We start from the raw sequence: 55,925 nt of genomic DNA on the forward strand, positions 1-55,925 counted from the left end.
GAGACGGCTACGTGCAGGTGTCGGCGTTCGTCGCGGTCACGGTCCTGCTGTTCGGACTCATCCAGTATCGGACGGGCGGTGCGTTGCTCGCGAAAATCGAGGACAACGAACGACTGCAGCCTATCTTCGGTGCGCTGATGGGGTTGACGCCGGGGTGTGGCGGCGCGATCGTCATGATGCCGCTGTACATCCGGGGGACGGTCTCGTTCGGGACCGTCGTCGCGACCCTCATCGCGACGGCCGGTGACGCCGCGTTCGTCATCCTGGTGCTCGCACCCGAAGCGGCGCTCTGGGCGTACGGTATCGCCTTCGTCACCGCCATCGTATTCGGGTACCTCGTCGACACGGTCGGCCTCGGCGTGAGTCGCGTCGACGCAGCCGTTGCGAGGCTCGATCCGGCGACGACGGACGGCGGTACGGCCGTCGTCGGCGGCGGCAACCGCCTCGCCCCCAATCCGGCGCACGACTACGAAGGTTCGAGCCCGGTACACTGCCACGACGAGGGCCCGGACCGGGAGAGCGCCATCCTGACGCCGCTCTCGCACGCGGCTCACGCGCTGTGGTGGGTGGCCGCCGCGGGCGGCCTCGTCCTCGGTGTCACCTACCTCGTCCGTGGCGCACCGGACGTGACGATGACCCTGGGAATCGGCTTCGACGGCCTGTTCACCGTCTTCGGCCTGCTCGGGACGACGCTGTCGTTCTACCTCTACTTCGTCGGCCGTCACTACATCGGCGAAGGCAGCGTCGGCCGTGCCCGCGAGTCGTTCGACTCGCTGTACGAGACGCTCCAGCACGCCGCGATGGAGACCAGCTTCGTCACGGTCTGGGTCATCGGCGCCTACCTGCTGTACGAGTACTTCCTCATCGTGACCGGTGCGGACGTCGCCGCCGCGGCCCAGGCAGCAGGGGTCCTCGCGCCCATCGCGGGTGCCGCGGTCGGCCTCATCCCCGGCTGTGGCCCGCAGATCGTCCTCTCCGGCGTCTACGCGAACGGCGGCATCCCGTTCTCCGCGCTGACGGCCAACGCCATCAGCCAGGACGGTGACGCGCTGTTCCCGCTCATCGCCATCGACAAGAAGGCCGCCATCGTCGCCAGCATCTACACGACCATCCCGGCCATCGTGGTCGGTGTCGCGCTCCACTACCTGTGGGGCCCGGTGCTCGGCTTCCCGTCGTACGGGTTCGGTGTGCTGGGCTGAGACGCGAAAAGAGGTTTTTCCGTATTTCGTCGCCGACGAGTGGCGACGCCGGTCGTTGCCGAATCGACGTCAGCTCAGTCGTCCGCCGGTGTTCCGCGACCGGCCGACGACGGTGCGTCGTCCTCGTAGGTTATCTGCCAGCCCGTGACCGCCATGATCACGAGGATGCTCGGCGCGAGGAAGCCGAGGAAGTAGTACGGAGCGTACTCGAAGGGGTGGACGCCGAGCACGGACCACATGTACGCGCCACCCGCGTTCCACGGGATGAGCGCAGAGGTGACGGTCCCGGACGCCTCGACGGCGCGAGAGAGGTTGCGTGACTCGAGGTCGTAATCGTCGTACAGTCCGCGGAGTGTCATGCCGGGCACGACGATGCTCATGTACTGTTCCGCGGCCAGCAGGTTCATCGATATCGCGGCGACGCCCGTTCCGATGGTGAGACTGGCGACGCTGTGGACGATCTTCGCGATGTAGTGCGCGATGGTCGCGATGACTCCCGTGCGCTCGAGCAGTCCACCGAGCGCGAGGGCGGCGACGACGATGGTGATGGTCCACGTCGAGCCCATGAGGCCGCTGGAAGCGAGCAGGTTGTTGACCAGGTCGGAGCCCGTCTCGGGCGAGGTGCCGTTCTGGGCGATCTCCCAGGCGGCGGTGAATCCGACGCCCTGGAACGCGATGGTGGTGAAGACGCCGGCGAAGACGCCCGAAAGCAGCGACGGGAGTGCCGGGAAGCCGTACAGGGCGAGCGCGAACGTCACCAACAGCGGGAGGAAGACGAGGGGCGAGATGGCGTAGCTGCCCTCGATAGCCGTCTGGATGGTGTCGACACGGCCGGCGGGGATGCTCCCCGTCGCGGAGAGGCCGAGGACCGCGTAGAGGACGAGCGAGATGGCGAGGGCGATACCGGTGCCGACTCGCATCGTCCGAACGTGGTCCATCAGGTCCGTGTTCGTGACCGCGGCCGCGAGGTTCGTCGTGTCCGACAGCGGCGATATCTTGTCACCGGTGTAAGCTCCCGTGAGGATGGCACCAGCCGTCATCGGCTCGGGGACGCCGAGACCGGCACCGATGCCCATGAAGGCGACGCCGAGGGTCCCGGCGGTGGTCCACGAGGAGCCGATGGAGAACGCGACGACGGTCGCGAGTGCGGCCGTCACGGGAAGGAAGACTGTCGGGTTGAGCAGTTCGAGCCCGTAGTAGATGAGTCCGGGGATGGTGCCGGCCGAGGTCCACGTGGCGATGAGCATGTAGATGATGAACAGGATGAGTATCGCCTGCATGCCCATCCGGATGCCGTCGACGAGTCCCTCGAACAGCTCCTCCCAGGAGATGCCGAGCCAGTAGCGACCGACGGCAGCGGTCAACGTCGCTCCCCAGATGATGGGGAGGTGCGGGTCGAGCCCCAGGATGATGGCCCCGACGCTGAGGAACAGGACCATCCCGAGCAGCGGCACGAGCGCCTGTCCAAGCGTCGGACGCCTGGACTCGGGGATGTCTTCGTAGGTGAGTGGTTCGAACGAGAGGCTTGTCATCACCCCGTTATATTCCTATTGGGCATTAAAGTTCGTCGTTGTATTACCCAGAACTATCGAATAAAGACAGGTCGCCTATGCGGAAACAGGCAGAGAGAGCCACCCACGGGGCTGTATACCGTGAACCACTCCACGAAACAATCATACTTGTATTAACCAAATTCCAGTAGTTTTATCCTCGGCCAGTGACCCCGTTCGCCCATGTACGAGCACGACTCTGACGCCGCCTCACTCGCCGAATCCTACACCGAGATGAGTGAGATACTGATGCCCGACCACACGAACAACCTCGGACGCGCCATGGGCGGGGCCATCCTCCACTGGATGGACATCTGTGCCGCCATCGCTTCCCGGCGGTACGCCCGCCGGCAGGTCGTCACGGCCGCGATGGACCACGTCGACTTCTCGGCACCCATCGAACTGGGCGACGTTGTCGTGGTCAGGGGTTACGTCTTCGATACGGGCGAGAGCAGCATGGACGTCAAAGTGGAGGTCCGCTCGGAGCGGCCCGCACACGGTGAGTACGAACAGACAGCGACCTCGTTCTTCACGATGGTCGCCCTCGACGAGGACGGGACGCCGACGACGGTCCCGAAGCTCACCTGCGAGACCGAGATGGAGCAGGCACTCCACGAGGCGGCTATCGACAGACGGGAGAAACAGCGCGCTGCGCTCGTCCAGTGAGGTCGGTCGTCTCGACACTCAGAACTGTCGTCAACTCAGCGCGTCCGGCCACCGATGGCGCGTACCTGCATCTCGACGAACCGTCGTGGCCAGGTGTGAACGTGGTACCGCAGGCGGCCGACTACTCCTCGTGGGATGGGTTCCGGTGTGTCTTCGAGAGTCGGCATCGATTCGTCGTCGTCTACCACTGACTGCCCAGGCTCTCTCTCGGGGGGTCGCTCTCGAAAACTCATTACAGTAGGACATACCAGAGCCTCGCCAATAAACATTAGGGATTCGAGAGACTGGCGCGTCGGTTCCCGGCTCTGCAGTTTGTCGGTTCATCGACCGAAAAACGAACGCGATCTCCGGTGGGAGGAAGTAACCGAACCCGTGTCATACGGCCCCAAACCCCCGAATTTGGCGGATAGGGCAACATTCTTTAACCATGACTCCCATAGCTTCGGCTCACCACCCAATGAGCTCGTCCTCTTCGTACAGTACACTCCAGAAGACGTTTCTGAAGTATCAGCACATCTTCGTCTTCGCAGCACCCGCGCTCTTCGTCGCGGCAGTCTACCTGTTCGCGCCGACGCCAGCGGATACGGGTAGCAGCTACTGGCTCCAGTTCTGGTGGCTGTTCCCGTTCTTCGTTCTGGGGGCGACCACCGTCAACACGGTCGGCATCAGCGGCTCGGCGTTGTTCGTTCCGTTCCTGATATTCATCTTCCCAGTACTCGCCGGGTTCGAACTCAGCCCACAACAGCTCGTGAAGATCGGGCTCATCAGCGAATCGTTCGGCCTGTCCAGCTCGGCACTCGCGTTCATCCAGTACGGGCTGGTCGACCGCAAGCTCGCCGCGACCCTCGTCGGTGGGGCAATCCCGTTCGTCGTCGCCGGCGCGTTGCTCTCGTTCGTCATCCCCGCGCCGGTCTTCCAGGCGTTACTGGGTATCGCCCTACTCGCCGCGTCGTACTTGCTTTTCAAGGCCGATCTCGGTCACGAGGCCCCCGACGGTGACGACGCCGACGAACCGGTCGGCGCGGACGGCGGGACGAACCTCCCGGACGACGACGGCAAGCTCGGTCCGGCCGGCGTGAACACGGCCGACGACGGCACCGTCACCCGGGTCGACCGCGACGGCGAAGAGTACGTCTACGACCGAAGTGGTTACACCAGACGGTTCGGGAACTACAGCATCGGTGGCATCTTCCAGGGTCTCGCCGGCTTCGGTATCGGTGAACTCGGTATCATCTCGATGCTCGGCTCGAAGATCCCCGTCCGCGTCGCCATCGGGACGAACCACATCGTCGTCGCGGCGACGGCCATCCTCGCCTCGCTCGTCCACGTCTTCGGGGGCCAGTTCGTCCCCGGCGGACACGCGCTCGACCTCGCGAGCACGCGCTGGGACATGGTCGTCTGGACCGTCCCGGCGACCGTCATCGGCGGCCAGATAGCGCCCTACGTCGCCTCTGCCCTCGACACGGAGATCATCAAGCAGGGGGTCGGTGTCCTGTTCGCGATCATCTCGACCGCGCTGTTCATCATCGCGTCTGGACTCATCTGAGGACACCCCTCGCGGGCGAATCGGCCACAGTGATTTGCTGGAGATTTTTTCCGGCTCGCAGGCCTGTTCTCTCGTATGTACGACGACATCCTCCTGCCGACCGACGGGAGCGACGAGACGTCGGCCGCCGTCGAGCACGCTGCCGAGGTCGCACAGCGCTTCGGCTCGACCGTCCACGTCCTGAGCGTGGTCGACACCCGCAACCGGTTCGAGTCACCCTCCGCCGGCATCTCTCCGAGCGTCTGGGAGGACATGGAGGACGAGCGTGCCGAGGCGGCCATCGACGCCGCAATCGACGCCCTCCCCGACGACGTGGAGACCGTCCGTCGAGAGCGAGCTGGCGTCCCGACGACCGAGATACTGGAGTACGCCGACGAGTCCGCGTGCGACCTCGTCGTGATGGCGACGCACGGCCGGACCGGGCTGGAGCACTACCTCATCGGGAGCGTCGCAGAGAAGGTCGTCCGGAAGTCGCCGGTCCCCGTGATGACCATCAGGGAAGGCTAGTAGGACCGGAAGACGGTGTCCCCAGCCTTTTCCGGCCAGGCCCCCGACTTCCGGGTATGTACACGTGGCAGTACTACGACCTGGTCCTGGCCGCCGTCGCGGTGAGCCTGCTTGCCGGCGTCGCCATCGGGAGCTTCACCACCGTCTCGATGTCGCTCTCGGTCGTGAGCACGGGCCTCGTCGCTGCCGCCGTCATCGGTCACGGCCTGTTCGTCAACGGACCGGTCGACGCGCCCGACGACCTCACGGACGAGGTCGAGGCGCTGAACTGACCGACCACTGAACTGAATCGACCCTATTCTCCTCGACGCCGACGTTGATCGACCCTTCCGGGGTCGTTAATCCGCGGTCCTGGTCTGTTACGTCGGGCAGGTTTGTTCTGGATATCCGGTTCTTCCAGCTACCAGCACATTCATATCTGTTTTTCTACAAGACCTTCGAACCGTGACTCGTGAGAGAGAGCCAGTTCCCGAACTCGGGAGACAACATCCGGGCTGACGACGATGCGACCACCAGCCGCCGCTCGTTCCTTCACGCCGTGTCGAGCGTCGGCGCTATCACCGGCCTCGGAGGCGTCGCTGGAGCCGGGTCTACCAGCGCCGGGGGTAGCACAGAGACAGGGTCGGCGAACGTCGTGTCTAACTACAATGTCGACGTTCGGTTCAGGACTTGCGGGCGTGCCATCATTCACTACAGGTACGATATCCCTTCCCTGACTGTTCGATACGTCGGAACCGACGGCCAAGAACACGAGGTGAACGTACCCAGACCACTGGAGGAACCCACACCAGGTGACCTGACGCTGTCCCCCGATACCGAAAACGACCGACTGGTCCTCGAACTCGAGAGCGCTGTTCCTGGTTCTTCTGCACGTCTCGAAGCGGTACGCGCAGTGGTAGACGATGGTGTGTACGACTACAGTCAGAACCCGTTCAGGGAGTGCAAAGCCCCCTGGAAGGAGATCGGAGAGCTCGTCGAAGTCGATGGTCTCCCAGTCGCGGTCCGTGGCGATGCGTCGAGCCTCGAACGAGACGTCGTCATTAGACCCGACGGCACCTGGTTCCACGGTGCGTCCACGTCCTACGGAGGGACGCTCTCACTCGACGGTGACACCGTCCTGGTCAGCGATCAGGAAACTGCTGTCCTGTACGAACGGGTTGGGTGCTCCATGGAGCAGGTAGCCACGCTGACGCCGGACGATCAAGATGGCTTCGGTGATCCGTATGGACACGACGTGCCAGTTTCACTCAGTGGAGACACAGCTATCGTCGGAGCGAGAGATAGTGCCTACATATTCGAATGCGAAGACGGAGAGTGGACGCAACAGACGAAGTTAACGCCACCTGAATCGAACCCGAACTGGCAGCAGTCAGGTTTCGGTATCTCGGTGAAACTCGACGGCGACACTGCCCTCGTTGGAGCACCTATGTATCCCCAAGAGGAGAATGAAGACTTCCCCTTCATTTCCGTCGCCGGTGCTGTTGCCGTGTTCAGAAGAGCGACTGATAGCTGGCAACTGGAAAGAAAGTTCGATGGTCACCTCTCCGGCTCATTCGACGGAAGTACAGCGGTTCTCGGTAGCATATATCGGGATTCTGTCGCAGTGATGGAACGCACATCATCGGGTTGGGTTGTTGGGAGTAGAATCGGACTTCCTGGTGGAACAGTCGGGGCTGCCGTTGTCGACGGAGACGCTGCCCTGGCGGTTGGTTCGCAGGCGGTTCGACGCCCGGAAGAATTTCGCGAGCCAGCTGGGGGAGATGATCGCTCCGTCTTCTTCCTAGGGAGGGATTTCGAGGGGGATTTCAGTTTCCACGGTATGTTCGCGGGCGAAGACGGTCCCATCGGAATCGACGGCGACCTCGCCTTCGTCGGCGACCGCGTCTTTCTCGTGCCGACCGAGTGACCGTCTCTGGGGAGCCGACGTCAGAATTCCTCGCCCTGCGGTTCTGGAACCCCACCTTCGTCGTCCAGGGCGTCGAACTCCCGCCTGAGGTCGCGAATCCGGTCGCGGATGTCCGCCGCCAGTTCGAACTCGAGGTTGCTGGCGGCCTCCTGCATCCGCTCTTCGAGTCGCTGTATCTGGGCGGTGGCAGCTTCGGCGTCCTCCGGTGTCCCGGAGCCGGCGATGCCGCTCGTGTCGGTCTCGCTGCCGGGTAGGTTCGTCTCGCCGACCTCCTTCTCGATGGTCGTCGGCGTGAAGCCGTGTTCCTCGTTGTACTGTTGCTGAATCTCCCGACGGCGCTGGGTCTCTTCGATGGCGGACTCCATCGCGTCGGAAGGCTCGTCGGCGTAGAGGACGACCTCGCCGTTGACGTTCCGAGCGGCGCGGCCCATCGTCTGGACGAGCATCGTCTCGGAGCGAAGGAAGCCCTCCTGATCGGCGTCGAGGATGGCGACGAGGCTGACCTCGGGGATGTCGAGCCCCTCCCGGAGCAGGTTGATGCCGACGAGCACGTCGATGTCGCCGAGTCGCAGTGATCGGACGAGTTCGTGACGTTCGAGCGTGTCCGTCTCGTCGTGCATGTACGCCACGTCGATACCGGACTCCTCGAGGAACTCGGTCAGGTCCTCGGCCATGCGCTTGGTGAGCGTCGTGACGAGGACGCGCTCGTCGCGTTCGACCCGCTCGTCGATGCGGTCCATGAGGTCGTCTACCTGTCCGGTAGCGGGCGACACTTCGACCTTCGGGTCGACCAGGTGCGTGGGGCGAACGATCTGTTCGGCGACGTTCTCGGAGTGCTCCTCCTCGTAGTCACCCGGCGTCGCGGAGACGTACAGCCGGTTGTCGGTCTTCTCGATGAACTCCTCGAAGGTGAGCGGCCGGTTGTCGTACGCCGTCGGGAGCCGGAAGCCGTTCTCGACCAGCGAGTCCTTCCGGGATTTGTCGCCGGCGAACTGGCCCTTTATCTGGGGCAGCGTCTGGTGTGACTCGTCGATGACGCAGAGGAAGTCGTCTGGGAAGTAGTCGAGTAGGGTGTACGGCGCGTCGCCCGACTCGCGGTCGGAGAGGTAGAGCGAGTAGTTCTCGATGCCGGAGCAGTAGCCTGTCTCCTGCATCATCTCGAGGTCGAAGGTGGTCCGTTCCTCGATTCGCTGGGCGGCGATGGCGTCGCCCTTGCGCTCGAAGTAGCGCACGCGGTTCGCCATGTCCTCGCGTATCTCCGCCATCGCGTTCTGGAGACGCTGCTCGGGGATGGAGTAGTGCTCCGCCGGGTGGACGAGCACGGCGGGTTCATCGCTGACGACCTCACCCTTGAGCGGGTCTATCTTCACCATCCGGTCTATCTCGTCGCCCCAGAGCTCGATGCGGACGGCGTACCGGCCGTACATCGGGAACACCTCGACGGTGTCGCCCCGGACCCTGAAGGTCCCCTGCGTGAAGTCGACGTCGTTGCGCTCGTAGTTCAGGTCGACGAGCCGTTTCAACAACTCGTCGCGGCCAACCTCCTCGCCCACCTCGAGGCGCATCGCCATATCGACGTAGTTCCGCGGGTCGCCGAGGCCGTAGATGGCCGAGACGCTCGCGACCACGATGACGTCGTCCCGCGTGAGGAGCGAGCGGGTCGCGGAGTGGCGCAGGCGGTCTATCTCGTCGTTGATGGAGGCGTCCTTGTCGATGTAGGTGTCCGTCTGCTCGACGTACGCCTCTGGCTGGTAGTAGTCGTAGTAGGAGACGAAGTACTCGACCGCGTTGTCCGGGAACAGGTTCCGGAGCTCGTCGTACAGCTGGGCCGCCAGCGTCTTGTTGTGGGCGATGACCAGCGTCGGCTGCTGTATCTCCTCGACGACCCACGAGACGGTGTTGGTCTTGCCGGAGCCGGTTACGCCGAGCAGGGTCTGCTCTTTCGCACCGGACTCGAACCCCCCGACCAGCTCCTCGATGGCCTGCGGCTGGTCCCCCGCAGGCTCGAAGGGCGCATCGACCCGGAACGGCTGCTGGGCCTCTGGCCGGTCCGGCTGCAGGGGCCCCGAGTTTGCGTCGCTCATTCGTGAACAGATTATGGGCGCGAACAGTATGAGTGGTGCGTTCGTGTGGTGTGTGAACAATCCGAGATGTCCCGACGTGGAGCCGGCGACACCGTCACAGCCGGCGGCGAATGTCACCGCACCGCAAACGATTATCGGCGGGAGTGCGTAGGTGGAGACATGTCACGAGAACACCTTCAGAACGCCGCAGAACTCATCCGCGAAGCCGCCGAGGCTACCACACACAACGACGCACGGGAGCGACTCGAGAAGCAGGCCGAGCAGTTCGCCAAACACGCCGAGGCCGAACGAGGGCCGGACCACGGCCGACTCGCCCGACACGAGCGAATCCTCACCGAGGTCGCGGAGGCCGAGGGCGGCGTCGTCGAGAAGAAACTCGACGAGGCGCTGGTCGAGGTTCGCGAGTTCCGGAGCACGGTGAAGGGAGTCTGAGCAGGAACGGTTCCGGTTCGACGAACCGCGTCAGCAGACCGGCTTCGGGTTCACTCCCATCTCTTCGAGCCGGTCGGTGTAGACCTCGTACGCAGACTGCACGACCTCGGAAGCGACGCGTTCCGCGGTCTCCTCGTCCTCGCCCTCCTCGTCGGTACAGATGCGGGCGAGATGCTCCGTCGCCGCGTCGAGCCGCGCCTCCAGCGTGCCCTTCCGGTCGCGGAAGGTCTGAGCGGTCTGCGGGTCGGCGTTGCCGACGTAGAACCCGACGAACTGGTCGGCGAGCTTCAGCTCGACCAGCGTGTAGCCGACGAGCGCCGCGGTTCGTGTGACGGGCGAGTGGTACTCGCGCAGCGTCTCGTGGAAGGCGTACTCGTTCCCGTCGACGTCGACGTCGAGCGAGTCGTACCAGTCGCCTTCCTCGTCGGCGATCTTCGCGTAGAACGAGGTCAGCTCCTCGTCGGAGCCCTCGTCTACCTCGCCGGGCCACTTCCCGAACAGGTCGGCGTTCACGTCGGCGAGGCCGGCGGCGACCTGCTCGATGTTCTCGGCGTTCAGCTCGCCGCCGGTGAGGGCGTAGAGGGCCTTCGAGGAACCGAGCCGGGAGAGGGCGGTCTGGTTCTCGTTGCGGACCGTCTCGAGGAAGTCGTCTGCGTCCATACCCGTCGATTCTCTCGCCGCCACTTTGTACCTGCCGCCAAGGGCGGATTGGGCCGGAAGTCGTGACGGTCCGGATGGCGTTTCGGTTCGGCCACCGTCGAGAGACGGCGAAACCGCTCACGAGGAGCGAGCGGGCCGAAAGAAAGCGAATCGGAAGAACGGTACCGGTGGACGACCTCAGTTGCCCTTCTCGATGGGCGCGCCGACGAGGTTGCCCCACTCGGTCCAGGAGCCGTCGTAGTTGATGGCGTCCTCGTAGCCGAGCAGTTCGTGGAGCGCGAACCAGGCGACGGACGAACGCTCGCCGATGCGGCAGTAGGCGACGGTCGTCGACTCGCCGTCGATGCCGTGCTCCGCGTAGAGCTCCTTGAGCTCGTCGTAGGTCTTGAACGTCCCGTCGTCGTTGGTCACGGCCGCCCACGAGATGTTGGAGGCGCCCGGGATGTGGCCGCCGCGCTGGGCGGTCTCTTGCAGGCCCGGGGGCGCGAGAATCTCGCCGGAGAACTCCTCGGGCGAGCGAACGTCGACGAGGGGGACGCCGCGCTCGATGGCGTTCTCGACGTCCTCGCGGTAGGCGCGGATGGACTCGCGCGGGCCGCTCGCGTTGTAGGTCTGCTCGCTGAACGAGGGTACCTCGTCCGTGAGCGGGTAGTCGTTCTCGAGCCAGTAGTCGCGGCCACCGTCCATGAGACGGACGTCGTCGTGGCCGTAGTACTTGAACTGCCAGTAGGTGTAGGCCGCGAACCAGTTCGAGTTGTCACCGTAAAGGACGACCGTGGAGTCCTCGGTGATGCCGTGAGAGCCGAGGAGGTCCTCGAACTCGTCCTTCGTCAGGATGTCACGGGTCGTCTGGTCCTGGAGCTGTGTCTCCCAGTTGAAGCCGATGGCGCCCGGGGCGTGACTCTCCTCGTACGCCTCGGTGTCGACGTCGACCTCGACGAGTCGGAGGCTGGGGTCGTCGCTCTGGAACTCTTCCAGATTGTCTTCCACCCAGTCCGCGTCGACGAGTACGTCCTTTGCGTAGTCAGTCATACATCCGTAGTTATCGCGCCGGGGGTATATCCTTGTGCCCCTGCGGCAGGAGCCGCCGGACGTTGGGTGAACCGGAGAGAATCACCTCCTTCTCTGACGATATCGGGCGGTGACGGAAGGAAGTGTGACGTCGTTTTTGGCTCGAACGGTTCGGCTCCAAACAGAATAACGACATATATGCGAGGGAAACAGACACCGGATATAGTTTCCGGTACCTGCGAGTCGGAGGCCGTCGCCGTGACCGGGAAGGCTTACTGACGCCGGAGCGAACCGCCGACCATGACCGACGTACCCTGGGTCGTCTCCCGCGGCTGGCTCGCCGAGAACCGCGAGCGCGTCCGCATCGTCGACGTCCGCGACGCGTGGGAGTACGAAGGAATCGGCCACCTGCCCGGCGCGGTGAACGTCCCCTTCGACAGCTTCCGGAGCGAAGACGACGTCGACGAGGGAATGCTCCCCGGCGCCGAGGTGTGGGCCGACCTCATGTCCGAAGCCGGCATCGAACCCGACGACACCCTCGTCGCCTACGACGACACCCACGGCGTGTTCGCCGCTCGCTTCGTCGTCACGGCGCTCAACTACGGCCACGACGACGTCCACCTGCTCGACGGCGACTACAGCGCCTGGAACCGGGAGTACGAGACCACCACGTCGGTTCCCGACGTCGAACCGACCGAGTACGAGGTGACCCCCCCGGAGGAGCGACCCCTCGTCTCCGCGGAGACCGTCCTCGACGCGCTCGACGACCCCGACGTCGTCCTGCTCGACACCCGCGAGGAGTGGGAGTTCGACGAGGGCCACATCCCCGGTGCCCAGCTGCTGGACTGGCGCGACCTCGTCGACGAAGAGACGCGCGGACTGAAACCCGAGGACGAGTTGCGGGACCTGCTCGCCGAGCTGGGTGCCACACCGGAGAAACGCATCGTCCTCTACTGTAACACCGCCCGGCGCATCAGTCACACCTACGTCGCGCTACGTCACCTCGGCTACGAGACCGTCGAGTTCTACGAGGGCTCGCTGACCGAGTGGGAGAAGATAGACGGTCCGGTCGAGGCGACGTAGTCCGCTCGGTCGGGGCGACGTAGTCCGCTCGGTCGAGGCGACGTAGTCCGCTCGGTCGAGGCGACGTAGTCCGCTCGGTCGAGGCGAACAATCCGACCGGGCGAGACCACCTCATCGGTCGTCGGCGTCCCCGTCAGTACCGTCGAGAGAATCCTCGACTACGTCCACCGTTTCTGCGACCGATTCCTCCGCCTCCTCGATGACCCCGGCCGCGGCAGCTGTCGCGGCATCGGTCGCATCGTCGATCGGGTCGGTCCGGAGTGGGTCTTCGTCCTCGCCGTTGACCGCCTCGGAGAGCAGCTCCAGCGACTCCGAGAACAGGGCGACGACGAGCGGCCCGGCGATGACGCCGACCGGTCCGACGCTCAACAGCCCGCCGATGAAACCGATGAAGTAGAGGCTTCCGGGCATGTCGGCCGTCATCTGTGCCAGTCGGGGTCTGATGACCGCGTCCGGCAGGTAGCCGATGACGATGCCACCGACGACCGCCACGACGATGGCGCTCGGCAGGTCACCCTGACTGACGTGCCAGAGTGCCGTCGCCCCGATGAGGACGCTCGGGCCGATGATGGGCAGGAACTGCAGGACGCCGGCGACGGCGGCCATCGACACCCAATACTCGTAGCCGAGTACCCAGAACACGGGGAGCGCGATGAGGAACGTGCCGAGCGCGGTCGCAATCTGGAGCACGTAGATGGCGAACAACGTGTCGCTCGCCCGTTCGACGAACGCGTCGGCGATGTCACGGTAGGACGGCGGGACGACCGCTATCGCGGCACGGTAGACGCGGTCCTGCTCGACGAGGAACGCGAACAGGACCATCACGAACAGTGCAGCCTTGAGCGCGAGGTCTGGGGTCGCTTTCGCGATCGTCACGGCGAACGACGAGAGGTAGGTCACGACGAGATTCTCGACCTCGCCCAGTTCGACGGAGTACGATACGCCCAATATCTCGGTCGTGAACGCCGGCGGCAGCTGCCGAACCAGTTCGATGAGCCGTTCCCGCCTGACGTAGGCGATGACGGCCACGGGGACGAACACGGCGAGTCCACCCACGAACGTCACCAGCGTCGTCAAAACGCCCGCCCAGTACGAAGGGAGACCCCGTCCCTCGAGCCAGGTCTGGACGGGGCTGACCACGCTGGCGACGGTGAGCGCGAAGAAGACCGTTCCGAACACCGCAGAGAGCGTCGCCCACGCCAACACACCTGCAACGAGCACGAGTAGTGTGAGAACGACGCGTCGATTCAGTTGCACAATCGAATCAGTACTCGCACGGCTAAAAAGGTAGACTGGCCAACAGAGCAGAGTCATGTGATTTATCTACCACCGCCCGAAATCACCGAGTAATGAGACGGAGAGAGTTCGTATCTTCGGTCGGTGTGGTCGGTGGGCTGGGGTTGGCCGGTTGCCTGACCAAGGACCAGACCGACGACGAGGCGGGAGGAACCGACGGGTCGAAGACCAGCGGCACGGGGGAGACCAGCGGTAGCGGGAAGACGACGACTGCGGGCGAACCGACCGGGACGTTGACGGTCGGGACCTACCCCTCCTTCGTCGACTCGCCCTCGAGCAGTCCGGGCGCGTGGATCAAAGAGCAGTTCGAGTCGCGGTACGACGACGTCACCATCGAGTGGAAGACGCCCGAGAACGGCGTCACTGAGTACGTCCAGCGTCGGCAACAGGGTGCGAGTGTCGACATCGACGTGTTCGTCGGTCTCAACATCGACGACCTCGTCACCATCGACGGGGCACTCGGCGAGAATCGACTGTTCGGGAAGCTCTCGCGAGACCGGGTTCCGCACGCCGAGCGCGTGCGTCCGGAACTCTCGTTCGACGACCCGAAGGGAAGGGTCGTTCCCTACGATACGGGCTACATCAGCCTCGTCTACGACGAGAGCGTCGTCGACGAACCGAAGACGTTCGAGGACCTGACGACGCCCGCCTACGAGGGCACGCTGCTCGCCCAGAACGCCCAGTCGACCGACTCCGGCCAGGCGTTCATGCTGTGGACCATCGACGCCTTCGGCGAGGACGGTTACCTCGACTACTGGAAGCAGCTCCAGGACAACGACGTGAAGATTCTCGGTTCGTGGTGGGACGCGTACAAGGCCTACCTCGACGGCCAGCGGCCGATGGTGGTCTCCTACTCGACGGACCAGGTGTACGCGAACCGGGACAAGCTACCGATGGAACGCCACCAGATCGGCTTCCTCAACGACCAGGGCTACGCCAACCCCGAGGGGATGGCGGTCGTCGAAGGCTCGGACCAGACCCGCCTCGCCCACGAGTTCCTGAACTTCATGCTCGCGAGCGAGACGCAGGCGGAGATCGCGGTCCGGAACGTCCAGTTCCCCGCCGTCACCGACGAACACGTCCAGCTGTCCGACTCGTTCAACAAGTACGCGTTCCGCCCGCCGGAGACGGTCGCCTTCAGCTACGACGAACTGAAGGGCAACCTCGCAGGCTGGACCGAAGAGTGGGCCAAGACCATCGCTAGCAACTGAGGATGCCGGTCTCCGGCGGCCTCCTCGACGTGCGAGTCCGTCTCCGCGCAGTGGTGGACAGGTACGGGCTCGCCGCAGTGACGGTCGGGACGGTCGCCGTGCTGGCAGTGATGCTCTTTCTCCCGGTCGGGCTCGTCTTCGCCGAGGCGTTCGCCGGGCCTACCCCGCTTGCATCGTTCCAGGCCGTGCTGACCGACCCGTTCTACACCGGCGTGCTCGCGAATGTGTTCGCCGATCCGCTCGCCGTCGGGACCCATCTCGGGAACGTACTCGTCTGGCTGGCTGCCATCGATTTGGGGTTCTGGTACCTCGAGCTCCCGCCGCTCCGCAAGGGGCTGTTCGGATTCACCGCGTGGCAGGCGCTCCTGTCTACGGCCGCCAGTCTTCTCGTCGGTCTCCCCGGCGCGTACGTCCTCGCCCGGTTCGAGTTCCCCGGGCGGGAGACGGTTCGGTCGCTCACCATCCTCCCGTTCGTCCTCCCGGGTATCATGGTCGCGAGCGGGTTCTACGCCGCGTTCGGCAGGGGCGGTCTCGCGAACTGGCTGGTCGGCCTCGCCGGCATCGCCCCGCTCGATCTGCTGGAGGCGAACCCCCTGCTCGTCGTCGTCCTCGCCCACGCGTTCTACAACGCCCCGCTCGTGACTCGCATCACGACAGCCGCGTGGGAGTCGGTCGACCAGAGTGCGGTTGAGACGGCCCGAAGCCTCGGAGCGAGTCGACGGCGGGCGTTCCGCGACGTGGTGGTTCCCCAGCTTCGTCCCGCCATCGTGACGGGAGCCCTCCTGACCTACATCTTCACCTTCCTCACGTTCCCCATCGTCCTCGCGCTGGGTGGGCTCGAACTCGCCACGGTCGAGGTCTGGGTCTACGACCGGGTCCAGCGACTCCAGTTCGAGTCGGCCGCGACGCTCGCGGTCATGGAGACGGTAATCTCGCTGGCACTCACCTACGCCTACCTTCGGTACGAGGCTGCCCAGCGAGCCATGGCTGGAGGTGACGGCCCGGAACGCGAACCCCTGTTCGGCGAACTCGACCTGAAACGGGGGGCCATCGCGGTCTACGGGCTGTTCGTGTTCGTCCTGTTCGTCGGCCCACTGGGGAGCATGGTCGTCGAGAGCCTGACCGACGGTGCTGGCTTCACCCTCCGGCACTACGCCTTCCTCGTCGAGCGTCAGGCGACCGGCGCGAGCTTCCAGACGAAGCCACTGCCCGCCATCGTGAACTCGCTCCTGTTCGCGGCCGCGACGGTCCTCGTCGCCGTCCCGATGGGTGTCGTCGTCTCGGTGGTGACGACGGGCCGCAGCGGTGGCGGTGCAGGGGGTGCTGGCAGCGACCGAAGCGCGAGTCGAAGCAGGGGGCGCGCGGTGGTCGAGACGCTCACGATGCTCCCATTCGCCGTCTCAGGCGTCGTCTTCGGCGTCGGCCTGCTCAGGGGGCTGGTCTTCGGCATCCCCTTACCGGGTGGCTGGCGCCTGCAGCTGACGGGTGCCGTCGCCATCGTCGCGGCGCATGCGGTCGCCGCCTATCCGTTCGTCGTACGGAACGTCGCCCCGCAATTGGCGGGCGTCGACACGCGACTGGTCGAATCCGCCAGAAGTCTCGGTGCGACCCGGACGCGGGCGCTCTTCGACATCGAAGTTCCGCTCGTGGCGACCGGCCTCGTCGCCGGCGCCGCCTTCGCCTTCGCCATCTCGGTGGGTGAGTTCGATTCGACGGTGATATTGGCCAGCGATTCGGCCAGCTACACGATGCCAGTCGCCGTCGAACGCTACCTCGGAAGGCGGTTCGGGCCAGCGATGGCGATGGGGACCCTCCTGCTCGCGGTGACCGCCGCGAGCTTCGTCGTCGTCGGTCGGCTCGGTGGAACGGTCGAGTCAGACCACCGAGCCGAGGGACGCGAGGGGAGCCGAGGTGGTCGGCCGTGACCAGTCTCACCCTCGAGGAGGTCACCGTCAGCTACGGCGACACCGACGCCCTGAGAGACGTGAGCCTGCACGTCGAGGACGGCGAGTTCTTCACACTGGTCGGCCCCTCCGGCTGCGGGAAGACGACCACGCTTCGGACCATCGCAGGGTTCGAAACACTCACCGCGGGGACCGTCCGGTTCGGTAATCGCGACGTTGCTGGCGTCCCGCCGGAGGACCGGAACGTGGGCGTCGTCTTCCAGAATTACGCGCTGTTCCCCCACATGAGCGTCGCCGAGAACGTCGGTTACGGTCTGCGATTCCAAGACGTCTCCGCCGCCGACGCCGACGACCGGGTCGCGGAACTGCTCGACCTCGTCGACCTCGGTGGGATGGGCGATCGCTCCCCCGACGAACTCTCCGGCGGCCAGCAACAGCGGGTCTCGCTGGCGCGAGCGCTCGCTCCGGAACCGGAGGTGCTCCTGCTCGACGAACCGATGAGCGCCCTCGACGCCCGCCTCCGGGAGTCGCTACGACGGGAGGTCGCTCGCATCCAGTCCGAACTCGGCGTCACGACCGTCTACGTCACACACGACCAGGCCGAGGCCCTGGCGGTGTCGGACCGGGTAGCGGTGATGCACGGCGGGCGAATCGAACAGGTCGGGACGCCGCAGGCGATCTACCGAACGCCAGCGACTCGGTTCGTCGCAGAGTTCGTGGGAGAGAACAACGTGTTCACCGGTGACGTATCTCCAGTCGAAACGGAGGGGGTTCGCGTGCGGGTGAACGGTGCCGAGTTCGCACTAGGTGGTAGCGTTGCTGGGCGCGAGGATACCGTGACGTTCTGCATCCGCCCCGAACACCTCCACCGTGACCATCCAGAGAACCGGTTCGAGGTCACGGTCACGCAGACCGAGTTCCTCGGCGAGTCGGTCCGTGTCCACTGCGACTGGGACGGCCGCGAGGTCATCTGGCGGAGCGACTCGTTCTCGATTCCCGACGTCGGCGAGTCGCTGGTGCTCGGGTTCCAGCCGGGCGACGCGACCGTGGTGTGAGAGGGGCGACCGCTTCTGGACGGTTCACGTTACGCACCCATAGCTATCGGCCCTGCCAGAACCGTTCCAGCCCGAGCTCCAGCATGTCGGGGCTCACCTTCTGGAACTCCTCGCGCTCCGGCGGCGAGAGGTAGCCCCGGACCGAATCCCACGACTCGGCTTCGGCGTACCGCTCGTCGACGAACACTCGGACGCCGACCTCGTCACTTCCGCGGATGACGCGGCCGATTGCCTGTCTGGCCTTTCGGACCGCGGGGACGGTCAGTGCGTACTCGAAGCCGTCTCCGAACTTCTCGTCGTAGGCCTTCCGGACGGCCTTCGTTCGGGGGCTCGCGGTGTTGATGAGCGGGACGCCGCAGATGACGGCCGCAGAGAGCCGGTCGCCCTTGTAGTCGACTCCCTCGGTGAGCGTGCCCCGGAGGCTCGTCACGAGGACCTTTCCCGAGCCGGCGAAGAACTCGTCCTTGAGCGCTTCGGTCGTGCTATCGGCGCTCGATTCGTCGAGCAATACGGGCTTGCTCAAGTGGTTCTCGCACACGTCAGCCGCCCACTCCGCCTCGCGGTAATTCGGCATCCCGACGAGGACGTTCCCGGGCGACTCCGCGACGGCGCAGATGGCGTCGGCGTAGGTCTGACGAACGCGGTTGTCCTCGGTGGTCGCGCCGCGGTTATCGTAGGTGAACTTTGGGGCGGCAACGGCGAACGACTCACGGTTCTCCTCGGGGAAGTGCAGGCCGTAGGTCCGCTGCTCGACCGGTCTTCCCTCCTTTTCGAGGTGATTCAGGCCGGTGATCTCCGCGAAGACGTCCATCGGGGCGAGCGTGGCGCTCATCAGGACGCCACCGCCGAACTCGGCGAGGTGGTCGGCGATGACGCCCGAGGGGACGCAGTTGTGGATGGCGAGGCGGGCGTTGTAGGCTCGTCTCCAGGAGTCGGTCGGCTCGGTGTCGTCCCAGGTCCGGTCGAGCTCTATCTCGCGGAAGTAGTCGGTGTGGTCGCGGTGGAACCACGCCGAGAGCGCGCGGGCCATCGACTCAACGGCGCGGGATTTCTCCTGCTCTTCGGCCTCGTTCAGGACGCGGGCCGTGACCGCCGCCACGCTGGTGAGACTGGTCCACGTCTTCGGGTCGTAGCCGGCCGCCTCGGCCCACTCCGTCAGCTCGTCGGGCGCGGGGTGTTCCGGGTCGCGGAGCGGAATCTCGTCGTCCGGGAGGTCGGTCAGGTTGGCCCGCCAGCCGCGGTGCTCGCGGTCGAGGTGGGCCTTGATCCGCCGGTCGAGCTCCTGACGGAGGTCGACGACGAAGTCGCGGACGTGTTCGAGGTCGGAGACCTCGACGTCCGTATCGGAGAGTTCGCCGCGGACGAGGTCGGCGTCGGCGGTCGTCTTCCGGCTCGCGCTCCCAGTCCCCTCGGAGAAGGCGACCGGCTGGATTACCCGGGTGAGTTCCGCCTCGGCGTCGCGCAGGGTCCGGTCGCTCACGCCATCGCTGACCAGGTCTCGAACGCGCGGTTCGAGCATGTGCGCCTCGTCGCAGACGAGGAACGTCGAGTCGTCGAGCAGCGCGCCGGTGAACGACGACGTTGTCGTCGGGTCGAATGCGTGGTAGTAGTTCCCGACGACGACCTCCGCGTGGGCCAGCAAAACCCCCATCAGCGAGTGCGGGCAGGTCCCGTACTCCATCCCCGCGCCGACGAGGTCGTCGGGCCGCATCAGGCCCATCTCGCTGAAGTCGAACGGGATGGCCTCGGCGGGGTCGCCATCGTCGGGCAGGTCCGCGAGGAACCGGGCGTAGAACGGACAGAACTCCACGTCGGCCATGCCGGTGTCGTACTCGGGCATGGTCCGGGGGTAGGGCGAGGGCTCGCTCGCACTCTCGAGGTAGGAGGCGTTTGCGCCGCCGCCGCCGACAGAGGCGAGGTCTATCTGCTGACTTCTCGCCTCCGCGGTGAGCGCCTCAGCGGTCGTCTCCCCGCCCTCGCCCGCGAGGTCGCGCGTCTTCTCGCGGAGCGTGTCACACCGGTCGTAGACGTTCTCGTCGTCGATGCCGCCCGCGTTCTCGCGGTTGTACGGGCAGACGTCTGACTTGCCGACGAGCGTCAGCGCCGAGATGGGGTCCCAGTCCGCCGGAAGGTTCGCGTTGATGGTCTCCAGGTCCTCCTCGAACTGCCGGAGCTGCTGCTTGACGCTGGTGAGCACGAGAACGCGCTCGTAGTCCGAGTCCGGGTCGCGCACGAGGTGTATCCCCGCCGTGAGAGCCAGCATGGTCTTGCCAGTCCCGCAGGCTCCCTCGACGACGGTGAAGCCGTTCTCCTCGGCCGTCGAGATGGCGGTCTCGATGCCGTCTTCCTGTTCTGTGTAGGGCTCGTCATGACCGAAGACGGCTCGCCACGGCGCGGTCATCTGTGTCGCGTTCATCGTCCTCCGGGCATAGTCCTGTCGGGTGTGGCCGCTCGATGCGGTATAAACTCTCGTCCGGGTGGCGGTTTCGGGTCGGGCCGGGGTGGCGATTTCGGGTCGAGCTGGAATGAGATATCGACCACGAACCGTTCTGACCAGAAGCACCGCCCACACCCACAGAACACAACATCTACCCTTTTCCACTCGAAACGAGGGGTATGAGCGAGTTCGACGTAGACGCGTGGCGCGAGGAGTTAGAGCAGAAACGCGCCGAGAAGGACGAGTTCTTCGCCGAACATCCGCAGTCGCCGGTCCCACCCGAGGAGCGCGACGACTTCGACGGCGTCGACTACTTCGAGCCGGACCCGGCGTTTCGGGTCGAGGCGAGGGTTGAACACCACGAACTGCCCGACCCCGTCCCGATGGAGACGACGGGCGGACCCGAGACCCGCTACGTCCGGGTCGCGACGCTGACGTTCGACCTCGACGGCGAGGAGTACGAACTCCACGGCTACAAACAGCGACCCGGCGAGGGCCAGCCCGAGCCGCTGTTCGTCCCGTTCCGCGACAAGACGACGGGACAGCAGACGTACGAGGGCGGCCGCTACATCGAGTTACACGCCGAGGGGGACCTCGAGTCGATCGACTCGCTGATACTCGATTTCAACCTCGCCTACTCACCGTTCTGTGCCTACTCGGAGACGTTCTCCTGCCCGCTTCCGCCGGAGGAGAACTGGCTGGAGACGACGGTCGAAGCGGGCGAGAAGTTCGAGTAGAGTAGCTCGTCTCGAGCAGAGCAGTTCGAGTAGAACGGTTCGAGCAGAGCAGTTCGAGTAGAACGGTTCGAGTGAAACAGTAGACGGTTCCTGAAACCGCGAATCAGATCAGAACAGGTAGCCGAACATCGAGAGCAGCCCCATCAGCACGACGCCGACGCCGACGAGACGGTAGAAGGTGACCCGTGTCTTCGTCAGGTATCGTCGTGGGGCGCGAACGTGCGCGAACCGGAGTTTCAACATCTCCTCTGGGAACGCGATGAACAGCCCACCGACGAAGAAGATGGTGAGCATTCCGAACGTCCCCAGGAGAGTTTCGACCAGCGTCACGGTGCCACCCCAACCGTCAGGAGTGCGCCGAAGGTCCGGTAGCGCTCGACCATGGCCTCACGCGAGTCCCAGTCGTCGGTCGGGAACTCGTCGGCCGGCGGGATGTCGATGTCCCGGTCGGCGACGTTGTCCTGCTCGGCGACGACCAATCCTGCGTCACGGAACGCCTCGCGGTAGTCGGCGGCGCTCCAGAGCGTCATGTCGACCTCGATGAACTCCTGCCACTCGTGGGAGTGGACGTTCTCCTCGTAGTAGTTTACCGCACAGTAGAACGTCCCGCCGGGCTTCAGCACGCGGGCGACCTCCGCGAGCGTCTCGTGCGGGTCCTGTGAGTAGTAGAACGCTTCCATCGTCCAGATGTGGTCGACGCTGTCGGTCGCGAACGGGAGGGAGCCGAAGTCACCGACGACGTAGCCTACCGATTCGTCGTCGGTGTAGCTCCGGGCGTTCCAGGCCATCTCCGGGGAGCCGTCGAGACCGTAGACCCGGTCTGCGCCGGCGTTCGCGCGCAGCGCCCGGCCAGCATAACCGGAGCCACAGCCGAGGTCGAGCACGACGTCGCCCTCCTCGACCGGCATGCGTGCGAGTGCGTGCTTCGCCGTGTGCCAGTGGCGGTCCTCCATGCCTCTGTCGCGGCCGTCCTGCGCCCACGTGTCGAACTCTTCGCGGACACTCATGATGAACTCCTCGGTCGTGAGAGGTTATGAAGCGTTCGGACCCCGAGATACCGTGTGCCGTGGGTTCGAGGCGCGCACCAGAGCTGGCGATATCGATCCCCCGAGACCGACTGTTTATCGGTGACGGGCCCCCACTCGGAACCATGGTCGGTCCACGAAAGCGGTTCAAGATCGCCGACAGTGCCCAGCAAGTAGTCGGCGGCTTCCTGCTCGCCGGCCCGTTCGTCGTCACCGCCGAGGTCTGGGAACTCGCGTCGAACATGACGCTCTGGCACTCGGTCGCGACCGTCGCAATCGTCTTCGCGATCGGCTACGGCGCGCTGTACAAAGCCGACGACGAACGGAATCCCGACCGCGAAGCAGAAGTCGGCGGGATTCCGCTCCGGTTCGTCTCGCTCATGGTCGTCTCCTTCGGCTCGGTTACGTTCCTCGCGCTGGCGTTCACCGCGCCCAGGACGTTTCTCGTCGACAACGGCTTCCTCGAGAATCCGACGCCGCTCGCCATGGTCGTGACGACCGCGAAAGCCATCACGGTGGGTGCGATATTCAGCGTGGTCGGCGCGGCGACGGCAGACTCGGTGTTCTGACTCGACGGGGGATGTCGGTTTGCCGAGGAAGAGAGGCTGAGCTACCGCGACCACGAAGGGGAAATACCCTAGCCGCGGGGGTCTCTCGAAAGCGTGCCACCGCGTCTCAACCCCCACCCGCACGCTTAAGTTCGTGCCGCGGGATTCCGGGATTATGGACTACACGCTCGCCGTAGACGGTCTCGACGAAACGATTCCAGCTGGCACGAACATCCTTCTCGTGCATCCGTCGACAGGGGCGACGGACCGAATCGACACCGAGTTCCTGAAAGAGGATACGGACTATTTCTTCGTTATCTCCACACGAACCACCGCCCGTGAGGTTCGACAGAAGCTCGAGTACTACGACGTCGACGAGACGAAAGCGGTCATACTCGACACTCTGAGCGTCGAGCGCGGCTACTCTCGACGTTCCAGCAAGAACGTCCACTACGTCTCCGCTCCCGACGACCTCGACGGTATCGTCGAGCAGACGGAACGCTTCTTCGCGGAGCACGACGGCAAGCTCCGCGTAAGCTTCGACTCCATCACCGAACTCGCGTACTACGCTGGCGAGGACGAGGCTCGTGGAGCGGTCGAACGACTCCTCGAAATCATCGAGGAGAACGATGCCGTCGGCCTGTTCCACCTCTCCGACGAAGTCCACGACCAGGAGACCGTCGCGGCGTACCGGGAACTCTTCGATATGGTCATTGACTTAGACGTCGACGGGAACGTCGAAATCGAAGACGGGAACGGCGAGATGGAATAATAAGCGAGCAGTAGTTCGGCTCAGAACTGCGATCTCACACCAGCGATTCGAACGTCTTCTCCGCCCACTTCACCGCATACGGCGCCCCACGCTCCCTGTACACGTCCGTATCGAGCGCTGCGAATGGCGCCGGGAGTTCGAGCGCGTGTTTGAGGCCGCTACAGGCGAGTTCGGTCGCGTCGGCGAAGTCCGTTCGCCCGAGTGCAACCTCCCGCGAGAGGCCGTCGATACGTCCCTCGAGCCGGCTCCCTGCGTCCTGCCAGGTTTCGCCGAGCGCAGGGTGGGCCGACAGCCAGTTAGCGAACACGTCACGGGTGTGCAGGCCGAGCCAGCCGTCGTACAGCGCCGCGGCGACCTGGTAGGTCGCGTTCGGATCGAGTGGGAGCGCATCCGAGAGTTCCCGATACTGCTCCTCGAAGAAACCGAGGAAATGTTCGGGCTGGTCGAGGCCCGCTTCGACGAGTGCCTCCGCCACGAGGAAGTCGACGAACGACTCGGGCGAGCCCTCGACCCGCGGTTTGACGAGGATGGCCGGCGGGTCGGTCTGATGTGTCCAGACGACGCTTCCGTCACCAGGTGCGCCCACGGTGAACGTCGACCCTGCGAGTCGCTCGAGCAGCGCCGGCGCGTCCGGTGGAAGCCACTCCTGCGGGTAGCTCTGTGGCGAGAGCGAGTCGACGAACAGCCCCAGGTCCTCTGCCTGTGCGGGTGGAAGTGTCTCGAAGTCGCCGTCGACGTCGAGTACGACCGCACCGGGGACGTGTTCGTCTCGAATCGCGGCGACCGGAGGAGAGAGCGTTCGTTCGCTGAACATCACGCCGCGCCGAGTGAGACGAGGACGAGTGCGATAGCGAGTACTCCCGATACACCGACCGTGGTCAGGACGATCTTCGTGGCGTCGCTCATGTGCGGGAAGTGCTTCCGTGCGAGCGTAAAACCACCGGTTCTGGCTACGAACACACTCTCGGTGCTGGTCATGACCGACGCGTCGGTAACGCAGGATGAGAACTACGTCGACGGATAAGTGACTGTAGGGGGTGACTGTGGGTTGAGTGACTGTAGGGGGTGACTGTGGGTTGAGTGACTGTAGGGGGTGACTGTGGGTTGAGTGACTGTAGGGGGTGACTGTGGGTTGAGTGACTGCGGGTACGGGTGACTACAGATTGAGTGACTGCGGGTACGGGTGACTACAGATTGAGTGACTGCAAGAATGACTCGCGATTGGGTTCATCTTTCACCCGGACTCGCAATCCGACTCCGGATTGCGGGGGCCTCCATTTCGACTCCAGAATCCGGTCGAGCCCGTCTCTCACGTGTCCGCTCTCGGATGAATTTCGTCCCGGTGTATCCGAGTTTGGTCGTGGAGTTACCGAAGTAATACGGGGCCTTGGGCGAGGAGGAGGAAGGCATCGATGGTATATCTCCACCCGAAACGGTGGGGTATGGTCGCAACTCGGCCAGGGTTCGTTTTCAGTTCGATGCATGTACAGAAATCGGTTCAGTACACGGAAAGGGACCGATTCGAGGGCGGGGAACTCGCTTCGGTGACGGACGCGGGAATCCCGTCCCGACGGAAGTGGCGAGGACCCGATCACGGCCTCTCCAGCCGACCGATGTTCACTCCTCGCCGCCGCGCCACGCCTCGGGAACGTCGATGACGTACCGACCGTCTTCGCGGAGCGAGATGATGTACTCCTGACGGTCGTACAGTTCCATCAAGTTCAACTCGTACTGTCCCGGGTTGAGGATCTTGATGCTCTCGAACTGCTGATTGAGCTCGTGACGAAGCTCGTCCAGGTCGGGACGGTCGTCGACCTCGGTGTCGGCCGGCGCAGAGACGACGCGTCCGTCTTCTGGCTTCGGTTCCGACGGCGCCGCTGCTGGTGGTTGGTCCTCGCCGGGCGACCGTGCCGTTTCCGTCGTCGCGTCTTTTGCGTCCTGTGCCGTATTCGGCAACTCGTCCGGCGAGACCATGTCCGACCGGGCACTCGCCTGGGCGTTGTCCTCGTCCGAAGCCGGCTTCGCTCGAATCGAACCGTCCTCGGCCGGGTCCGACTGTTGTCGCTGTTGGTCGGACTGTTGTCCGGACTGCGGCGGTTCCTGCGGCTTCTCGCGAGCGGTCGGCGGCCGCTGCTGGTTCTGTCGTCCCGTGCTCGATTTCTGGTCTCGCGACGCTGCATCGCCACCTGCGGAAGTGGAGGCCTCCGTAGCGGAGGTCGAATTGGCGGCGGAGTCAGTACCCGTCTGCGGTGAAGCACTGGCTTCGTCGTTCGGGGACGCACTCGACGCGCTCTTCGAGGACGTGTTCGACTCGCCTTTCGAACGAGCTTTCGCCTTCTCCGCTGGCGTCTCGTACGATTCGGTTCCCGACTTCGGCCACGCACGCTTCGATTCGCTCGAAGCTTTCGACCCGGTGCTGTCCTTGCTGTTACTACCGACCCATTCACGCACCGTCTTCGTCGCCTTGCTCACTGCACCGGCGCTGGAACTCGTCGACGGTGGTTCGGGAGCCGATTGCTCCGACGCGGCACCTGAACCGGAGGGCTCCGACGTGGCACCCTTCGGGATGAACTGGAACTTGTTGCCGCCACAGCCAGGGCAGCCCGAGAGCATCTCCTTGGAGCCGTCTTCGAACGTTTTACCGCAGTCTGTACACTGGTGTGGCATTATTTCCGAGAGACGAGCGCGCTGATGAGGTTCTCGTCCTTGTGCAGCGTCTCTATCTGGTTCGCCGGTCCGATGACGGTCAGTTTCGACGTCTCCTCGCGCCCCATTAGACGGTCGAGAATACTGGCGTCGTTCGTCTGGGAACGCGGGTACGTCTCTATCTCGATGCCGTTGAACTCGTCGGGGCTGATCTCCGCCATCGTGACCTCGATGAGCTTCGACTCCTCGTCTGGGGAGAGCCCATCCTCGAGGATGACGATGTTCCCGTCGCGAACGCCGTCGAGGATGAGACGGATCTTCTCCATGCTCGCGAGCTTGGACATCCGCTCACCGCTGATGAGGTCGATTTGAACGCCTTCTGAACTTTGTGCTTCAGGCATGTTGGTCACGCGAAGTACTCCGCGATTTTGTCGTAGACCTCGTCCATGTTCTCACCCTCGAGGGCGGAGAGCGGGACGGTCTCGTGCTGTGGGAACGCGTCTTCGATTCGCTTGATGCTCGAGTCTTCGAGGTCTATCTTGTTGGCGAAGATGAGCACCGGCAGGTCACGCGATTCGATGATGCCGATGAGCATCGTGTTCACCTGCGTGAACGGGTCGGTCGAACTGTCGAGTACGTAGATGACGCCGTCGACGTCCTCACGGAGCCAGTGCATCGCCTCTGCGACCCCTTCGGTCGCCTCACGGGAGCGACGAACGGCTTCGTCCTTGTCGAAGTCGTCGAAATCCATGAACTCCTCGTAGTCGACCTTCGTCGTCACACCGGGCGTGTCGACGATGTCGATGGTGACGGAGCTCCCGTTGCGCTCGATCTCGACGTTCTCTTTCCGACGTGCCCGCCGCGTCTCGTGGGGCACGTGGCTCTCGGGACCGACGGCGTCGCCGGTCCAGTCACGGGCGATCCGGTTCGCGAGTGTGGTCTTCCCGGCGTTCGGCGGTCCGTATATGCCGATTCGTTTCTGCTGCTCTTCCTCTCCAAACAGACTCTCACGTACGCGATGGAGGCTGTCCTTCAATCCTGAAATGAGTCCCATCCTGTTCAGTCCTCCCACACGCAACCCGCCCGTCCCGACGACCTCCGGCCGTCGGCTTGTTTCGGGCGCGATATACGTGCGTCTGCCCATAGTACCGAACTGGACTTACTTAAGCCTACGTCAGACATATTGTTCCGCTAACTATTGATTCGCCAACCATTGGCGAGTGTGCTAGTCGAAGAGGCAACGCGCCTTCCCGATGATTCAACCATCTGCCAATCTCCTCGCGGTCGAACGTCGAACACCGCCCGCACTGACATGCATCGAACACCGCCCGCACTGACACGCATCGAGCATCGACCGGACCGACCCACGTTGAACAGCTGCCGCTCGAGTTGAAACGGAGGGGTAACCAGAATAGGAGCCATTCACGGTATCGGCCCACATCGAGCTGTCGAGCTGAAACGAAGGAGTGAATCCAGCGAGATGGAACTGACGGAGTGGAACGGAGGAATCCTGTTCGCCGGCTTTCCAAGGTGTGACTTCGGTCTCCACTAGATGCACTGGAACACGGGGTCTGCAAAGGGATATGTGGCCTAGTGACTAGGCGCCGCTAGAAGCCCTTCTAGCACGCTAGAAGGCTAGATACCCGATTACTGGAACCCCCCACCCCTTCGTTTCGTGTGGAAACGAGGGAGCTAGTGGGTGGGGGTGGTGGTCGATGGCGGTTCTCGCTCTAGCTAGATGACACGAGGCTGTTGACATCTAGTATAGAATATAGCTAGCAGCTAGAACATAATGGATTTTATCTGTTCTACGGTTGTGGTTAGATTACATCCATGATAAAGATTCCCCTTCTAGAAACCCGACCACCCCCTCCCCACCTTCTCGCCGTTCCACCCGAAACGAAGGGGTGGGGGGCACCCTAGCCACGTGCTAGCACCCCTTCGTTTCGCGTCCAATCGTGTCCACGCCTCACGTCACGCCGCTCCACGCACCAGGCGACGACATTATATCTGGAATCGTTGAAGTCCAGAGGGACTGGTCCAAACGTGTCCACGCCACCAGAATTCTCCACCCACGGCACGACGAAATGGAGACGTAGAACCTGTCGGTGCCGTTCGACACGAAACGGAGGGGGTTACCCGCCGAGTTTCTACGCCGGGAACCCCCTCGCTTCTAGTCCGTAAGGTGCTACCCTCCGTTCGTGTGCCAACCTGCAGTGAGGGCAACGCTCGTTGGTTCGGTTCTGCCTGGTCTCTCGATTGGACCGGTCTCTCGATCGGGCCGGTCTCTCGCTCTCCCTCGCGCGTACGCAATCAATCTTCATTCTGATAACAGCAACCGTGTTTGATGGCGGCGAATAACTGCAACTGTGTTTGATGGCGACGACTGTGATGTCGGCAGATCCACTGGGACAACAGTTCCAGAACCGCGACGGACCACTGATAGTTTCTGGAGATGGTACCATCCATCGTGGTCTGGATTTCTAAGTTCACCGCGAATCACTGGCCATCGAACGCAGCTCGTATTCGCCTGATGAACTGATACGTTTCGTTCACTTTCGAACACCCGCACGATGGACGTCGTGGTAGAATCGGGTTCGACCTGAAACCGTCCGTCGTGGTCGCGACGAGCGGTTTGGCCACCCGAGATGGCACAGAACGAGCGCACGTTCGACCGACATCGTCGACGTCGGACGACAGTCTAGATACCCTTTCAGAGCGTCTCACTGGGTTGTTACTCGTCTCTCGAGCCGTTTTCGACGTTCGACGAATCCAGGGGCAGACGTTCCTGCACCCCCCCGTTTCAGGTGGACTCCCGACTCGAACGGGTAGGTGAAAGACAACTATTATTACCCTCCTGTTCCTCTGGTTCGTTTGCATCAACTGGACGGTTCGACATCGCTTTCTCTACGCAATCTCCGATGTATTGCGGTGTCACGTCCGCTCGCACGGGATGAGGAAACTGACTCCAGTCGAAATGAAGGGGTACAACGATAGATGACCGACACCGACGACGATTCCGACGCAGAGCCTACAGACCGACACAGTTCGACGTCGATAGAGACCTCCAGGGACTTCAGCGTGGACCTGGACGACGTAGTCCTCGACGACGACGACGATTCGCAGGGGCTGTTCGACGACCTCCTCAGTGGTGAGCCGATATTCGAGAACAAGGAAGTTCTTCGGCCATCGTACACCCCACACGAACTTCCTCACCGGAAAGAACAGATAAACAAGATGGCGACCATCCTGGTCGCCGCGCTCCGCGGAGAGACCCCATCGAACATCCTCATCTACGGGAAGACGGGCACGGGAAAGACCGCGAGTGCGAAGTTCGTCTCGAACGAACTCGAGAGCACCTCGAAGAAGTACGAGGTCCCGTGCTCGGTCGAGTACATCAACTGTGAGGTGACGGACACCCAGTACCGGGTTCTCGCCCAGCTGGCGAACAAGTTCATCGACGAGAACGAGACCATCATCGAACAGCGAATCGAGGACCTCGAGGAACTGCTGTCTTCGGCCGAGTCGGCCGATCAGTCGGCGGGGAACGACCACACTGGCCCACTCGCGGACACAGAGTTCGACTCGCCAGCGGAGGTACGAGAGCGGATCGAGGACCTCGAGGACGACGTCGACGGCTTCGAGAGCGTACCGATGACCGGGTGGCCGACCGACCGGGTCTACAGCGTCTTCTTCGACGCCGTCGACTACGAGGAGCGCGTCGTCGTCATCATGCTCGACGAGATAGACAAACTCGTCGAGAAGTCGGGCGACGACACGCTGTACAACCTCTCGCGGATGAACTCCGAACTGGAGAACTCGCGTGTGAGCATCATGGGCATCTCGAACGACCTGAAGTTCACCGACTTCCTCGACCCCCGCGTCAAGTCCAGCCTGGGCGAGGAGGAGATCGTCTTCCCGCCGTACGACGCCAATCAGCTCCGCGACATCCTCCAGCACCGCGCGGACGTCGCGTTCAAGGGCGACACACTGACCGACGAGGTCATCCCGCTGTGTGCGGCGTTCGCGGCACAGGAACATGGCGACGCCCGGCGTGCACTCGACCTCCTCCGGACGGCGGGTGAACTAGCCGAACGCTCCCAGTCCGAGCGCGTCGACGAGAAACACGTCCGGAAGGCACAGGACAAGATCGAACTCGACAGGGTGGTCGAGGTCGTCCGAACCCTTCCGACCCAGAGCAAACTCGTCCTCTTCTCCATCATCCTCCTCGAATCCAACGGCGTCCACAACATCAACACCGGCGAGGTGTTCAACATCTACAAGCGACTCTGCGAAGAGATAGACGCCGACGTGCTGACCCAGCGCCGCGTGACCGACCTCATCTCCGAACTCGACATGCTCGGTATCGTCAACGCAGTCGTCGTCTCGAAGGGGCGGTACGGCCGCACCAAGGAGATCTCGCTCTCGGTCCCCATCGACGAGACCGAGGCAGTCCTGCTGAGCGACTCGCGACTGGGCGACATCGAGGAGATACAGCCGTTCGTTCAGGCGCGATTCGAGAACTGACGGCGCGAGCGATTTCTGAAGGAGTAACTCAAGACCTACAGCCAGCCGTTTCGTTGTGACACCACGGCACCGACCCCGGCCACAGTAAGCCCGAGCGACAGCCGAAGTCCGGCGACCATCGGCCCGGTTCCGGCACCGATGGCGGTGGCCGCCTGTGCCTGTGCGAACTTCAGCCGGACCCAGCCGAGCCACGGGATACGGACCTTCGCCTTCCCACGGATCCACTCGGGCCGAACGACGTTACTCTGGCCGCCGACCTGGTCGTACTCGGGATTTGCGTCGCCCTTCGTGATGAACCCGGCGTGCTGGGCGGGGCAGGCCTGAACCTCCGAACACTCATCGTGGTCGGCCCGCCGTTCACCGGCACGGTACAGGTAGTCGACGTTCGCCTTCCCGGTGCCACCTTCCGATTCTGGGTCGACCCAGTTCTCACCCGCGTCGACGTGGAACATCGCCCTGTGGATGATCGGAGTCTGCCGATCGCTCCCGAACGGCTGGTAGACGATGACGTTACCGTAGTTGCCGAAGCTCCAGTAGCCGTCGGTCTGTTGAGCGGTTTGGTGGGTCACGACGCCGGTATCTTCGAAGGCGCTGTCGCCGGCGTACCGGTGTTCGTCGACGATGAAGACGAGGTCGTTCCGGTACATGTGCGGCTCCATGCTTCCACTTTCGACGGCGACCAGCGGGGGCCAGACGCCGCTGATGGCGAACAGCACGAGTCCGAGGACAGCAACCGTCAGGAGACTGCTCCCGATGTCCCGGACGGTCTGGACCGCGGTGTTGTCCGTGTGAAGGAACCAGTCGAGTGCGCCGTCGTACGACTCGTCTTCGCCGCTCTGGGGAGCGGGCGCCGAGTCGGCAGCGTGGTTCCCCACGAGCCGTTCGCGTGGCTGGTCCGTTCCATTCTCGTCGACTGGCCGGTCGACGTTACTGGCCGAGTCCGCAGCACCGTTGGTCGAGTTCGAAGCGTTGCTGACGGGGTCGTCACCACCGTCAGCGTCGGACTCACCAGCGCCGGACTCACCAGCGCCGGTCTCGCTCGTCGCACCATCCTCCCCGGTCATGGGGGTCTCGTCGTCGGCCGAATCGTCGCCGACCCACTCCCAGCCGTCCGCGGGAGCGGCTGGGTCGTCCGTGCCCGGTGTGTCCTCTTCGGGCCTCGGCTCGTCGGTCCCGGGTGCTTCGTCTTCGGGACTGCGTGGGTCGCGGCGGTCGTCCGGCTCGTCGTCGTTGCCGGGTCCGGTCATCTGTGCGTCGGTTCACGCCCGGAGTCAATCAACCTTCTGTTAAGGTGACTCGGTGCTGTCGTCCGATTTCAGCGGACCGACTTCGCTACCGTCGCTCGTTCCGGCACCCTTTTGGATGCCTGCGGGAACCACAGTGATGTGCCACTGGAGGGGGCGGCCCGGGTCGTCGGCGAACTCGCGAGCCACGGCTACAACGCCGAACGAGAGGCGGTGACGCTCATCGCGCGAGCCGAAGACCCGGATGCTACCCTCCGCGCCGTCGTCGATGCTGCCGACGACGGTGCTATCAAGATAACCGCCGACGACGTCCGAGCGGTTCGGGAGTCGCTGTCAGCGGAAGGGACCGGGGGACGGTCGACCAGGAGTACGGGGGGCCGCGGTCGGACGAGTTCCTCCGCCGAGTCGGTCGAGAAGGCTGAGGCGCCTGCGTCCGAGTCTGACGCATCTGCGTTCAAGTCTGAAGCGTCTGCGTCCAAGTCTGAAGCGGCTGTGTCCCAGGCCGAGGCTTCGGCGGATTCCGCCGGAACTCAGACCGCCGCCGAGAACACGGACGCGACGACCACAGCCTCGGACCGAAACCCCTCAGTTTCGACTGGAGATGCCAGTACGGGTACGCAGAATCCGACCGACACTCCACCTGAAACAGGGGGGTCGTTCGAGCGAAGCGTCGACGATTCGTTGCGCTCCGTGGAAATCGCCGGGGACGTCACGGGCCAGAGCACGGGAACAGGGGAGTACGACGACTTCGTCACCGTGTTCCGCGACCGGTACGACAAGCTCTCCGCGAAGCTCCGCGGGCGGGTCAACCACCGTCCGACCAGTGCAATCGAGTCGATGCCCGGCGGGAGCGAGGTCGCACTCGTCGGCATGGTCAACGACATCCGGTCGACCGCGTCGGGCCACTGGCTCGTCGAACTGGAGGACACGAAGGGGACGTTCCCGTGTCTCGTGATGAAGGACCGGGACATCGCCCAGCTCGTCGAGGAGCTGCTGTGCGACGAGGTCATCGCCATCGAGGGGACGCTGTCGGACGACGCGGGCATCGTCTTCGTCGACTCGCTGTACTTCCCGGACGTCCCACGAACCTACGAACCGTCCTACGCGGACCGTCACGTCCAGGCGGCGCTCATCTCCGACGTCCACGTCGGCTCGCAGGAGTTCATGCACGACGAGTGGGACCAGTTCTGCAACTGGCTCCATAGCCCCGAGGCCGAACACGTCGAGTACATGCTCATCGCAGGCGACATGGTCGAGGGCGTCGGCGTCTACCCGAATCAGGACGAAGAGCTCGACGTCGTCGACATCTACGAGCAGTACGAGTCGTTCAACGAGAAGCTCAAACAGGTGCCCGGCGACCTCGAGATAGTCATGATTCCCGGCAACCACGACGCGGTCCGTCTCGCCGAGCCACAGCCGGGATTCGACGAAGAGCTCCGGAACATCATGTCCGCCCACGACGCCCGCATCACGGGCAACCCCTCCACCGTCACCATCGAGGGCGTCTCCGTGCTGATGTACCACGGCGTTTCGCTCGACGAGGTCATCGCGGAGCTCCCCGAGGACAAGGCGAGCTACGACGAGCCCCACAAGGCGATGTACCAGCTCCTGAAGAAGCGACACGTCGCCCCGCAGTACGGAGGCCACACCCGCGTCGCCCCCGAGGAGAAGGACTACCTCGTCATCGACGACGTACCCGACATCTTCCACACGGGCCACGTCCACAAGCTCGGCTTCGGAAAGTACCACAACGTACTCGCCATCAACTCCGGCTGCTGGCAGTCCCAGACCGACTTCCAGAAGTCCGTCAATATCCAGCCCGACGCCGGCTACGCGCCGATCGTCGACCTCGACACGCTCGACGTCACGGTGCGGAAGTTCTCCTGAGCAGCCTGTAGACCTCCGTCCCGTCGCCTCTTCTGAACCTGTCCTTCGGTCCCGTCTGAACCTGTCCTTCGGTCCCGTCTGAACCTGTCCTTCGGTCCCGTCTGAACCTGTCCTTCGGTCCCGTCCGAACCTGTCCTTGGGTACCACACATGTTGTGCACGGGCCGTGCACGTTGGCTCTCGCCTTTTCCGTCGGACTCTCGTACCGCCGGCCGATGACCCAGAACCACGACGTGTTGTTCGACGAGTTCGCGTTCGACGGAGTGTCGCTGGACAACCGCGTCGGTCTCGCGCCGATGACCCGCGCGAGCGCCACGGAGGACGGCCGAGCAACCGAGCGGATGACCCGCTACTACGCCAAGTTCGCCCGCGGTGGCTTCGGCTTCCTCGTCACAGAGGGGACTTACGTCGACCAGCGGCACAGCCAGGGCTACCTGAACCAGCCCGGGCTCGCGACGGACGAGCAGGTCGACGCCTGGGAGCAGGTCACCGAGGCCGTCCACGACGAGGGCTCGCCCATCCTCGCCCAGCTCATGCACGCCGGCGCGCTCTCGCAGGGCAACCCGCACGCAGACGAGACGGTCGCCCCCTCGGCGGTCCAGCCGGTCGGCGAGCAGTCCGAACTGTACGGCGGCGAGGGAGAGTTCGCCACGCCGCGAGAACTGACCGTCGACGAACTCGACGAGATTCGAGACTCGTTCGTCGAGAGCGCGAAGAACGCCCACGACGCCGGCTTCGACGGCGTCGAACTCCACGCGGCGAACGGCTACCTCCTCAACGAGTTCATCGCCCGCGACGCGAATCAGCGAGACGACGAGTACGGTGGCAGCACCGAGAACCGCGTGCGTTATCCGGCCGAGGTCGTCGACTCGGTCCGAGAGGAACTCCCGGACGAGTTCGTCGTCGGTGTTCGCGTCTCCCAGACGAAGACGAACGACGGTGAGTACGAGTGGAAGGACGGTGCCGATGACGCAGCAGTCGTCTTCTCCGCACTCGCGGACGCGGGCGCGGACTTCGTCCACGTGACCGACCCGGACATCACGGCACCCGCCTTCGGTGAGGACGGGCAGACCTTCGCCGAGTTCGCCGTCGAACACGCCGAGACGACCGTCGTCGCGAACGGCGGGCTGGGCGACCCGGACGACGCAGCGGCAGTCGTCGAGGCGACCGGTGCCGACCTCGTGACGGTCGGCAAGAGCGCGCTGTCGAACCCCGACTGGCCGCAGCAGGTCGAGGCCGGCGAGGACCTCGACCCGTTCGACTTCGAGAACATCCTGCTCCCCCAGGCGACCCTCAGCGACCACGAGATACCGGACGAATCGGTCGCTCCTGCGAACGACTGACGAAGCAAGAGTCACCGCTCCGCGCTCTCTACCCGAACCGGTACCGGACCGTCTCCCCTCCCTGGAACCGCGGACCACTGCCGTCGCGCTCGAACCCGGCGCGTTCGGCGGCGTCTCTCGCCGTCTCGTCCGTCTCCGGCACCAGTAGTTCGACCGTCATGCCTTCGAGCCGTGCGAACCGGAGCGGTTCCTCCAGCAGCCTGTCGCAGGCGTCGTCGGTGCCGCCGAGGTGGGTGACGTGGACGGTGTCCTCTCGTGCGTCGAAGCTCACGAACCCCAGAAGCGGCGGCGTCGACGATTCTTCGACGTCGGCGTTCGGGTCTGTCGTCGCCGCGGCGTCGTCTTCGACGACCCGGACCGTCCGGTCGTGGACGAGGTCGCGCATCACCGACTCCGGCGCGTCGACGATGCCGGCCATGGCTACGGCGTCGTTCTCGACGGCGTCCCGTACGTTCATCGAGTGAGGATTCGCCACATGACGGGATAAAACCAGTCGCAACTCTGGGTTCCGGGACCGTCCGATGAGGGTCCTCCAACGGCTGGTGTTCGCCAGACTGCGTTCTCGTGACGGCAGTCGTGAAACGGAACCGACCAGTGGCAGGTTTTTCCCCCGATGGACATAGTTATGGCGCCCTCCCCGGTAAGGAGGGGTATGAGCGTCGTTTGTACCGACGAGGTGAACGTATGCGCGTAGTCGCCAAGTTCGGCGGCACGAGTCTCGGGAGCGGTGACCGAATCAACCGAGCGGCCGATTCGGTCGCGGCTGCCGTCCGAGAAGGCCACGAGATAGCGGTCGTCGCGAGTGCGATGGGCAACACGACAGACGACCTGCTCGACGACATCACGTTCGAGGCGAGCGAGATGGACCGCGCCGAGATCGTCAGCATGGGCGAGCGGACGTCAGTCCGGATGCTCAAGGCCGCGCTCTCGGCACGGGGTATCGACGCCGTCTTCCTCGAACCCGGCCATCCGGACTGGCCGGTCGTCGCGAACGAGAACGGCGAGGTCGACGTCGAGGAGACGAAGAAGCGCGCCGCGAAGGTCGCCGCCGACCTCGACGACGTGGTTCCGGTCATCACGGGATTCCTCGCCGAGACACCCGACGGGAGCATCACCACGCTCGGTCGCGGTGGGTCGGACACCACGGCCGTCATGCTCGGCAAGTACATGGGCGCCGACGAGGTCGTCATCGTGACCGACGTCGAGGGCGTCATGACAGGTGACCCCCACGTGGTGGAGGGGGCCCGGAACGTCGGACAGATATCCGTCGACGAGCTTCGGAACCTCTCGTTCCGCGGCGCCGAGGTCGTCGCACCGTCCGCGCTGTCGTACAAGGACGACGACCTCGCGGTGCGGGTCGTCCACTACCAGCACGGCGACCTCCTCTCCGGCGGGACCCAGATTACCGGCGAGTTCAAACACCTCGTCGACATGCTGGAGAGCCCACTCGCCTGCCTCACAATCGCCGGACGGGCTATCCGTAACCAGTCCGGGGTCTTCCACCGGCTCTCGGAGGCACTCGCGGAGTCCGACATCAACATCGACGCCGTCGCCAGCGGGATGGACTCGGTGACGTTCTACATCGACGCGGAACAGGCCGAGCGCGCCGAGAACATCCTTCACCGCGAGGTCATCGAAGACGAGAAACTCTCCTCCGTGACGGTCGAGGACGACATCGCAGTCGTCCGGGTCACGGGTGGCGAACTGCCCAACCAGCCCGGCGTCATCGCCGGCATCGTCAACCCGCTCGCCGACGCCGGCATCAACGTCCACGACCTCATCACCAGCGCGACCTCGGTCGCGATCTTCGTCGCGTGGGACGACCGCGAGAAGACCCTGGAGATAATGCAGAACCTGTTCTGAACTGACTCCGTCGTTCTTCGTGTTCTTCGTCGCGTAGCGCGACCCTGTCTCCACGGGAGAGTCGTCGAGTGAGCCAGGTTCCACGCGAAACTCGTAGAGCCAGACCGACACGTTGGTCCAACCCGTAAGGCAGTTCGACCCGAAGCGAGGGTGTGAACGTCCTCGACCTCGGCGCGGACGATACGGGAACCGACCCCATCGATACCGTGATTCGCGAGGCGGCAGAACCGGGTGAGACACTCGTGTTTCCGCCCGGTCGGTACCAGGTCGAACACCTCGGAACCCTCGACCAGGACGGGCTCGAACTCCGCGGCGACGACGCCACGCTCGTTCCGGCAGACAGGACCTCACCAGGGCTTTTCCTGTCGCTCACCGGCCGCGACCAGACGGTCTCCGGATTCGAGTACGACGTCTCGGAGTGTCGGGTCGCACCGGCCTGGCACGTCAGGTCGGACGCGACCATCCGGGAGGTCACCGTCACCGGCGACGCGAGTCTCGGCCCGGAGTACGAACCCGCGGAGTCGGGCGAGCGGTCGTGGGCGCTGTTCAACGTGAAACACGTCCCCGCCGGCTCGACCGCCCGGTTCGAGAACATCGATATGCGCCGCGGCGTCGACCGGGACGCCGACGCCCGCCGTGGCTGGTTCGTCTCCGAGTGCGACGGCCGGGTCGTGCTCGAAGACGTCCAGCTCGAACGCTGGGCCGAGAACACCGTCTACGGAACGTACGCGAACGGGACCGACCCGGACTCGCGAGCCGTCTTCCGCGGGCTCTCGCTCCGGAACACGAACGTCGGGCTGCGGACCTCGGGCGACACGCTCGTCGAGGACTCTACCTTCGTCCACGACGGTCCGGTCCCGGCCCAGCTGTGGTCGGGCGGCCGCCGCCAGCGAGGGGTCTGGGTCGAGGGCGGAAAGAGCGCGCACCCGAAGGGTACGACGACTATCCGTGACTGCGAGTTCAGGTGGACAGACGAGTACCCGGACCACGCCGGACAGCCCATCGTGTTGAATCCACCACCGAGACGAGTCGTCCTGGAGGACATCGAGATCGACAACCGCCATCCGACGTGGCCGAGCGTGGAACTCGACCCGCACGACGGCCAGCCGGTCGAGCTGGTGCTTCGAGACGTCACGATTCGACAGCGGAACGAGAGGCCGGCGTTCCGGCTCCGGGGCGACTTCGAGGTCGTCGAGGCCCGCGGAATCGAGGTCGACTGCGACGGCCCGGTCTCGAACGTGGATGTCCCGACTCTCCAGGCTGGGATCGAGTGACTGGTGACGAGTCGAGTGACTGGTAACGAGCCGACACCGGTCCACCCAAAGGTAGAACCCTCTCACCGTCGACACCCCAACCATGCACGACTACCACGTCCACTCCACCTATTCTGACGGGCGCTTTCTGACCCACATGACACACGCGGCCCAGGAGGCCGGCCTCGACGGCATCGGCTTCGCCGACCACTGTAACGTCTCCGAACGCGAGGACGACAGGACGTTCCGGGCGGCGTACGGCTTCAACCTCGACCTGACCTACGAGCGCCGCAGACACGGCATCGAGAAGGTGCGGGAGAAGGCCGACATCCGGATCTACGACGCGGTCGAGATGGACTACGACCCTCGCGACGAGGACGTAATCCGTGAATTCTTGGACGACGCCGAGTTCGACTACGCCATCGGGAGCGTCCACATGGTGGGAGAGTACAACGTGCAGGCACCGTCGCAGTTCGAAGAACTCGGCGACGCCGAACTTGACGCCGTCGTCGACGATTACTTCGACGCGCTCGTCTCGCTGGCCGAGTCGGAACTGTTCGATATCGCCGCCCACCCGGACCTCATCGAGCGGACGGCACCGCTTCGGAACCGGGCGACCCCCGACCACTACGAACGCGCCGCTGCGGCCTTCGCCGAGTCCCAGACCGTTCCCGAGATAAACGCGGGCCGGGCGCTCGCCGACGACGGTTTCGTCCATCCGGCACCCGAGTTCCTCGACGTCCTCCAGGAACACGGCATCTCCGTCACCCTCGGAACGGACTCTCACCGCCCCGACGAGATCAGCGAGCGCGCACGGTTCCTCGAGTCGTTCGCCGAGGACCGCGGTATCGAACCCGTCTCACCGCCGAGTCTGGCCGAATGAACTCCGATTCCGTAGGCTGAGAGGAATCCTGTCCCGAAGTGCCCAGTATCGTACATCCCGCCGTACTTCTGTCTTCTCGGTCCCAGACACCAGCAATTAGGACTTTCACATTTTCGCCCGTACGGGGCACCAATGACGACGTATAAATCGAAGATGGTGGAGCGGATTCATCTGCCCGCGCGAGACGAGCGTGAGGCGAACCTCGACGCGGCCGGCTACAACGTGTTCAACCTCGACTCGAACCAGGTCTTCGTCGACCTGCTCACCGACTCCGGGACGGGAACGATGTCCGACCAGCAGTGGGCGGCGATGTTCCGCGGCGACGAGTCCTACGCCGGCAGTTCGAGCTTCTCCCGGCTCGAAGACGCCGTCTCGGAGGTCATGGGCTTCTCCTACGTGGTCCCCGCCCACCAGGGTCGCGGTGCGGAGAACGCGCTCTACGGCGTCATCGCCGAGGAGGGCGATACCGTCCTGAACAACACTCACTTCGATACGACCCGAGCACACATCGCCAACCAGGGCGCAGACCCCGTCGACTGCCCAGTTCCAGAGGCACGCGACTTCGCCGCAGACGGGGCGTTCAAGGGCAACTTCGACGTCGACGCCGCGTGGGAGGTCGTCGACGAAGTTGGGGCGGACGCCATCCCCGCTGTCGTCCTGACCATCACGAACAACTCCGCGGCCGGCCAGCCCGTCTCCGTCGAGAACACCCGTGCCGTCCGCGAATTCTGTGACGAGATAGACGCGACGTTCGTCGTCGACGCCTGCCGATTCGCTGAGAACGCCTACTTCGTCACCCAGCGCGAGGACGAGTTCAAGAACGCGTCCGTCGCGGAGGTCGCCCGCGAACAGCTCTCGTACGCCGACGCGGCCGTCATGTCCGGCAAGAAGGACGGGCTCGTGAACATCGGCGGTTTCGTCGCCTGCCGCGACGAGGAGCTCTACGAGGCGGTCAAACAGCGCGGCATCCTCTACGAGGGCTTCTCCACCTACGGCGGGATGTCCGGCCGCGACATCGACGCGATGGCAGTCGGACTTCGAGAAGCGGTCGAGGAGGCGTACATCGCCGATCGCGTCGGTCAGGTCCAGTTCCTCGGCGACCTCATGGCCGAGCGCGGACTTCCGGTCTTCCAGCCGGTCGGCGGCCACGCCGTCTACCTCGACGCCGGCGAGTTCTTCCCGCACATCGACAGCGAGGACTTCCCGGGCCAGGCGCTCGTCTGCGAACTCTACCTCGAGGGTGGCGTCCGCTGCGTCGAACTGGGAAGTTTCGCCTTCCCCGGCAGCGACCGGCCCGAACTCGTCCGGATGGCCGTTCCCCGACGAACCTACCACAAGGAGCACATCGAACACGTCGTCGAGACGGCCACCGAGGTCTGGGAGCGCCGCGAGGCGGTCACCGGGCTGTCCATCACCGACGAGCCCGAGATGAAGGAGATTCGCCACTTCACGGCGGAGCTCGCGCCGCTGGCGGACTGAGCGAGTCGGCCGTTTCGCCCTTTCTTCCGGTTCTCACCGCCCCTGAGCCAGCCGATTCGCCAGCCTGTCAGGCAACCCGGCGTCGCGAATCGCCGTCTGCACACGTTGGACGTCGTACTCGACGCGTCGCTCGTCCACCGAGAGTTCGTCGAGGTCGAGTACCGAGTAGGCCGCCCGCGGGTCGCCGTCGCGTGGCTGCCCGACGCTTCCGGGGTTCATCACGACGCCTTCCGGGTAGATCTCCGTGTGCTGGACGTGAGTGTGGCCCATGACGAGGGCGCGGGCCTCCCGCAGGAGGCTCGCCGAGAACTCGTGCGGGCGGGTGTAGTGGTCGGGGTCGTCCGGGTGGCCGTGGACGACGTGGACCGTCCCATCCGCCGCGCGGCGCTCCGTCGGAAGGTCCCGTAACCAGTCGAGGTGACGGTGCGACAGCTGCTCGCGTGTGTACTCGATGGCTGCTTGCGCAAGGTCGTTGAAACTGAAACCGGTCTCGCTGGCGACCGCCCGGTCGTGATTGCCCATGACGGACGGGACGTCTCTCGCGACGAGTTCGTCGATGCACTCCGCCGGCCAGGGGCCGTAGCCGACCGTGTCGCCAGCACAGAGCAGACCGTCGACAGGTGGCATGTCCGCGAGCACGGACTCCAGCGCGGGGAGATTCCCGTGGACGTCGCTGATGACACCGTACTTCATAGCTGAACAGAGGCGGTCCAGTCGGTTAACATCACCCACTGCTGACATAGTTTCTTGTCGCTCGGACGTGCCATTCCTCGTATGGCAGACGACCCAACCGAGCCGGCGGCGCTCACCCGCGATTCCCTTCTGTTCGTCGACGACGACCACTTCGAGCGTGGAACCGTCGCGCTCGTGACCGGCGCCGGGTCGGGCATCGGACGCGCGACGGCCGTCGCACTGGCGGCGAATGGGCTGACAGTCGCGGCGACCGACCTCGACGAGGCCGGCCTGGACGGAACCATCGAGAAAGCCGATGACCTGGACGCCGACGGTGCCATCGAGCCCATCGTCGGCGACCTGACCGACGACGAGTTCCTCGAACGGGTCGTCGACGAGGCGGCCGAGTTCGGGGAGGTCCGCTACCTCGCGAACATCGCCGGTCTCCAGCACATCGACCCCGTCGACGAGTTCCCGGTCGAGAAGTTCGACCTGCTCCACGACGTGATGCTCCGGGCCCCGTTCGTCCTCTCGAAGCACGTGATTCCGCACATCCAGGCGACCGACGACGGCGTCGGCGCCATCGGGAACATGGCGTCCATCCACGGTCACGTCGCCACACAGGACAAGGTCGGCTACGTCTCAGCCAAGTTCGGCATCCGCGGCCTCACGAAGTCCATCGCCGCAGAGGGCGACGGCACCCTCCGCGCGTTCACCGTCTCGACCGGGTACGTGAAGACACCGCTCGTGACGAACCAGATTCCCGACTCCGCTCGCGAGCGCGGCATCTCGGAGCGCGAGGTCGTCGAAGACGTGATGCTCGGCGAGGCGCGGGTGAAGGAGATGATGGAGCCCGTCGAGGTCGCGAACCTGTTCACGCTCGGGTTCTCGAAGCACGGTCGTCACCTCGACGGCGGTGACCTCACCTGGGACGGCGGCCAGCTAGGGACGTACTGACCGTCGCTGTTTCCGACGACCGTCTCAGCGCTCGTCGCTGTTTCCGACGACCGTCTCAGCGCCCGTCGCCGTTCTCGACAGCCAGCTCGTACCCATCCTCGGTCGCCGCGATTCCCGCGGCACAGACCGCGTGTTCGAACTCGGCGTCGTACACCGTTGCTGCCGCGTCTGCGGCCGACTCGACGTCGAAATCGAACGCCACCGGCGTGTCCTTCTCGTAGGTCGCGACGAGCGTCGGCTCGTCGACCTGCTGGACGAGCAGGGCATCCCGGCGGACGGTCCCGATGTAGGCCTCGCCGTCTGCCATAACGCCCGCGATTCGGGGCGTGTCGTAGTCGTCCTTCTCGTAGTCGAGAGCGAGCAGTGCAGTGGCGAGCGCGTCACGGGCCGGATAGCCCATCGCCAGTTTCTCCGCAACCGGGTCGACGTGCGAGCCGTTTCCGAGGACGGTTCCCTCGTCCGTGACACGGACGCAGTTGTAGGAGACGTACGGGTTGTCCGTCTCCGGGGCGTCCGGCGTAGGACCGACCGTGAGTGTGTCCTCGCCACGCGACGTGACCTGTCTGTTCGGGAACGACCGGGAGGAGACGCGGTAGGCGCTCACTTCCGGACCGACGACGACGAATCGTCCGACGTACATACACGAGTATGTATAGAATAGCGGTAAGAAGGTGTCGATGTATGCACGAACTGGCCTTCTTCCACCGGCCAGGGGTCGACTGCCGGTCTCAGAAGATGTATCGCGGGAGCACGGTCAGAACGAGGTCGAGGCCGGTCACTCGGTGGAAGCGTCCGGGACGAAAGCGAGCCGCAGCCCTCCGCTGTCACCCGTCGACAGCTGAACGTCCCAGCCGTGTGCGATCGCGATGGACTCGACGATGTTGAGACCGAACCCGGTGCCGCCTTCGATGGTCGAATAGCCGTATTCGAACAGCCGTTCCCGCTCGGACACCGGGATACCGGGTCCGTCGTCTTCGACGAAGAATCCGCCGTCCTCGGTTCCCACCCTGACCGTCACCCCTCGCCCGGCGTACTGAATCGCGTTCCGGAACAGGTTCTCGAAGAGGGTCTGCAACCGCTCTGGATCGCCTTCGATGTCGTCGATGTCGTCGTCGACTACGAGCTGGGCGTCGGGTGCATCGACCACGTCCCAGGCGCGCTCGGCCAGCTCGGTCAGACGGACCCGTTCGAACGCCTGAACCGTCTCGCCTTCCCTCGCGAGCATCAGCAAGGATTCGATGAGGCTGTCGATGCGGTCGAGCGCCCGTTCCGTCCGCTCCAGATAATCGCCGGTCGGGTCCTTCTGGGCGAGGTCTAGGCTCACCTTCGCCGTCGCCAGGGGATTTCGCAGGTCGTGACTGAGGACGCTGGCGAACTGCCCGAGTTTCTCGACGCGACGCTGGAGCTGGCGCTCGCGCTCCATGCGTGAGGTCATATCGCGCAGCACGCAGACGAACCCACGAGGGCTGCCCGTCTCGTCCTCGACGGTCGTGAGCGTGAAGTCGACCCAGAACTGGGCACCACTCTTTTCGACGCGGCGCCCCTCTTCGTGGAACTGTCCTTCCGAGAGCGCCCGTTCGAGGTGCACCTCCGCGAGCCCGGCGTCGGCGTCTTCGGGCGTATAGAGCGCCGACACGTGCTTTCCGAGGATCTCGTCCGGTTCGTAGCCGTCGATACGTTCCGAGCCGGTGTTCCAGCTGGTTATGTACCCGTCGAGGTCCAGCCCGATGATGCCGTACTCGGTGATGGAGGCGATGAGTAGCTCGAACCGTTCGCGTTCATCCGCCAGCTGCCGAAGGACGTCCTTCTCCGTGGTGATGTCACGGACGACGCAGACCATCGTCCCGTCGTCCGCGTACGAGAGTGCGTGGCTGGTCAGCACCGGACTCCCGTCCTTTCGCCGATGGATGGTCTCACCGGTCCACCGACCGACAGGGGGAATCGCGGGTATGATCTCGTCGTAAACCGCCTGGACGTCCTCCGGCGCGTAGATGACCTCCCAGTGCCGGCCGACCAGCTCCTCCGGCGCGTAACCGAACAGGTCGGCGTAGGCCGCGTTGACGTAGATGAACGTCCCGTCGGTATCGAGGATGCTGATGCCTTCGCGTGCGGTCTCGAGGGCCTGCAACCGCTGCTGGACCGTCTCTTCGGTGCGGTGTTTATCGACGAACTGCTCGATGTGCTTCGCAAGCAGCGCGTACGACTCGCCCCCGCGCTTCTGGACGTAGTCGGTCACGCCCGCCGAGATCGCATCCGAGGCCACCTCCTCGGTCCCTTTGCCCGTGAACAGGATGAACGGAATGTCGCTATCGAGCTCACGCACCGCCTGCAAGAACGCCAGGCCGTCCATGATGGGCATGGCGAAGTCGCTCACGATGCAGTCGACGGAACCGTCCGCCAACAGCGTGAGTGCCTCCGTCGCGCTCTCGACGGACTGGACGACCAGTCCGTCGCACTCACGCTCGAGCCACGTCTTCGTCAGGTCCAACACTTCTGCGTCGTCGTCGACATGGAGGACACGGATCTCCCGACCCCCTCCTCCGCCTGCTCTCGTGGGTGCGTGCCCACTTTCCACGCTCATCTCGTCACTCTGTAGGTTGTCAGTGTGGGTAAGAATGGCGCCCAGCCGATACTGGCTCCGTGCGGCCTGAAGGGCCGAGTATCGACGCTCTACCTCGCGGAGGGAACGACGTGGGAGTATCTGCCACTGTCTTCGAGATTCGCAACACTCTTTACCACCCAAGCGATACCTATTGTTGCTTACCTAGTTCCATGGGGTAGTGGCCAATCCTGTTGCCTTCTGGGGGCAACGACCCAGGTTCGAATCCTGGTGGAACTACTTCCGTTCTCCGAACGACCCACGTTTCCACTGTAGACGGTAACCTCCACCGTACTCCGTTTTCCACCCGAAACGAAGGGGTATCTCCGACACCAACACCCATATTTCGTTGCATTACTTACGAACGCGCATATGAAACGGCGTACGTTCCTCTCCGGTGTCGGTGTGTCGCTCACCGGACTGGCCGGCTGTCTCGGTGGCGGCGGCGGCAGCGGCGACGACAAGATCCTCGTCGTCGACGGTGAGACGATCTACCTCACACCCGTCGACAAGACCTACGAGTGGTACAAGAACGGCGAGGCCAAGTTCGCCGACGCCCGCGGTGAATCGGCCTACCAATCCTCCCACATCGAGGGTGCGGTCAGCTCGCCGGCGAACTCGCCCATCTCGAACTCGCCGGTGGAGAAGTGGTCGAAAGACCAGAAGATCGTCTGCTACTGTGGCTGTCCACACCACCTGTCCTCCGTTCGGGCCGCCGAACTCCAGAAGGCGGGCTACAAGGACGTTTCCGTCATCGACGAAGGCTTCTACGAGTGGCAAGAGCGCGGCTACCCGGTGACGGGCTCGTCGAACTCGAGCAAGTACGAGATCCGCGGTCAGACAGACGCCTCGTTCGAGGGGGAGACGGTGATGCTCAGGTGGCAGTCCGCGAATGGGATGGAACCCCTCGAGGCAGCGTTCGTCGAACCGGACGGCTCGTACGCGATGACCGTTCACTTCGACGGCGTGACGCCGGAATCGGTCGTGTCGCTGGAGGCACCCGACTACAGCGTGGAGACGACGCTCGGTGCGTTGACGACCCAGGTGGTGACGGCGGACTCCGTAGAGTCGCTCGAACGGCCGAAGAAGTAGACGTTCCCGAAGAGGTCGGGGTGAGCGGAGCCCGAGCTGGAGTGTTCGGCGATTCGCCGGTACCGTTCGAACTGACACTGATTCTTGCGCTGCGAGCGGTGCCGCCGACGCCCGTGGTGTCGTCCACGGCGAGCACACCGTGCCCATCCGGCGTCGAGAGGGTGGACACCACGTCGACGACCCGTAGACCGTCGAGCTGCGCCGTTCCGACAGTGGACAGTTCGTTCTCGAAGCGTGAGGTGGACAGCTCGCTACCCGCATCCCGGAGTCGTTCAGACAGCGACGTCGTCATCGCCTCGCTGGTCATCAGCCCGTCGCCTTGGTCTGTTCGAGCAGACAGGCGATGGTGCAGTAGTAGTGGCGTATCTGCTGGGTCGAACCCTTGTACTCCATCGGTTTCACCACCTCGATGTGGGTGTCGGTCGCTTCGTCGATCTCGTCGGTACAGCGGTTGCAGTTCGGCATCGTAGTGGACCTCGGTCTAATCATCCGTCCCCAATCGTTCGTGACGGCGTGCCACAGTGTTGTGTCTCAACTGCCTTTGAGTTGTCGGCTATTTATTCGACTTTCACGGGCGCGTGATGGCGCTCAGTCGATAGACTCGGTGTGGTCACCTGTCGCTCCTGCCCGTCCGGTGGCCACGGCGTTGTACGTCGCGCCCAGAAGCAGGACGACGCCGGTGAAGTACAGCCAGGTGACGAACAGGAGGATGCTCGCGATGAGGTTCCCACCGCCGCCGGTGAGAGTGACGTACGCCTGAAACAGCACCTGCAACACCGTCCAGCCGACAGCGCCGATTATCGCCCCCGGGAGCACGTCTCGAGGTTCGACGTCGATGTCCGGGAAGAGGTAGTACATCGGGAAGAACGCGACGACGAGGGCGACGACGAGTACCAGGGGGACTACGGCCCCGATGAACGGGACAGCCGAGAGAAACGCGACGACGCTGGTTGCGCCGACCATCGCGACGATTCCGACCGTGAGGCTACAGAGTATCAGCAGACTCTTCTTTATCTGCCCGACGAACGACTCTGCTGCAGTCGTCTCGTAGATCTCCGAGAATGCGGTATCGAGTCCACGAAACACCTTGATGGCACCCCAGACGAGGGTGAGTACCCCGATGAGAGACGCGCCGACGGTCGATCCAGTACCAGCTGTGCTCTGCTGTTCTATCATCACTTCGATGACCCCGCCGACCGCCGGAGAGACGTTGGTCGTGGTAACTTCGACGATGCGCTCCTGGAGCTCGGGAGCGCCGAAGACGGAGACGGCGAGGAAGAAGAACATCACCAGTGGGACGAGTGAGACGAACGCGCTGTAGGCGATACTCCCGGCGAGGAACGTGACGTTCTTCTCGCTGAAGAGGGTCCGAGTCGCCTTCGCTCGCGAGACGACCAGCTCGATATCCATATCGAACCTGTCTCGTTCAGGCAACGTAATTGAGAGGTTTACGGAAGGTGCGTCTCCCGACCGCATCGAAGAACTCGGCGCGAAAACTTCGCTGGAGAACGCTATGGTTCGGCCGAACCGCCACGAAACAGTCGTGAAAACGACACTGTAACTGACCGTTTCACCCGTTCTCGGGTCGGGGTGTGTCAGTTAATCTCGACGAAATCGCACGCCTCAGTTCGTCAGAAGCGGATCTACTTCCTCCTTCTACGCAGCCGAGCAGCGCGTGGTCAGTCGGCCCGTCGCTGGGAAAGCAACGGTCGGGATACAGTTCCGGCATGTCGTGGGCTACCATTCCACGCTCTACCGACTTCATAACAAACCGCCACTCGCTCGAAGGTCGAGGTACATGGCAGTCAGCGACGCCACCCGGCGAACGTCGGTCGACCTCCTGTGGGCCATCGCCTTGCTCTTGTTCGGGGTCCTCGACGTCGCGATAACGGTGGCTGCGCTCGACCTCGGCGTCGCCGGAGAGGGGAACCCCCTGGTACAGGGGGCGCTACACCAGCACGGACTGGTCGTCCTGCCCGTCTGGAAGGCGGCGGTTCTGGTCGGCTTCTACACCGTCTACCGACAGATGCCCGCGCCGTACGACGTCGGCGTTCCGGCGGGGCTGGCGATAACTGGCTGTGGCGTGATGGCGTGGAACGTGGCGTTGCTGGCGGTGTCGGTCCCGTAGCTGGATACGGTGCTCCCGTCTCCCGGTTCCCGCCGCCCACACCGTCAGGGAATCTTGGCTGCGAGCTCCACTCCCCTGACCTCGAACCGGGCACCGCCATCGGCCGACGACGTCACCGTGAGCGTCCACCCGTGTGCGTCGGCGATCTCTCGAACGATACCGAGGCCGAGACCGGAGCCGTCCTCGCTCGTCGAGTAGCCGTCCTCGAAGACCCGCTCTCTGTCCGCTGGCGGTATACCCGGCCCGTCGTCCGCGACGTAGAAGCCCTCCGGGAGTGAGCCGACCCGCACCGAAACGTCCGGTCGTTCGTTGGGGACGTCTGGCTCTTCGTTTGGGACGGATGCCCCTGGTGTCGTGGAGTGTTCGACGGCCGGCACAGCTAGCGTCGTGGAGTGGTCTACCGCGTTCCGGAAGAGGTTCTCGAGGAGTACGACCAGCCGACTCCTGTCGGCGACGATCTCTGGTCCATCGAGGGCATCGTGACAGACCTCGACGTTCGCCTCGAACGTCTCTTCGACGTCGTTCACGACCTCTCGAAGCGAAACTGGCTCTCCCGCCTGGATGACTCGCCCCTCGCGTGCGAGCGTCAGGGTCTCGTCGATGCGGGCTTCCATCCGTTCGAGAGCATCCGCTGCTTTCTCGAGATGCTCAGAGTCGACCGAGTCACGAGCGAGTTCGAGGCGGAGGCTCGCGACCGTCAGCGGACTCCGCAGGTCGTGGCTCACCTGCTGTGCGAACTCGCTCAACCGGTCGTTCTCCGCCCGTAGTCGCTCGCACCTGTCCGTGGTCGACTGCAGCTCTTCCTGAAGGCGTTCGGTAACCCCACGAACCGCGGCGATGAGCGCTTCGGAGAACGCCGTCGACTGCCCGTCGAGGAGCTCGAGCAGCGGACGGACCTCGTCGAACGCTGGCCCTCGTGTCACCACGTCCTCGTCCCTGTTCCAGTTGACGAGACCGTGTTCGACCAGCAGTGGAAGGTGGGTACGATACATCTCCGTTTCGACCGACACCCGTTCGGCGGGCGAGGTACCCATGTCCGTCGCGATGCCGAGACGCCGTTCTGGATTCCCGTGGAGAAGGCGGACCAGTAACTGTCTACGGTCGTCGTTCTCGAGCACCGACAGCCACTCCGTTCCGCCCATGCAATGTGTTGGGTACAGCGAGGGGAATGCGACACTCTCACATCCACCACAGTATATATACCAGAAGTAAGAAATGGCGGATTCGAAACTGGTCACCGATTGCCGAACTGCGACCGAGTATCCGTGTCGAGAGAGTCAGTAACGAGGGTCTTGAGTCCACGTCGCATCCGTTGTGACGCAGCGTTGTCACTGATTCCGACGAGCGCCGCGAGTTCGCCAAGCTTGATGCCACGCGGGACGTCCCAGTAGCCCTTGTTCAACGCGGTCGAGATGATGTCGTACTGGTCGTCGGTCAGCTGGTCGTTCTTTCTGGGGAGTGACGGATTGTACAACCGACGAAGTGTCATATTTATGCCGCTCTCGACGCACCGTTCCCGGAATACCTGGAGTCTCTCTCTATCGTTGAACTGGAGCCGAAACTCCCACTCGTTCACCGTTCCGGTGGCACGGAGGATCTCCGCACGACTCTCTATCAGTGACTGGACGAGACCGTTCACCTCACTGCTCCAGACGACCTGGAACAGACTGCGTCCTTCTAACTCCGAGAGGACGGTCACCTCCTCGGCGAGTGGGTCGGCCGCGAGTACCGCTTCGATGTCGGCCTGCTCGGATCCTTCGACCCAGAACAGCGGAATCACTGCCCCCCGAAGTGGGACTATCCGCTCGAGTTCTATCTCGACGTCCGGATTCGCATTGAATACGCGCCCGAGGGCGAACTGATCTGCCGGAATCATGATGTCGGTGATTAGGACCATATCGAAGGTGAGGACGGGGTCGGTCGTTCCGGACCTTCCACTGAGTCAATCCTAGTGTACTAAACGTCACCTGAGGTAGATAAAAAACTGGGATTGGTCAGGGGGGTGTGTATCGCCTTTCAGTTAGGAGCTGATGAACTCTAGCCATGACCTCTCTGTATCTGTTCATTCTCGACAGAACGAGACGAAATGAGAGCAGGGTTCTTTGCGGTCAGTCCCGGGAGCGCCGACCCGGCGTCCACGTCCCCTCGAACTCGCGGTGGGTGTAGGGTTTCGCGTCTTCGCCCGCGTACGTCGCGACGAGGTGGCCGTCGCCCTCGAGGTGGTACTTGTACGTCGTCAGTCCCTCGAGGCCGACGGGTCCGCGGGCGTGTATCTTGCCCGTGCTGATGCCGACCTCCGCGCCGAGGCCGAACCGGTAGCCGTCGGCGAACCGGGTGGAGGCGTTGTGGAACACGCTCGCGGAGTCGACGCTCCGCATGAACCGGCCCGCGCGGTCGGCGTCCTCGGTGACGATGGAATCGGTGTGTTTCGAGCCGTAGGTCGTGACGTGGTCGACGGCGTCCTCCAGTGAGTCGACGACCCGGACGGAGACGACGAGGTCGCCGTACTCCGTCGACCAGTCCTCCTCCGTGGCCGCCTCGACGTCCACGAGCTCCCGGACGCGTTCGTCGCCGCGAACCTCGACACCGGCCTCCTCGTAGCGCGCGACGATGTCGGGCAGGAAGTCGGCGGCGACCGACTCGTGGACCAGCAGCGTCTCGACGGCGTTACAGACCGCCGGATACTGGACCTTCGCGTCGAAGGCGATGTCGGCGGCCATCGACAGGTCGGCGTCACGGTCGACGTAGACGTGACAGATACCCTCTGTGTGACCGAGGACGGGTATCGACGTGTTGTCCTGGATGTACTGGACGAACGCCGAGCTTCCGCGGGGCATCAGCAGGTCGATGGACTCGTCGAGTTCGAGCATCCGGTCGACGTCCTCGCGCGCCTCGACGAGGTGGGCCCAGCCGTCGGGTACGTCTGCTGCCGCCTCGGTCGCTTCGCGGATGATGTCGAACAGGATGCGGTTGGAGTGGGAGGCTTCGCTGCCGCCTTTGAGCAGAACCGCGTTCCCCGACTTGAGACACAGGGCGGCGATCTGGACGAGCGCGTCCGGCCGGGACTCGAACACGGAACCGACGACGCCGATGGGAACCGCGACCTTGTACAGTTCGAGGTCCTCGTCTAGTTCGCGTGCTTCGAGGGTCTTCCCGAGCGGGTCGTCCTGCTCGGCGACGCTTCTGACCATCTCGGTGATGCTGTTGAGCTTCGACGGAGAGAGCTTGAGTCGGTCGACCAGCGCCTGCGTGTACTCGCCCTGCTCGAGGAGCCGCTCGCCCTCTGTGACGTCCTTCTCGTTCGCCGCGAGTATCTCGTCGTGGCGGGCGTCGATGGCGTCGGCGATGGCTCTGAGTGCATCGTTCCGCGACTGTTCGGACAGCTTCGCCAGTTCGAGCGCCGCGGACTGTGCCGCTCGGACCTGTTCGTCGGTGTGGTTCTGTGCGTCGGAATGGTTCTGTTCGTCGGTATCGTGGTCAGTCATCTGAGTCACCGTCGATGGGGAGGAATATCGTGCCGACCGATTCGCCGTTCGCGATGCGTTCGAGGACGGCGGGCTCGGCCGACGCCGCGATGATGGCCGGGACGCCGTGTTCGCTCACGTCGCGGGCGCCCTCGACCTTCGTCCGGATGCCGCCGAACTCGTCGGTCGCGCTCGCGGCGATGATGTCCTGGACGCGGTCGTAGTTCTCGCCGACCGCGGTGATGCGCTCGGCGTCGGGGTCGTGCTTCGGGTTACCCGTGTAGACGCCGCCGACGTCGGTCAGCGTGACCAGTAGGTCGACGTCGCTGCCGATGGCGACCGAGGCGGCGAGCATGTCGTTGTCGCCGATTCGTATCTCCTCGGTGGCGACGGCGTCGTTCTCGTTGATGATGGGGACGATGCCCCACTCCAACAGGGTCTCGATGGTGTTGCGGAAGTTGGTGAACCGCTCCGGGTCCTCGATGTCCTGCTGGGTGAGCAGTATCTGTGCGACTGTCAGGTCGTACCGTTCGAAGCTCTCGGTGTACCGCCGCATCAGGTGGCTCTGTCCGACCGTCGAGAGCGCCTGCGAGGCCTCGACGGTGTTGGTCTGGTGGCCTACGCGACCCGCGCCGGCCCCGATGGCACCGGAGGAGACCAGGATGACGTCTTTCCCTCGCCGGCGAAGGTCGACGAGGTCGTCGACCAGCTTGTCGAGCTTCTCGTCGTCGAGGTTCGACTCGTCGTCCGTCAGCGAGTTCGTCCCCGCCTTCACGAGCACGCGCTGGGCGTCGGCGGCCCGCCGCCGCGTCGAGGCCACGACGTCGTCGTCGGCTGGGACGTCGTCCGCGACCTCAGACATCGTCGACCACCGCGCCGGGCACGCTCTTCACGTTCTCACAATCGGTTCCGCGCACGTAGACCATTCTCTCGTCCATCTAGGTCGCTGCAACGAGATAGACACTGGGGTTCCCGCAGGTTTGTACACTGACGGTTCGTGCTGACCCCTCACGTGTTCTCGGTCCCGTCGTACGCGCCAGCCTTCTCGAACTCGCCGGACCGGCGCAGCACCGACGGGGTCCGACACTGGCCGACCGCACCCGTCACCTGCGGGACGGTGCAGTTGTTGCAGTTCTCGCAGACGACGCGGGTCCCGTCGCTGGCGTCGTCGGCGAGCAGTCGCGCGGCGAGCTTCGGCTCGGCGTAGAACGGGCGGGCCATTCCGACCATATCGCAGGCCTCGCCGAGCAGTCGGTCCATCTGGCCGCGCTCTCTGACGCCGCCTTCGAGCAGGACCGGCACGTCGACGGCCTCGCGCACCTGCCGGGCGAGGTCGGCGTTCCACGCCGGTTCGAAGTCGAACTGGAGCGACTGCAGGTGGTTGAGGAACCGGACGAGCCGAGTCCGCCAGGGGCCGCCGAACGCCTCGTCGTACCCCGACTGGAACGAGTCGTCCCGCCACGCTCGCGCCGGGAACCGGCCGCGGATGATGCTCATGTCCCAGACGACGGAGGTCTGGACGGGGACGAGTGCGTCGTAGCCGATGCGGTCGAGCCGTCGCGCGATGTCGACCGCCTCCTCGACGCCGAGCTTCCGACGAACGACCGGCGGAGCCGGCGTCTCGCAGGGAACCTTCGTCACGATGGGGACGTCGCCGATTCGGTCGCGAAGCTCGTCGTGCAGGAGTTCGAGGAACCGGACGCCGTCGGCGAACTCGTCGTCACGGCGGTTGTAGAACGGGCTGAGGAACTGCTGGAGGATACCCATGTTCGCGCCGGCGAGGTGGATGCCGTCGTAGCCAGCATCGACGCAGGCCTCGCCCGCGCTCGCGAACGAGTCCGCGAGGTCGTACACCTCCTCGGTGGTCATGACGCGGGGGTCGAAGTCGAGGAATCCCAGCGAGTCGAGCAGGCGGAGCTGCCACGGTGGCCGCGAGACGGCGAGCTGTCGTTCGTCGGGATGTTCCTCGCGGTAGCCCGCGTGCCAGGTCTCCATGCTTCGCAGACCGCCGTGTTCGAGCTGGACGAAGATGGTGCCGCCGTGGTCGTGGACGGCGTCGGTGAGCGTCGAGAGACGGGCGACGAACTCGGAGTCGTGGACGCGGGTCATCCCCGGCGCGGCGCAGCCGCCGGACTCGGTGACGATGGTCGCACCCTGGAAGACGAGTCCGACGCCCGACGCGGCGGCCGGTTCGAGGTCGTGGACGAGCGTCTCGACCGCGTCCGGTCCGTTCCCCGCACACTCGAGCAACGGTGCCCGGTAGAGCCGGTTCGGTACGGTGAGGTCGCCGATGGTGACGGAATCGTCCAGCCGCGGCATGGGCGGAGTTCGGCCGCGACGGGTAAGAATGTGCCCCGGGTCGGTCAGCGACAGACGAGGGCGTAGTGGTACGGTTCCAGGTCGTGGCTCTCCACGTCCTCGAAGCCTGCGTCCCGTGCGTGGTCGACGGCCGCCGTTGCCGGCATCCGAATCTCCGTCGGCGGTCCCCGTGGTTCCCCGAGGACGGTCGTCTCTTCCGGCGGCCGCGCGTGCCAGTTGATGAGGACGAGGCGTCCATCGTCCCGCAGCATCGACCGTGCCATCCGGAGGAACTCGACCGGCGATTCCACGCCGTGGAAGCCGTTCGCGAACAGGACGACGTCGACGGGGTCGGGGACGAGCTCTGGGAGGTCACGGGCGTCACCCTCGACCGTCACGACGTTGTCGAGCTGTGCGGCGGCGGCCTCCTTCGAGAGCGTCGCAAGGAGGTCACCGTCCAGGTCGACGGCGTAGACGGGCGCGCCACCCACGATCTCCGCCGCCGGAAGCGCGAAGTGGCCGCGTCCCGCGCCGACGTCGACCACGCTCTCTCCCGCCTGGAAGCCCAGTTCGCGAAGCGTCTCACCAGGGTCGGGCCACAGTTCTTCCCACCACTCGTCGTCCGGCATTCCCGTGTTCTGGAACCGGCTCATACCTCCTAGCGTACGGCCCGCCGACAATAACGTCCACGCCTCCGGACTATCTCCACGGGTTCGAGACGAGTTCACGCTGAACCGCGCTCCCGACCCGGAGCCGGCACGCAGACCGCGGCTGGGCAACACAGCACAGGACGTAGCCAGCGCCGAGGTGGCGCTCCTTCAACCCCCGTGGTGGCCGGACGTGCTCGACCTCGCCGTCGACCAGCTGGGCGACGCAGGTAGCACAGGCGCCGGTCCGACAGCCGAAGGGGAGTCCGAGCCCCCGCGACTCGCTGGCACTGACGAGGTCGGTGTCGGCGGGGAGCTGGTGGGTCTCGGCCCGGCCGTCTGTCCACTCGACGGTGACCGGGTAGGTCTGCGGTGGTCGAGTATCCGCGCTCACTGCCAGACGTCGCTCGTGCAGTCGCCGTCCGGCCAGCGTATCTCGTGGGCACGTGCCGGTCCCTGGTCGAGCGCCCCGAAGTCGACCATGAACTCCTCGTCCAGCTCCATCGTCCCCTTCCGTGGGTCCACGTCGGCCTTCAGCATCACAGAGCCCCGCTCGCCTTCCTCCGGGTAGAACTGCTCGTCCCAGGAGGAGAACAGCGAGGTGGTCCAGTAGAGACGTTCGCCGTCGAGGCTCAGCTGGAGCATCTGCGGGCCGCCGAAGACGGGTCGGTCGTCCTCGCCGGTCGGGTGCCGGGGGCCGAAGTTCCCACCGGCCCAGACCTGGTCGGCGAGGCGTGGATTCGCCGGGTCCGAGATGTCGTACATGCGGACGTCGCCGTGGAGCCAGTTCGAGAAGAACAGGTAGCGATCGTCCATCGAGACGAGCAGGTCGGTGACGAGGCCGGGCACCGGAAAGTCCCAGTCCTCGTGCTCGCGAGGTTCGATGTCGATGACCTTCTCGGCACGGTACTCGCCGACCTCTCGCCGTCCGTCCTGCTCGCCGCTCGCGTCAGCAGTGCGTGGATCCGCGCTCTCGTAGAAGTGGAACACGTTCGACGACAGCGCCGCCCCGACGAAACCGTGGGTCGAGACGGGCGAGTGCAGGAATCGGACCTCGAGGGGTATCTGGCCCTCCTCGCCGAGGTCGATGGTCTGGCACACCTCGCGTTCCTCCCAGTTCCAGATGCGTATCTTCCGACCGTACTTGCCCTCCTCGACGTCCTCGAGGTCGAAGCCGGGGTAGTAGGTCTTCGGCGCGGCCCACTCGGTCGAGACCATCACGTTCTGGCGGGGCTGGTACCAGTAGTCGTAGTTCATCTCAGCGTCGCCGGGCTGGTCCCACCGCCCCGTTATCTCGAAGTCGTGGTTCAGTTCG

At 64.4% G+C, this 55,925-nt stretch carries 53 protein-coding genes and 1 tRNA gene (2 of these 54 running past the window's edge); 25 read left to right on the forward strand and 29 right to left on the reverse strand.

What is annotated here, in order from left to right; translation table 11 throughout:
* A protein-coding gene (locus tag ACSC1Y_RS08315) for a putative manganese transporter (protein ID WP_435334309.1) crosses the window boundary here: on the forward strand, positions 1–1,199 show its 3' portion. It extends 37 nt beyond the left edge of the window; only the last 1,199 of its 1,236 coding nucleotides appear in the window; its start codon lies beyond the left edge, outside the window; the stop codon is at positions 1,197–1,199.
* 74 nt (positions 1,200–1,273) lie between these two features.
* On the opposite strand, the gene arcD is transcribed toward ACSC1Y_RS08315, so the two are convergent.
* Positions 1,274–2,731 carry an arginine/ornithine antiporter ArcD gene (arcD, locus tag ACSC1Y_RS08320; RefSeq protein ID WP_435334310.1) on the reverse strand — a complete coding sequence of 486 codons (1,458 nt, stop codon included), beginning with the start codon at positions 2,729–2,731 and terminating at the stop codon, positions 1,274–1,276.
* Between the two features lie 201 nt (positions 2,732–2,932).
* Between arcD and ACSC1Y_RS08325 the strand changes: the two genes are divergently transcribed.
* Positions 2,933–3,415 carry an acyl-CoA thioesterase gene (locus tag ACSC1Y_RS08325; protein ID WP_435334311.1) on the forward strand — a complete coding sequence of 161 codons (483 nt, stop codon included), beginning with the start codon at positions 2,933–2,935 and terminating at the stop codon, positions 3,413–3,415.
* 35 nt (positions 3,416–3,450) lie between these two features.
* Here the strand turns inward: ACSC1Y_RS08325 and ACSC1Y_RS08330 are convergent, their stop codons facing one another.
* Positions 3,451–3,603 carry a hypothetical protein gene (locus tag ACSC1Y_RS08330; protein WP_435334313.1) on the reverse strand — a complete coding sequence of 51 codons (153 nt, stop codon included), beginning with the start codon at positions 3,601–3,603 and terminating at the stop codon, positions 3,451–3,453.
* Between the two features lie 269 nt (positions 3,604–3,872).
* Between ACSC1Y_RS08330 and ACSC1Y_RS08335 the strand changes: the two genes are divergently transcribed.
* From ACSC1Y_RS08335 to ACSC1Y_RS08350, 4 genes are all read left to right on the forward strand, one after another.
* Positions 3,873–4,961: a sulfite exporter TauE/SafE family protein gene (locus ACSC1Y_RS08335; RefSeq protein ID WP_435334314.1), complete on the forward strand. Its 1,089-nt coding sequence runs from the start codon at positions 3,873–3,875 to the stop codon at positions 4,959–4,961.
* 75 nt (positions 4,962–5,036) lie between these two features.
* Complete coding sequence (locus tag ACSC1Y_RS08340) at positions 5,037–5,468, forward strand: universal stress protein (protein ID WP_435334315.1); 432 nt, start codon at positions 5,037–5,039, stop codon at positions 5,466–5,468.
* A gap of 56 nt (positions 5,469–5,524) precedes the next feature.
* Complete coding sequence (locus ACSC1Y_RS08345) at positions 5,525–5,740, forward strand: DUF8015 family protein (protein ID WP_435334316.1); 216 nt, start codon at positions 5,525–5,527, stop codon at positions 5,738–5,740.
* A 179-nt stretch (positions 5,741–5,919) separates the two neighbouring features.
* Entirely contained in the window at positions 5,920–7,374 is a 1,455-nt protein-coding gene (locus ACSC1Y_RS08350) for an FG-GAP repeat protein (RefSeq protein WP_435334317.1), read from the forward strand.
* A gap of 20 nt (positions 7,375–7,394) precedes the next feature.
* Here ACSC1Y_RS08350 and uvrB read toward each other — a convergent pair whose 3' ends face one another.
* Positions 7,395–9,458: an excinuclease ABC subunit UvrB gene (gene uvrB, locus ACSC1Y_RS08355; protein WP_435334318.1), complete on the reverse strand. Its 2,064-nt coding sequence runs from the start codon at positions 9,456–9,458 to the stop codon at positions 7,395–7,397.
* Positions 9,459–9,617: 159 nt separating this feature from the next.
* Between uvrB and ACSC1Y_RS08360 the strand changes: the two genes are divergently transcribed.
* Positions 9,618–9,890, forward strand: a complete 273-nt coding sequence (locus ACSC1Y_RS08360) for a DUF7553 family protein (RefSeq protein ID WP_435334320.1) — start codon at positions 9,618–9,620, stop codon at positions 9,888–9,890.
* 30 nt (positions 9,891–9,920) lie between these two features.
* Here ACSC1Y_RS08360 and ACSC1Y_RS08365 read toward each other — a convergent pair whose 3' ends face one another.
* Together ACSC1Y_RS08365 and ACSC1Y_RS08370 are read right to left on the reverse strand one after the other, a co-directional pair.
* Positions 9,921–10,550, reverse strand: a complete 630-nt coding sequence (locus tag ACSC1Y_RS08365) for a rubrerythrin family protein (RefSeq protein ID WP_435334321.1) — start codon at positions 10,548–10,550, stop codon at positions 9,921–9,923.
* 177 nt (positions 10,551–10,727) lie between these two features.
* The gene (locus tag ACSC1Y_RS08370) at positions 10,728–11,582 is read right to left on the reverse strand and encodes a sulfurtransferase (RefSeq protein ID WP_435334322.1); all 855 of its coding nucleotides are present in this window, start codon (positions 11,580–11,582) and stop codon (positions 10,728–10,730) included.
* Positions 11,583–11,861: 279 nt separating this feature from the next.
* Between ACSC1Y_RS08370 and ACSC1Y_RS08375 the strand changes: the two genes are divergently transcribed.
* Positions 11,862–12,644: a sulfurtransferase gene (locus ACSC1Y_RS08375; protein WP_435334323.1), complete on the forward strand. Its 783-nt coding sequence runs from the start codon at positions 11,862–11,864 to the stop codon at positions 12,642–12,644.
* A 111-nt stretch (positions 12,645–12,755) separates the two neighbouring features.
* Here the strand turns inward: ACSC1Y_RS08375 and ACSC1Y_RS08380 are convergent, their stop codons facing one another.
* Positions 12,756–13,901, reverse strand: a complete 1,146-nt coding sequence (locus ACSC1Y_RS08380; RefSeq protein WP_435334324.1) for an AI-2E family transporter — start codon at positions 13,899–13,901, stop codon at positions 12,756–12,758.
* Between the two features lie 92 nt (positions 13,902–13,993).
* On the opposite strand from ACSC1Y_RS08380, the gene ACSC1Y_RS08385 reads away from it, so the two are divergent.
* The 3 genes from ACSC1Y_RS08385 to ACSC1Y_RS08395 are packed head-to-tail and all read left to right on the forward strand — an operon-like array spanning position 13,994 to position 18,110.
* Positions 13,994–15,151: a thiamine ABC transporter substrate-binding protein gene (locus tag ACSC1Y_RS08385; protein WP_435334325.1), complete on the forward strand. Its 1,158-nt coding sequence runs from the start codon at positions 13,994–13,996 to the stop codon at positions 15,149–15,151.
* 2 nt (positions 15,152–15,153) lie between these two features.
* Entirely contained in the window at positions 15,154–17,076 is a 1,923-nt protein-coding gene (locus tag ACSC1Y_RS08390; protein ID WP_435334327.1) for an ABC transporter permease, read from the forward strand.
* The gene (locus tag ACSC1Y_RS08395; RefSeq protein WP_435334328.1) at positions 17,073–18,110 is read left to right on the forward strand and encodes an ABC transporter ATP-binding protein; all 1,038 of its coding nucleotides are present in this window, start codon (positions 17,073–17,075) and stop codon (positions 18,108–18,110) included. Before ACSC1Y_RS08390 ends, ACSC1Y_RS08395 begins: the two co-directional genes overlap by 4 nt.
* A gap of 43 nt (positions 18,111–18,153) precedes the next feature.
* Here ACSC1Y_RS08395 and ACSC1Y_RS08400 read toward each other — a convergent pair whose 3' ends face one another.
* Positions 18,154–20,526: an ATP-dependent DNA helicase gene (locus tag ACSC1Y_RS08400; protein ID WP_435334329.1), complete on the reverse strand. Its 2,373-nt coding sequence runs from the start codon at positions 20,524–20,526 to the stop codon at positions 18,154–18,156.
* A 200-nt stretch (positions 20,527–20,726) separates the two neighbouring features.
* Between ACSC1Y_RS08400 and ACSC1Y_RS08405 the strand changes: the two genes are divergently transcribed.
* Complete coding sequence (locus tag ACSC1Y_RS08405) at positions 20,727–21,284, forward strand: DUF1684 domain-containing protein (RefSeq protein WP_435334330.1); 558 nt, start codon at positions 20,727–20,729, stop codon at positions 21,282–21,284.
* A gap of 108 nt (positions 21,285–21,392) precedes the next feature.
* Here ACSC1Y_RS08405 and ACSC1Y_RS08410 read toward each other — a convergent pair whose 3' ends face one another.
* On the reverse strand, positions 21,393–21,614 hold the full coding sequence (locus ACSC1Y_RS08410) for a hypothetical protein (RefSeq protein ID WP_435334331.1): 222 nt from the start codon (positions 21,612–21,614) through the stop codon (positions 21,393–21,395).
* Positions 21,611–22,291, reverse strand: a complete 681-nt coding sequence (locus tag ACSC1Y_RS08415; RefSeq protein ID WP_435334333.1) for a class I SAM-dependent methyltransferase — start codon at positions 22,289–22,291, stop codon at positions 21,611–21,613. Before ACSC1Y_RS08415 ends, ACSC1Y_RS08410 begins: the two co-directional genes overlap by 4 nt.
* Before the next feature lie 143 nt (positions 22,292–22,434).
* Between ACSC1Y_RS08415 and ACSC1Y_RS08420 the strand changes: the two genes are divergently transcribed.
* Together ACSC1Y_RS08420 and ACSC1Y_RS08425 are read left to right on the forward strand one after the other, a co-directional pair.
* Entirely contained in the window at positions 22,435–22,878 is a 444-nt protein-coding gene (locus ACSC1Y_RS08420; protein WP_435334334.1) for a DUF2391 family protein, read from the forward strand.
* A 154-nt stretch (positions 22,879–23,032) separates the two neighbouring features.
* Positions 23,033–23,629: a DUF7090 family protein gene (locus tag ACSC1Y_RS08425; RefSeq protein WP_435334336.1), complete on the forward strand. Its 597-nt coding sequence runs from the start codon at positions 23,033–23,035 to the stop codon at positions 23,627–23,629.
* 34 nt (positions 23,630–23,663) lie between these two features.
* Here the strand turns inward: ACSC1Y_RS08425 and ACSC1Y_RS08430 are convergent, their stop codons facing one another.
* The 5 genes from ACSC1Y_RS08430 to ACSC1Y_RS08450 form a co-directional block, all read right to left on the reverse strand.
* A complete protein-coding gene (locus ACSC1Y_RS08430) occupies positions 23,664–24,443 on the reverse strand; it encodes a DUF7089 family protein (protein WP_435334337.1) in 780 nt (259 codons plus the stop codon).
* Positions 24,443–24,535 carry a hypothetical protein gene (locus ACSC1Y_RS08435; protein ID WP_435334338.1) on the reverse strand — a complete coding sequence of 31 codons (93 nt, stop codon included), beginning with the start codon at positions 24,533–24,535 and terminating at the stop codon, positions 24,443–24,445. The genes ACSC1Y_RS08430 and ACSC1Y_RS08435 overlap by 1 nt, the downstream gene beginning before the upstream one ends.
* A gap of 711 nt (positions 24,536–25,246) precedes the next feature.
* Positions 25,247–26,296 carry an OapC/ArvC family zinc-ribbon domain-containing protein gene (locus tag ACSC1Y_RS08440; RefSeq protein WP_435334340.1) on the reverse strand — a complete coding sequence of 350 codons (1,050 nt, stop codon included), beginning with the start codon at positions 26,294–26,296 and terminating at the stop codon, positions 25,247–25,249.
* Positions 26,296–26,676: a DUF2073 domain-containing protein gene (locus ACSC1Y_RS08445; protein WP_435334341.1), complete on the reverse strand. Its 381-nt coding sequence runs from the start codon at positions 26,674–26,676 to the stop codon at positions 26,296–26,298. The genes ACSC1Y_RS08440 and ACSC1Y_RS08445 overlap by 1 nt, the downstream gene beginning before the upstream one ends.
* Positions 26,677–26,681: 5 nt before the next feature.
* Positions 26,682–27,329 carry an Era-like GTP-binding protein gene (locus ACSC1Y_RS08450; protein WP_435334342.1) on the reverse strand — a complete coding sequence of 216 codons (648 nt, stop codon included), beginning with the start codon at positions 27,327–27,329 and terminating at the stop codon, positions 26,682–26,684.
* Between the two features lie 1,943 nt (positions 27,330–29,272).
* Here ACSC1Y_RS08450 and ACSC1Y_RS08455 point away from each other — a divergent pair.
* A complete protein-coding gene (locus ACSC1Y_RS08455; protein ID WP_435334343.1) occupies positions 29,273–30,802 on the forward strand; it encodes a Cdc6/Cdc18 family protein in 1,530 nt (509 codons plus the stop codon).
* A gap of 35 nt (positions 30,803–30,837) precedes the next feature.
* Here the strand turns inward: ACSC1Y_RS08455 and ACSC1Y_RS08460 are convergent, their stop codons facing one another.
* Complete coding sequence (locus ACSC1Y_RS08460; RefSeq protein ID WP_435334344.1) at positions 30,838–32,049, reverse strand: S24/S26 family peptidase; 1,212 nt, start codon at positions 32,047–32,049, stop codon at positions 30,838–30,840.
* Between the two features lie 138 nt (positions 32,050–32,187).
* On the opposite strand from ACSC1Y_RS08460, the gene ACSC1Y_RS08465 reads away from it, so the two are divergent.
* Together ACSC1Y_RS08465 and ACSC1Y_RS08470 are read left to right on the forward strand one after the other, a co-directional pair.
* Positions 32,188–33,933, forward strand: a complete 1,746-nt coding sequence (locus ACSC1Y_RS08465; protein ID WP_435334345.1) for a DNA-directed DNA polymerase II small subunit — start codon at positions 32,188–32,190, stop codon at positions 33,931–33,933.
* 214 nt (positions 33,934–34,147) lie between these two features.
* Positions 34,148–35,275, forward strand: coding sequence for an oxidoreductase (locus ACSC1Y_RS08470; protein ID WP_435334346.1), 1,128 nt, complete (start codon positions 34,148–34,150; stop codon positions 35,273–35,275).
* 28 nt (positions 35,276–35,303) lie between these two features.
* Here the strand turns inward: ACSC1Y_RS08470 and ACSC1Y_RS08475 are convergent, their stop codons facing one another.
* Positions 35,304–35,732, reverse strand: coding sequence for a hypothetical protein (locus ACSC1Y_RS08475; RefSeq protein WP_435334347.1), 429 nt, complete (start codon positions 35,730–35,732; stop codon positions 35,304–35,306).
* 227 nt (positions 35,733–35,959) lie between these two features.
* Between ACSC1Y_RS08475 and ACSC1Y_RS08480 the strand changes: the two genes are divergently transcribed.
* The 4 genes from ACSC1Y_RS08480 to ACSC1Y_RS08495 all read left to right on the forward strand — a co-directional run bounded on the left by ACSC1Y_RS08480 (position 35,960) and on the right by ACSC1Y_RS08495 (position 40,753).
* Positions 35,960–37,138, forward strand: coding sequence for an aspartate kinase (locus ACSC1Y_RS08480; RefSeq protein ID WP_435334348.1), 1,179 nt, complete (start codon positions 35,960–35,962; stop codon positions 37,136–37,138).
* 152 nt (positions 37,139–37,290) lie between these two features.
* Entirely contained in the window at positions 37,291–38,412 is a 1,122-nt protein-coding gene (locus ACSC1Y_RS08485; protein WP_435334349.1) for a right-handed parallel beta-helix repeat-containing protein, read from the forward strand.
* Between the two features lie 82 nt (positions 38,413–38,494).
* A complete protein-coding gene (locus ACSC1Y_RS08490; protein WP_435334351.1) occupies positions 38,495–39,274 on the forward strand; it encodes a PHP domain-containing protein in 780 nt (259 codons plus the stop codon).
* Between the two features lie 132 nt (positions 39,275–39,406).
* Positions 39,407–40,753: a tryptophanase gene (locus ACSC1Y_RS08495; protein WP_435334353.1), complete on the forward strand. Its 1,347-nt coding sequence runs from the start codon at positions 39,407–39,409 to the stop codon at positions 40,751–40,753.
* Positions 40,754–40,786: 33 nt separating this feature from the next.
* Here the strand turns inward: ACSC1Y_RS08495 and ACSC1Y_RS08500 are convergent, their stop codons facing one another.
* On the reverse strand, positions 40,787–41,446 hold the full coding sequence (locus ACSC1Y_RS08500; protein WP_435334354.1) for a metallophosphoesterase family protein: 660 nt from the start codon (positions 41,444–41,446) through the stop codon (positions 40,787–40,789).
* 81 nt (positions 41,447–41,527) lie between these two features.
* On the opposite strand from ACSC1Y_RS08500, the gene ACSC1Y_RS08505 reads away from it, so the two are divergent.
* Entirely contained in the window at positions 41,528–42,382 is an 855-nt protein-coding gene (locus ACSC1Y_RS08505; protein WP_435334355.1) for an SDR family NAD(P)-dependent oxidoreductase, read from the forward strand.
* Positions 42,383–42,437: 55 nt separating this feature from the next.
* Here ACSC1Y_RS08505 and ACSC1Y_RS08510 read toward each other — a convergent pair whose 3' ends face one another.
* Both ACSC1Y_RS08510 and ACSC1Y_RS08515 read right to left on the reverse strand, forming a co-directional pair.
* Positions 42,438–43,022 carry an IMP cyclohydrolase gene (locus ACSC1Y_RS08510; protein WP_435334356.1) on the reverse strand — a complete coding sequence of 195 codons (585 nt, stop codon included), beginning with the start codon at positions 43,020–43,022 and terminating at the stop codon, positions 42,438–42,440.
* Between the two features lie 135 nt (positions 43,023–43,157).
* Entirely contained in the window at positions 43,158–44,963 is a 1,806-nt protein-coding gene (locus ACSC1Y_RS08515; protein ID WP_435334357.1) for a PAS domain S-box protein, read from the reverse strand.
* Between the two features lie 185 nt (positions 44,964–45,148).
* Between ACSC1Y_RS08515 and ACSC1Y_RS08520 the strand changes: the two genes are divergently transcribed.
* A tRNA-Gln gene (locus ACSC1Y_RS08520) sits at positions 45,149–45,221 on the forward strand.
* 132 nt (positions 45,222–45,353) lie between these two features.
* Positions 45,354–46,073 carry a rhodanese-like domain-containing protein gene (locus ACSC1Y_RS08525; RefSeq protein ID WP_435334358.1) on the forward strand — a complete coding sequence of 240 codons (720 nt, stop codon included), beginning with the start codon at positions 45,354–45,356 and terminating at the stop codon, positions 46,071–46,073.
* 306 nt (positions 46,074–46,379) lie between these two features.
* Here the strand turns inward: ACSC1Y_RS08525 and ACSC1Y_RS08530 are convergent, their stop codons facing one another.
* Together ACSC1Y_RS08530 and ACSC1Y_RS08535 are read right to left on the reverse strand one after the other, a co-directional pair.
* Positions 46,380–46,538, reverse strand: a complete 159-nt coding sequence (locus tag ACSC1Y_RS08530; protein WP_435334359.1) for a hypothetical protein — start codon at positions 46,536–46,538, stop codon at positions 46,380–46,382.
* Positions 46,539–46,661: 123 nt separating this feature from the next.
* On the reverse strand, positions 46,662–47,483 hold the full coding sequence (locus ACSC1Y_RS08535; RefSeq protein ID WP_435334360.1) for a YihY/virulence factor BrkB family protein: 822 nt from the start codon (positions 47,481–47,483) through the stop codon (positions 46,662–46,664).
* Between the two features lie 388 nt (positions 47,484–47,871).
* On the opposite strand from ACSC1Y_RS08535, the gene ACSC1Y_RS08540 reads away from it, so the two are divergent.
* The gene (locus ACSC1Y_RS08540) at positions 47,872–48,201 is read left to right on the forward strand and encodes a DUF5658 family protein (RefSeq protein ID WP_435334361.1); all 330 of its coding nucleotides are present in this window, start codon (positions 47,872–47,874) and stop codon (positions 48,199–48,201) included.
* Positions 48,202–48,245: 44 nt separating this feature from the next.
* On the opposite strand, the gene ACSC1Y_RS08545 is transcribed toward ACSC1Y_RS08540, so the two are convergent.
* The 8 genes from ACSC1Y_RS08545 to ACSC1Y_RS08580 all read right to left on the reverse strand — a co-directional run.
* A complete protein-coding gene (locus tag ACSC1Y_RS08545; protein ID WP_435334362.1) occupies positions 48,246–49,343 on the reverse strand; it encodes a sensor histidine kinase in 1,098 nt (365 codons plus the stop codon).
* A 92-nt stretch (positions 49,344–49,435) separates the two neighbouring features.
* Positions 49,436–50,098 carry a helix-turn-helix domain-containing protein gene (locus ACSC1Y_RS08550; protein ID WP_435334363.1) on the reverse strand — a complete coding sequence of 221 codons (663 nt, stop codon included), beginning with the start codon at positions 50,096–50,098 and terminating at the stop codon, positions 49,436–49,438.
* Between the two features lie 211 nt (positions 50,099–50,309).
* Positions 50,310–51,686 (reverse strand): glutamate-5-semialdehyde dehydrogenase, encoded by a 1,377-nt coding sequence (locus ACSC1Y_RS08555; RefSeq protein ID WP_435334364.1) that lies wholly within the window; start codon positions 51,684–51,686, stop codon positions 50,310–50,312.
* Positions 51,679–52,527 carry a glutamate 5-kinase gene (gene proB / locus ACSC1Y_RS08560; RefSeq protein WP_435334365.1) on the reverse strand — a complete coding sequence of 283 codons (849 nt, stop codon included), beginning with the start codon at positions 52,525–52,527 and terminating at the stop codon, positions 51,679–51,681. Before proB ends, ACSC1Y_RS08555 begins: the two co-directional genes overlap by 8 nt.
* Positions 52,528–52,673: 146 nt before the next feature.
* Positions 52,674–53,984 carry an oxidoreductase gene (locus tag ACSC1Y_RS08565; RefSeq protein ID WP_435334366.1) on the reverse strand — a complete coding sequence of 437 codons (1,311 nt, stop codon included), beginning with the start codon at positions 53,982–53,984 and terminating at the stop codon, positions 52,674–52,676.
* A gap of 44 nt (positions 53,985–54,028) precedes the next feature.
* Entirely contained in the window at positions 54,029–54,616 is a 588-nt protein-coding gene (locus ACSC1Y_RS08570) for a class I SAM-dependent methyltransferase (protein WP_435334367.1), read from the reverse strand.
* A 46-nt stretch (positions 54,617–54,662) separates the two neighbouring features.
* Positions 54,663–55,004, reverse strand: a complete 342-nt coding sequence (locus ACSC1Y_RS08575) for a 2Fe-2S iron-sulfur cluster-binding protein (protein ID WP_435334368.1) — start codon at positions 55,002–55,004, stop codon at positions 54,663–54,665.
* A protein-coding gene (locus ACSC1Y_RS08580) for a selenium-binding protein SBP56-related protein (protein ID WP_435334370.1) crosses the window boundary here: on the reverse strand, positions 55,001–55,925 show its 3' portion. It continues 548 nt past the right edge of the window; only the last 925 of its 1,473 coding nucleotides appear in the window; the start codon falls outside the window, past its right edge; it ends in the stop codon at positions 55,001–55,003. Before ACSC1Y_RS08580 ends, ACSC1Y_RS08575 begins: the two co-directional genes overlap by 4 nt.

Source organism: Haloarchaeobius lipolyticus, from assembly GCF_051208015.1.
In the GTDB taxonomy this organism is placed as follows: Archaea; Halobacteriota; Halobacteria; order Halobacteriales; family Natrialbaceae; genus Haloarchaeobius.

Bases quoted from the DNA above. Each gene is read 5' to 3' on its own strand.
- ACSC1Y_RS08490 (WP_435334351.1), top strand. From the start codon at position 38,495: ATGCACGACTACCACGTCCACTCCACCTATTCTGACGGGCGCTTTCTG.
- ACSC1Y_RS08390 (WP_435334327.1), top strand. From the start codon at position 15,154: ATGCCGGTCTCCGGCGGCCTCCTCGACGTGCGAGTCCGTCTCCGCGCA.
- ACSC1Y_RS08335 (WP_435334314.1), top strand. From the start codon at position 3,873: ATGAGCTCGTCCTCTTCGTACAGTACACTCCAGAAGACGTTTCTGAAG.
- ACSC1Y_RS08475 (WP_435334347.1), bottom strand. From the start codon at position 35,732: ATGAACGTACGGGACGCCGTCGAGAACGACGCCGTAGCCATGGCCGGC.
- ACSC1Y_RS08525 (WP_435334358.1), top strand. From the start codon at position 45,354: ATGAAACGGCGTACGTTCCTCTCCGGTGTCGGTGTGTCGCTCACCGGA.
- ACSC1Y_RS08360 (WP_435334320.1), top strand. From the start codon at position 9,618: ATGTCACGAGAACACCTTCAGAACGCCGCAGAACTCATCCGCGAAGCC.
- ACSC1Y_RS08445 (WP_435334341.1), bottom strand. From the start codon at position 26,676: ATGCCTGAAGCACAAAGTTCAGAAGGCGTTCAAATCGACCTCATCAGC.
- ACSC1Y_RS08325 (WP_435334311.1), top strand. From the start codon at position 2,933: ATGTACGAGCACGACTCTGACGCCGCCTCACTCGCCGAATCCTACACC.
- ACSC1Y_RS08340 (WP_435334315.1), top strand. From the start codon at position 5,037: ATGTACGACGACATCCTCCTGCCGACCGACGGGAGCGACGAGACGTCG.
- ACSC1Y_RS08425 (WP_435334336.1), top strand. From the start codon at position 23,033: ATGGACTACACGCTCGCCGTAGACGGTCTCGACGAAACGATTCCAGCT.
- ACSC1Y_RS08570 (WP_435334367.1), bottom strand. From the start codon at position 54,616: ATGAGCCGGTTCCAGAACACGGGAATGCCGGACGACGAGTGGTGGGAA.
- ACSC1Y_RS08495 (WP_435334353.1), top strand. From the start codon at position 39,407: ATGACGACGTATAAATCGAAGATGGTGGAGCGGATTCATCTGCCCGCG.
- ACSC1Y_RS08530 (WP_435334359.1), bottom strand. From the start codon at position 46,538: ATGCCGAACTGCAACCGCTGTACCGACGAGATCGACGAAGCGACCGAC.
- ACSC1Y_RS08540 (WP_435334361.1), top strand. From the start codon at position 47,872: ATGGCAGTCAGCGACGCCACCCGGCGAACGTCGGTCGACCTCCTGTGG.
- ACSC1Y_RS08375 (WP_435334323.1), top strand. From the start codon at position 11,862: ATGACCGACGTACCCTGGGTCGTCTCCCGCGGCTGGCTCGCCGAGAAC.
- ACSC1Y_RS08555 (WP_435334364.1), bottom strand. From the start codon at position 51,686: ATGACTGACCACGATACCGACGAACAGAACCATTCCGACGCACAGAAC.
- uvrB (WP_435334318.1), bottom strand. From the start codon at position 9,458: ATGAGCGACGCAAACTCGGGGCCCCTGCAGCCGGACCGGCCAGAGGCC.
- ACSC1Y_RS08460 (WP_435334344.1), bottom strand. From the start codon at position 32,049: ATGACCGGACCCGGCAACGACGACGAGCCGGACGACCGCCGCGACCCA.
- ACSC1Y_RS08440 (WP_435334340.1), bottom strand. From the start codon at position 26,296: ATGCCACACCAGTGTACAGACTGCGGTAAAACGTTCGAAGACGGCTCC.
- ACSC1Y_RS08550 (WP_435334363.1), bottom strand. From the start codon at position 50,098: ATGGTCCTAATCACCGACATCATGATTCCGGCAGATCAGTTCGCCCTC.
- ACSC1Y_RS08480 (WP_435334348.1), top strand. From the start codon at position 35,960: ATGCGCGTAGTCGCCAAGTTCGGCGGCACGAGTCTCGGGAGCGGTGAC.
- proB (WP_435334365.1), bottom strand. From the start codon at position 52,527: ATGTCTGAGGTCGCGGACGACGTCCCAGCCGACGACGACGTCGTGGCC.
- ACSC1Y_RS08420 (WP_435334334.1), top strand. From the start codon at position 22,435: ATGGTCGGTCCACGAAAGCGGTTCAAGATCGCCGACAGTGCCCAGCAA.
- ACSC1Y_RS08435 (WP_435334338.1), bottom strand. From the start codon at position 24,535: ATGAGCGACGCCACGAAGATCGTCCTGACCACGGTCGGTGTATCGGGA.
- ACSC1Y_RS08455 (WP_435334343.1), top strand. From the start codon at position 29,273: ATGACCGACACCGACGACGATTCCGACGCAGAGCCTACAGACCGACAC.
- ACSC1Y_RS08345 (WP_435334316.1), top strand. From the start codon at position 5,525: ATGTACACGTGGCAGTACTACGACCTGGTCCTGGCCGCCGTCGCGGTG.
- ACSC1Y_RS08470 (WP_435334346.1), top strand. From the start codon at position 34,148: ATGACCCAGAACCACGACGTGTTGTTCGACGAGTTCGCGTTCGACGGA.
- ACSC1Y_RS08545 (WP_435334362.1), bottom strand. From the start codon at position 49,343: ATGGGCGGAACGGAGTGGCTGTCGGTGCTCGAGAACGACGACCGTAGA.
- ACSC1Y_RS08370 (WP_435334322.1), bottom strand. From the start codon at position 11,582: ATGACTGACTACGCAAAGGACGTACTCGTCGACGCGGACTGGGTGGAA.
- ACSC1Y_RS08385 (WP_435334325.1), top strand. From the start codon at position 13,994: ATGAGACGGAGAGAGTTCGTATCTTCGGTCGGTGTGGTCGGTGGGCTG.
- ACSC1Y_RS08505 (WP_435334355.1), top strand. From the start codon at position 41,528: ATGGCAGACGACCCAACCGAGCCGGCGGCGCTCACCCGCGATTCCCTT.
- ACSC1Y_RS08365 (WP_435334321.1), bottom strand. From the start codon at position 10,550: ATGGACGCAGACGACTTCCTCGAGACGGTCCGCAACGAGAACCAGACC.
- arcD (WP_435334310.1), bottom strand. From the start codon at position 2,731: ATGACAAGCCTCTCGTTCGAACCACTCACCTACGAAGACATCCCCGAG.
- ACSC1Y_RS08535 (WP_435334360.1), bottom strand. From the start codon at position 47,483: ATGGATATCGAGCTGGTCGTCTCGCGAGCGAAGGCGACTCGGACCCTC.
- ACSC1Y_RS08405 (WP_435334330.1), top strand. From the start codon at position 20,727: ATGAGCGAGTTCGACGTAGACGCGTGGCGCGAGGAGTTAGAGCAGAAA.
- ACSC1Y_RS08415 (WP_435334333.1), bottom strand. From the start codon at position 22,291: ATGAGTGTCCGCGAAGAGTTCGACACGTGGGCGCAGGACGGCCGCGAC.
- ACSC1Y_RS08515 (WP_435334357.1), bottom strand. From the start codon at position 44,963: ATGAGCGTGGAAAGTGGGCACGCACCCACGAGAGCAGGCGGAGGAGGG.
- ACSC1Y_RS08450 (WP_435334342.1), bottom strand. From the start codon at position 27,329: ATGGGACTCATTTCAGGATTGAAGGACAGCCTCCATCGCGTACGTGAG.
- ACSC1Y_RS08565 (WP_435334366.1), bottom strand. From the start codon at position 53,984: ATGCCGCGGCTGGACGATTCCGTCACCATCGGCGACCTCACCGTACCG.
- ACSC1Y_RS08400 (WP_435334329.1), bottom strand. From the start codon at position 20,526: ATGAACGCGACACAGATGACCGCGCCGTGGCGAGCCGTCTTCGGTCAT.
- ACSC1Y_RS08430 (WP_435334337.1), bottom strand. From the start codon at position 24,443: ATGTTCAGCGAACGAACGCTCTCTCCTCCGGTCGCCGCGATTCGAGAC.
- ACSC1Y_RS08510 (WP_435334356.1), bottom strand. From the start codon at position 43,022: ATGTACGTCGGACGATTCGTCGTCGTCGGTCCGGAAGTGAGCGCCTAC.
- ACSC1Y_RS08500 (WP_435334354.1), bottom strand. From the start codon at position 41,446: ATGAAGTACGGTGTCATCAGCGACGTCCACGGGAATCTCCCCGCGCTG.